Annotated in this window: 39 protein-coding genes; 23 read left to right on the top strand and 16 right to left on the bottom strand. The window is 66.6% G+C overall.

Annotation, left to right across the window (positions count from 1 at the left end; all coding sequences use genetic code 11):
* The 5 genes from NS283_RS10385 to NS283_RS10365 all read left to right on the top strand — a co-directional run.
* Positions 1 to 276, top strand: a 276-nt coding sequence (locus NS283_RS10385; protein WP_058596788.1) for a hypothetical protein, incomplete at its 5' end; no start/stop codon positions are given.
* A 19-nt stretch (positions 277 to 295) separates the two neighbouring features.
* Entirely contained in the window at positions 296 to 718 is a 423-nt protein-coding gene (locus tag NS283_RS10380; protein WP_058596787.1) for an Imm70 family immunity protein, read from the top strand.
* Positions 628 to 4,518, top strand: coding sequence for an NACHT domain-containing protein (locus tag NS283_RS10375; protein ID WP_193752667.1), 3,891 nt, complete (start codon positions 628 to 630; stop codon positions 4,516 to 4,518). The genes NS283_RS10380 and NS283_RS10375 overlap by 91 nt, the downstream gene beginning before the upstream one ends.
* 184 nt (positions 4,519 to 4,702) lie before the next feature.
* On the top strand, positions 4,703 to 5,071 hold the full coding sequence (locus NS283_RS10370) for a bleomycin resistance protein (RefSeq protein ID WP_058596785.1): 369 nt from the start codon (positions 4,703 to 4,705) through the stop codon (positions 5,069 to 5,071).
* 31 nt (positions 5,072 to 5,102) lie between these two features.
* A complete protein-coding gene (locus tag NS283_RS10365) occupies positions 5,103 to 5,513 on the top strand; it encodes an Imm70 family immunity protein (RefSeq protein ID WP_058596784.1) in 411 nt (136 codons plus the stop codon).
* 9 nt (positions 5,514 to 5,522) lie between these two features.
* On the opposite strand, the gene NS283_RS10360 is transcribed toward NS283_RS10365, so the two are convergent.
* Together NS283_RS10360 and NS283_RS10355 are read right to left on the bottom strand one after the other, a co-directional pair.
* Positions 5,523 to 6,101: a hypothetical protein gene (locus tag NS283_RS10360; protein ID WP_058596793.1), complete on the bottom strand. Its 579-nt coding sequence runs from the start codon at positions 6,099 to 6,101 to the stop codon at positions 5,523 to 5,525.
* A gap of 61 nt (positions 6,102 to 6,162) precedes the next feature.
* Complete coding sequence (locus tag NS283_RS10355; protein ID WP_058596783.1) at positions 6,163 to 6,855, bottom strand: TetR/AcrR family transcriptional regulator; 693 nt, start codon at positions 6,853 to 6,855, stop codon at positions 6,163 to 6,165.
* A 77-nt stretch (positions 6,856 to 6,932) separates the two neighbouring features.
* Here NS283_RS10355 and NS283_RS10350 point away from each other — a divergent pair, with 77 nt between their 5' ends.
* The 4 genes from NS283_RS10350 to NS283_RS10335 all read left to right on the top strand — a co-directional run bounded on the left by NS283_RS10350 (position 6,933) and on the right by NS283_RS10335 (position 14,302).
* Positions 6,933 to 7,769, top strand: coding sequence for an NAD(P)H-binding protein (locus tag NS283_RS10350; protein WP_058596782.1), 837 nt, complete (start codon positions 6,933 to 6,935; stop codon positions 7,767 to 7,769).
* Positions 7,770 to 7,947: 178 nt separating this feature from the next.
* Positions 7,948 to 9,897, top strand: a complete 1,950-nt coding sequence (locus NS283_RS10345; RefSeq protein WP_058596781.1) for a type I restriction-modification system subunit M — start codon at positions 7,948 to 7,950, stop codon at positions 9,895 to 9,897.
* On the top strand, positions 9,894 to 11,189 hold the full coding sequence (locus NS283_RS10340) for a restriction endonuclease subunit S (protein WP_058596780.1): 1,296 nt from the start codon (positions 9,894 to 9,896) through the stop codon (positions 11,187 to 11,189). The genes NS283_RS10345 and NS283_RS10340 overlap by 4 nt, the downstream gene beginning before the upstream one ends.
* Positions 11,186 to 14,302, top strand: a complete 3,117-nt coding sequence (locus NS283_RS10335) for a type I restriction endonuclease subunit R (RefSeq protein ID WP_058596779.1) — start codon at positions 11,186 to 11,188, stop codon at positions 14,300 to 14,302. The genes NS283_RS10340 and NS283_RS10335 overlap by 4 nt, the downstream gene beginning before the upstream one ends.
* Before the next feature lie 45 nt (positions 14,303 to 14,347).
* Here NS283_RS10335 and NS283_RS10330 read toward each other — a convergent pair whose 3' ends face one another.
* Positions 14,348 to 15,865: a CBS domain-containing protein gene (locus NS283_RS10330; protein WP_153003333.1), complete on the bottom strand. Its 1,518-nt coding sequence runs from the start codon at positions 15,863 to 15,865 to the stop codon at positions 14,348 to 14,350.
* Positions 15,866 to 16,169: 304 nt separating this feature from the next.
* Here NS283_RS10330 and NS283_RS10325 point away from each other — a divergent pair, with 304 nt between their 5' ends.
* Positions 16,170 to 16,526, top strand: a complete 357-nt coding sequence (locus NS283_RS10325) for a hypothetical protein (protein ID WP_241492231.1) — start codon at positions 16,170 to 16,172, stop codon at positions 16,524 to 16,526.
* Positions 16,514 to 16,639: a hypothetical protein gene (locus tag NS283_RS19345; RefSeq protein WP_275934952.1), complete on the top strand. Its 126-nt coding sequence runs from the start codon at positions 16,514 to 16,516 to the stop codon at positions 16,637 to 16,639. Before NS283_RS10325 ends, NS283_RS19345 begins: the two co-directional genes overlap by 13 nt.
* Positions 16,640 to 16,694: 55 nt before the next feature.
* On the opposite strand, the gene NS283_RS10320 is transcribed toward NS283_RS19345, so the two are convergent.
* Entirely contained in the window at positions 16,695 to 17,150 is a 456-nt protein-coding gene (locus tag NS283_RS10320) for a VOC family protein (RefSeq protein ID WP_058596777.1), read from the bottom strand.
* Between the two features lie 98 nt (positions 17,151 to 17,248).
* Here NS283_RS10320 and NS283_RS10315 point away from each other — a divergent pair, with 98 nt between their 5' ends.
* From NS283_RS10315 to NS283_RS10305, 3 genes are read left to right on the top strand one after another with little or no spacing between them, the layout of a single operon-like run.
* Positions 17,249 to 18,235 (top strand): helix-turn-helix transcriptional regulator, encoded by a 987-nt coding sequence (locus NS283_RS10315; protein ID WP_058596776.1) that lies wholly within the window; start codon positions 17,249 to 17,251, stop codon positions 18,233 to 18,235.
* 4 nt (positions 18,236 to 18,239) lie between these two features.
* Complete coding sequence (locus tag NS283_RS10310) at positions 18,240 to 18,806, top strand: dihydrofolate reductase family protein (protein ID WP_058596775.1); 567 nt, start codon at positions 18,240 to 18,242, stop codon at positions 18,804 to 18,806.
* A gap of 39 nt (positions 18,807 to 18,845) precedes the next feature.
* Positions 18,846 to 20,330, top strand: coding sequence for an SPFH domain-containing protein (locus NS283_RS10305; protein WP_241492230.1), 1,485 nt, complete (start codon positions 18,846 to 18,848; stop codon positions 20,328 to 20,330).
* A 1-nt stretch (position 20,331) separates the two neighbouring features.
* On the opposite strand, the gene NS283_RS10300 is transcribed toward NS283_RS10305, so the two are convergent.
* The 11 genes from NS283_RS10300 to NS283_RS10255 all read right to left on the bottom strand — a co-directional run bounded on the left by NS283_RS10300 (position 20,332) and on the right by NS283_RS10255 (position 30,489).
* Positions 20,332 to 20,679, bottom strand: a complete 348-nt coding sequence (locus tag NS283_RS10300) for a HepT-like ribonuclease domain-containing protein (protein ID WP_058596774.1) — start codon at positions 20,677 to 20,679, stop codon at positions 20,332 to 20,334.
* Positions 20,676 to 21,119, bottom strand: a complete 444-nt coding sequence (locus tag NS283_RS10295; protein WP_081317370.1) for a helix-turn-helix domain-containing protein — start codon at positions 21,117 to 21,119, stop codon at positions 20,676 to 20,678. Before NS283_RS10295 ends, NS283_RS10300 begins: the two co-directional genes overlap by 4 nt.
* A gap of 559 nt (positions 21,120 to 21,678) precedes the next feature.
* Positions 21,679 to 22,173 carry a hypothetical protein gene (locus NS283_RS10290; protein ID WP_058596773.1) on the bottom strand — a complete coding sequence of 165 codons (495 nt, stop codon included), beginning with the start codon at positions 22,171 to 22,173 and terminating at the stop codon, positions 21,679 to 21,681.
* Positions 22,174 to 22,680: 507 nt separating this feature from the next.
* On the bottom strand, positions 22,681 to 23,175 hold the full coding sequence (locus NS283_RS10285) for a hypothetical protein (protein WP_058596772.1): 495 nt from the start codon (positions 23,173 to 23,175) through the stop codon (positions 22,681 to 22,683).
* 59 nt (positions 23,176 to 23,234) lie between these two features.
* Positions 23,235 to 23,711: a hypothetical protein gene (locus NS283_RS18680; protein ID WP_153003332.1), complete on the bottom strand. Its 477-nt coding sequence runs from the start codon at positions 23,709 to 23,711 to the stop codon at positions 23,235 to 23,237.
* 706 nt (positions 23,712 to 24,417) lie between these two features.
* Positions 24,418 to 25,494 carry an alkene reductase gene (locus tag NS283_RS10280; RefSeq protein ID WP_058596771.1) on the bottom strand — a complete coding sequence of 359 codons (1,077 nt, stop codon included), beginning with the start codon at positions 25,492 to 25,494 and terminating at the stop codon, positions 24,418 to 24,420.
* A gap of 157 nt (positions 25,495 to 25,651) precedes the next feature.
* On the bottom strand, positions 25,652 to 27,208 hold the full coding sequence (locus NS283_RS10275; RefSeq protein ID WP_058596770.1) for a gamma-glutamyltransferase family protein: 1,557 nt from the start codon (positions 27,206 to 27,208) through the stop codon (positions 25,652 to 25,654).
* A gap of 37 nt (positions 27,209 to 27,245) precedes the next feature.
* Complete coding sequence (locus NS283_RS10270; RefSeq protein ID WP_058596769.1) at positions 27,246 to 28,013, bottom strand: amino acid ABC transporter ATP-binding protein; 768 nt, start codon at positions 28,011 to 28,013, stop codon at positions 27,246 to 27,248.
* The gene (locus NS283_RS10265) at positions 28,010 to 28,816 is read right to left on the bottom strand and encodes an amino acid ABC transporter permease (protein ID WP_058596768.1); all 807 of its coding nucleotides are present in this window, start codon (positions 28,814 to 28,816) and stop codon (positions 28,010 to 28,012) included. Before NS283_RS10265 ends, NS283_RS10270 begins: the two co-directional genes overlap by 4 nt.
* A gap of 2 nt (positions 28,817 to 28,818) precedes the next feature.
* The gene (locus tag NS283_RS10260; RefSeq protein ID WP_058596767.1) at positions 28,819 to 29,685 is read right to left on the bottom strand and encodes an ABC transporter substrate-binding protein; all 867 of its coding nucleotides are present in this window, start codon (positions 29,683 to 29,685) and stop codon (positions 28,819 to 28,821) included.
* Between the two features lie 162 nt (positions 29,686 to 29,847).
* A complete protein-coding gene (locus NS283_RS10255; protein ID WP_058596766.1) occupies positions 29,848 to 30,489 on the bottom strand; it encodes a TetR/AcrR family transcriptional regulator in 642 nt (213 codons plus the stop codon).
* Positions 30,490 to 30,579: 90 nt separating this feature from the next.
* Here NS283_RS10255 and pdxH point away from each other — a divergent pair, with 90 nt between their 5' ends.
* From pdxH to NS283_RS10235, 4 genes are all read left to right on the top strand, one after another.
* Positions 30,580 to 31,221, top strand: a complete 642-nt coding sequence (pdxH, locus tag NS283_RS10250; RefSeq protein WP_058596765.1) for a pyridoxamine 5'-phosphate oxidase — start codon at positions 30,580 to 30,582, stop codon at positions 31,219 to 31,221.
* Positions 31,194 to 31,967: an MBL fold metallo-hydrolase gene (locus NS283_RS10245; RefSeq protein WP_241492229.1), complete on the top strand. Its 774-nt coding sequence runs from the start codon at positions 31,194 to 31,196 to the stop codon at positions 31,965 to 31,967. Before pdxH ends, NS283_RS10245 begins: the two co-directional genes overlap by 28 nt.
* Before the next feature lie 272 nt (positions 31,968 to 32,239).
* On the top strand, positions 32,240 to 33,394 hold the full coding sequence (locus NS283_RS10240; RefSeq protein WP_058596764.1) for a DUF697 domain-containing protein: 1,155 nt from the start codon (positions 32,240 to 32,242) through the stop codon (positions 33,392 to 33,394).
* Positions 33,395 to 33,535: 141 nt separating this feature from the next.
* Positions 33,536 to 34,192, top strand: coding sequence for a HEAT repeat domain-containing protein (locus tag NS283_RS10235; RefSeq protein ID WP_058596763.1), 657 nt, complete (start codon positions 33,536 to 33,538; stop codon positions 34,190 to 34,192).
* A 64-nt stretch (positions 34,193 to 34,256) separates the two neighbouring features.
* Here NS283_RS10235 and NS283_RS10230 read toward each other — a convergent pair whose 3' ends face one another.
* Positions 34,257 to 34,649, bottom strand: a complete 393-nt coding sequence (locus NS283_RS10230) for a hypothetical protein (RefSeq protein ID WP_058596762.1) — start codon at positions 34,647 to 34,649, stop codon at positions 34,257 to 34,259.
* A 376-nt stretch (positions 34,650 to 35,025) separates the two neighbouring features.
* On the opposite strand from NS283_RS10230, the gene NS283_RS10225 reads away from it, so the two are divergent.
* The 5 genes from NS283_RS10225 to yicI form a co-directional block, all read left to right on the top strand.
* A complete protein-coding gene (locus NS283_RS10225; protein WP_058596761.1) occupies positions 35,026 to 36,042 on the top strand; it encodes a LacI family DNA-binding transcriptional regulator in 1,017 nt (338 codons plus the stop codon).
* Positions 36,043 to 36,179: 137 nt separating this feature from the next.
* Entirely contained in the window at positions 36,180 to 37,502 is a 1,323-nt protein-coding gene (locus NS283_RS10220; protein ID WP_058596760.1) for an ABC transporter substrate-binding protein, read from the top strand.
* A gap of 61 nt (positions 37,503 to 37,563) precedes the next feature.
* Positions 37,564 to 38,526 carry a carbohydrate ABC transporter permease gene (locus NS283_RS10215; RefSeq protein WP_058596759.1) on the top strand — a complete coding sequence of 321 codons (963 nt, stop codon included), beginning with the start codon at positions 37,564 to 37,566 and terminating at the stop codon, positions 38,524 to 38,526.
* An 89-nt stretch (positions 38,527 to 38,615) separates the two neighbouring features.
* Positions 38,616 to 39,443, top strand: a complete 828-nt coding sequence (locus tag NS283_RS10210; protein ID WP_058596789.1) for a carbohydrate ABC transporter permease — start codon at positions 38,616 to 38,618, stop codon at positions 39,441 to 39,443.
* Positions 39,443 to 41,054, top strand: a 1,612-nt coding sequence (gene yicI, locus NS283_RS10205; protein WP_058596758.1) for an alpha-xylosidase, incomplete at its 3' end; no start/stop codon positions are given. The genes NS283_RS10210 and yicI, both read left to right, overlap by 1 nt.

Genomic DNA, 41,054 nt, shown 5'->3' with positions numbered 1-41,054 from the left:
CTGATCCTCCATCGCGGCGACCTCTCGCTGGAGTTCTTCCCCTTCGCCGACCTCGACCCCGCGAGAAGCTCGTTCATGTGCAGTATCCGCGTCGATGACGTCGACGAGCTGTACCGGAGCATCACGTCGGCGGGTGTCGTCGAGAAGATGGTCGGGTTTCCGCGCGTTCACCCGGTGACGACGCAGCCGTCGGGATTGCGGATCGGGAATCTGATCGACATCGACGGCACGCAGGTGAACCTGATCGAGAACCCCTCGGCGTCACCGGCGCGATGATCTTTCCTAAGCTCCTGCCATGAGCGTCAGTCTGAGGGTGGGGCCGATCGCGTATCCGATCGGACGCGCTGACTTTCTCGGCTCGTTCTTCGACACCGTCACGGTTCGGCTCGAGGGCGGCACTCGCGGCTCGCGGTTCCCGACGCTCGCGGCTCTCTATGGGGACGGGGAGTTGTCTCCGGATGCCGCCCAGCTCGCCCGCGCGGAACTGGCGAACGTCAAGCTCGAGTCGCGGCAACACCCACCCGCTGACGTGGTCTGGGACATCGACGAGCCGGGCCCATCGCTCGGCTGCAGCAGCCTCCCTCGACGCTGCAGAGCGGGTGTCGCCCTCGACCATATGCTGAGTGCGTGGGAGACGCACTGGGGAAGCGTGCAGGACCGTCGTTTTGGGGTGCGCGCATCGCGACTGCCCTGCCTGGCCCATTGCGAGCCGCAGTAGACGCGTGGCTCCTTCGCCCCGATCGAGGGACTTTCGATGCGCTGATTTCAGCCGCAGAAGCAGCGTTGCTCGATCCATCGGACGAACGTGTCCCCAGCGAACTTGCCGGACCAGCAAGTGCGGCGCTGGAGATGGTTCTTACGCGGCTGGCATCCGATCTGAGAGGACCGGATCAACTCGAGTTACGCGCCCAGGCACTCGCCGACGGCGAAATCTGGCATGAGCGCTTTACCCATGCGCCGGAGTTGAATGATCAGGCGTTCGTGCTCGACGACGATCTGAGCGCATACGCGGGCGCTCTCGCGCTGACATTAGCCAACGGCGTGCGCGACTGGATAGTCACAAACGACACCAAAGTTCTCGCAGACGGGCTGGGCGCATTGCTGCGGGACCGAGAGTCGAAGAGCCGCACGCACGAGTCAGCCCGTGAACATCCAACGGTGAACCCTGCCTTCGAAAGACTCAGTAGTGACTCGAGACGATTTCTCGAGTCTGTCGGGTCACAGTTCGCTAGTGATGATTCCACGTCCGAAGAACCCCACCCACTGTTCGTCTGCCGTGATCTACAAGAACAAGTCGTAAATAGAATCACATCGGGCGATGCAAGTCCGCTCATCGTGGTTGGTGAGGCAGGTTACGGAAAGACGAGCCTCCTGTGGGGCGTCGCAAGGGCTCTCGGCCATACCTCCAGTCATCGTCCTGTCGCCGTCTCGGCGGCTTGGTTTGCTGGCGTCGCGAGATCTGGCGAGGAGCGCACAAGTAGCGCGGAGATCATTGCTGCAGTTGCCGACCGTGACGGTGCCGAACCGACTCCCGTCGTCCTGCTAGACACGGCCGACTTGCTTCTTCACTCATCGGCCTCGGTCGTTGCAGCGCAAGAGCTCATCGAAGAGCTATCGGACCTCCGAGTTCCTCTGGTGCTCACCGTAAGACCAGCCGAGGCGGAGAAGCTCCCACCGCAGATCGGACGAGTGATCTTGGAAAGGTATTCGCCGGATGAGATGAGCGCGGCTGTTCGCTCTCTCGCTCGTAAGTACCTGCCCGACCACTCCTCGGAAGAACTAGTCGAAATGATCCAAGGAGCACGGGTCCGTCAACTGCCGGTGCTGGAGGTGCTCCAATCGCCCTTGTTGCTCACGATGCTCTTCGATTTGAGCCACGGTGTGGCGCCCTCCATGGACATGGATGTGACAAGCCTCTATCGCCGATACTGGCACGACCGAGTCGAGAGCGACCGCCGAGACCTCGGCACAGAACCTCGTCCGTCGGATGATCTGACTGCCATCGCATGCCGCACCGCACTCGCGATGGTGGGCGAAGGAAGCCCCGACGTCCAGATCGACGCACTGATGGACGCTGTGACTCAAGTGGACTTCCAAGCACCCGTGGTTCAACCGCTGGTCGCACTAAATTCTCTCGCGAGTCGTGGGGTTATTGTCCGTGCGATCGATCGCGTGCGATTCTTCCATCAGACGCTTTTCGAGTTCGTGGCCGCCCAGGCCCTCTTGCGTCGCCCAGATCCCGTGGAGGAAGCGAACCGCTTACTGGAATACGTCCTCCGTGAGCCACTTGACCTCTTCATTGGAGCGGTGCTCGAGCAGTTGCTCGTTCTTCTCTCTGGAACGATGGCGCGGCGGGACTCAGTGGCCACGGCTGTTCAACGGATTCTTGCTTCGGACAGTCCGACGGTCACACAGATTGGTGTTGCAGTCTGCGCGCGCCAGCCCGCATTTGAGCCGCAATTGACAGCGCACCTGGACCGGCTACCCGCGATAGCGCTGCGACGATTTCTCTCCCTCGCCCCACAAGTTCGCGACGTTGATGTTTCTGACGTCCTCACCCGTATCTGGCAAGCGCGTCGTAGCGACGTGCTACACGACGTTATTCGCGCGATTGGACGAGTAGCGCGCCGCGATCCGGTCGGCATGAGCAAGCTGACCCGCGAGATCGATCTGGTGGGGTGCATCCTCTCCGAAGCACCCCAGACTCTGAGCAACGCGACAGACATCTACACGACGCTGTTCGCCCTCGCTGAGTCGGATCCCGACCTCGTAAGGCGCAGTGTGCTTGCGATCGTCGACGCCGACCCTGGTCCGGAGTCTTTGATCCTGTTGATGGGGTTCGTCGCCGACCATTGGAATACCATCGGCGACCACACGTACCTCACAGAGATTTATCGCAAGGTCGAACGCGTCCTGGGTGAGCGCAATCGGGTGCCTGGACGAAGCGTGCGCAACGCACTTGGAGCAGTTCTCTACCAAGAGCGACTTCGTACAGGCGCTGACGCGCTCGATCAGCGAATCGTCCGCGCACGTCAAGTGCTCGCCGCCGTCGACGCGAGCACAACGTCGTTCGAGGTCGGCGCCGAACTAGCCGCCCTAGCACTTGAGATGAGACGACTCGGCCCGGACGACGATCCCGAACCGTATCTGGACGAGATCTTTAGGGTTCGAGCGGACATGGGGCCGCCTCAGGTCGTCGGGCTACTGGTCGGTCCCCTTCTCGCCGAAGCCTCGGTTGTCCGCGAACCCCTAATTGAGCGGGTACGGGCGGTGCTAGTTGCGGGACTGCCGAGCCGCGACAACGGCCGAGATCTGACGAGCGCTCAGCGTTGGGCAATCGCAGCGCGGCGTGCTCTGCTGGACTCACGCGTTGATCCAGCGATCGCTGCGTCCTGTCTCAGTGGTGTCTCGGTCACGGATGGGCTGGACTTTTGGGGAGACCCGGCCAACGGCCTAAACCTTCTGGCGACCGCAGCGACTGGTGGACACCTCGGCGCTCGAGCCGTCGTCGAGCGCTTGGTCGACGACCCCGGAGCACTTGACGCTTCTGCGCAACGCACGTTCCTCGACACTGCACGTGCGTATGTGGCGGAGGATGTACTGCTATCCCGCGCGGCGATCTCAGTGGCAATCGTCTCTGATGCTCTCGGCACATTGCAGGAGATGGCGCAATGGCCTGCATGCGCGGGCGTGTTGGCGCAGCGGCACGTCGATCTTCGTACCTGCTTGGTCAAGCATCTCGAGGGCGACGATGGAATGCAGAAGCGGGCAATCACGCTCTGGGCGAGCCTCCAGCGCGCCCGCGTCGTGGTGCCGGATGTTGACCAACTCGAAGCAGCTTTCGGGAGGGTGCGGGTCGGACTCGATAAGTCGCGAGTGGTGCGGATGATGGTGCCGGTTGTGCGCGCTAGCGCTGTACAGGCGCAGTTGGCTGACCAATGGTTAGAGTCTCTCCAGCCGACAAACTTTGGTCCACTGACCGACGCACGGAACGCGGTCCGCCGAGCGATATTGGGTTCCCATGGCTCCGGTGAAGACTGGCCGTACCTGCTTGCACTATCGCTCCAACCTCGCGCCTCAGGAACCAATGTCGTCGAACCATCCATGATGCATGATGCGAGCACCTTCATTCGTCGAACCGTAAATCGTGGAGAACTTGCGTTTGCGAGCGCTCAGTTCTTGGATATTGCCACGCAGGCGACTGCCCTTCCACTAAGCGGCAAGCAACGACGAAACCTCACCGCGGTTTTTTACGGGATCGCCGTCGAATTGTCGTTACGGGCCGAACCGGACGTGGTGGCCACCCTTGCCGCGCACGTTGTCCGGATCACTGCCAATTTGGCTGAGGTCATCGTGCGTGCTGCGATAACAAGGCCTAGCACCAGAATCGTGATTGAGCAGGCTTTGACTAAGGGAGAGATGTCAGGCGACATCGCGCAGTACACGGCCGGAAAGCTCAACGAGTTGCCGCGCGAGGTCGGACGGGGCCCGTTTCCGGCGATCTACCGCGCTGCCTAGACCAGTCGCACTGCACAGCCCAGCGATCAGCCGCATCAAAGTCATCACCGGTGGGCGGCACACATACGTTTTTCCGGACCTACATGATCGGATCGCTGCGATCGGCAGATGTTCGCCGCCGTCGTCTGGCTCGCTCCCGAATGGTCATTCACGGATACGGCGAGCACGCAATTGGGTCGCCGGCATGACCGATCGCGCCGTCCCGAACCTGCCGTCTCGCGACTTCGACGCCACGGTCGCGTTCTATGGCGGGTTCGGCTTCGAGCAGGACTACCGCGACGAGGGCTGGCTGATCCTCCGGCGCGGCGAGCTCACGCTGGAGTTCTTCCCCTTCGCCGACCTCGACCCCGCGAGCAGCTCGTTCATGTGCCGCATCCGGGTCGACGACGTCGACGAGCTGTACCGGAGCATCACGTCGGCGGGTGTGGTTGAGAAGACGGTCGGGTTCCCGCGCGTTCATCCGGTGGTGACGCAGCCGTCGGGATTGCGGATCGGGAACCTGATCGACATCGACGGAACGCAGGTGAACCTGATCGAGAACCCCGCGCCGTGAGACGTGGACTGAGTCTCCCTAAGCTCTTGCCATGAGCGTCAGTCTGAGGGTGGGCCCGATCGCGTATCCCGTCGGACGCGCCGACTTCCTCGGGTCGTTCTTCGACACCGTCACAGTTCGCCTCGAGGGCGGCGGGCGCGGCTCGCGGTTCCCGACTCTCGCAGGGGTGTATCGGGATGGTGAGTTGTCTCCGGATGCCGCCCAGCTCGCCCGCGTGGAGCTGGCGGACGTTGAGCGCGAGTTGCGGCAACACCCGCCCGCCGACGTGATCTGGGACATCGACAAGTCGGACGTCAGCCCGCCGTGGGGGAGCGACATCGCCGACACGATCACCTCGCTCGGTGATTACTTCGTCACGGCCGATGGGCGGCAGCTCATTGCGGTGATGGACACTGCGCTTGATGCGAGCGCGCGCACGGGCAAGCCGATGCGGATCGCCTGACCGCGGACGTCAGGGTTGCCAGAACCCGAGCGTGCACAGCAGGCGCGTCTCGTCATCGGCATCCGCGGGTGGCTCGATGGCCCGCGGGAAGACGCCCCACTGCCGCCACTCGTCAGCGTGCGGGGTGACGTGCTCATTGAATCCGGCGACCAGCTCCGGGGACAGGTGGAACGGGACGCCGAAGTGCTTCGCGATCGAGTACGCCTGGAACGCGCGGTAGGTCGCGAGGTGCGCGAATCCCTCGTCGGCCGGGTAGTCGCCGTAGGTGAACCGGAAGGTCTCGGCGATGTCACCTGATCGCGCGGCTGCCGTCGCCTTGTCGTTAAGCGCGTCGTAGGACGCGATGGGGTCGTCGCCGAGCAGATCGACGTCGGCGTACGGGTCGCCGTCCGCAGCGGCGCGGCCCGCGAGCACGTCGGGAATCCAGGCTTCGTCGTAAGCATGGCGCCCGAGGATGCCGAGCAGGGTGGGCGATTCGAGCTGGCTCCACTCCTTCGGGACGGGAGCGGAGAAGTCAGCAGGATCGAGCTGGTCGATGACCTCGCGCAGCGCGGCATCGGCGTGGAGGAAGAGGGTGGCTGGGGTCATGGCGCCGACGGTACTCCCGGCCACCGACATGGACCAGACCCGTCGCGGCGCACGATGAGTCTCAGGCGCGCCGGACGCCTGCGCGCTCGATTCCGGTCAGGAGAACGTCGATCGCGAAGTCGCGCCGTGCCGAGTCGTCGGGGCCGGTGAGCAACGACGCTGAGCGAGCAACGTGCGGGAATCGCTCGGCGTCGGCCCGTTCGTAAGCGGTCAGGACGTGTTCACGATCGTCGCCGACGTCCCCGCGGCTGAGCCGGACGGTCCGCTCGACGGCGGTCGATGCGGCGAACTGCGCGATGAGATCGACCGCGAGCGCGGCGCGGTCGGCGGGAACGCCGCCCGCCTCCATGAGCGCCAATTCGTGTTCGGCGAGACGGAAAGCGCCGGGCAGGACCGGGATCGAGCCGAGCGCGATGGTGCCGAGGCCGGGGTAGGTCTCCAGCGTCTCGATCGTGTGGACGATGGTGCCGGCGAGGGCATCTCGCCAACCACGGCCGTCGCCCGTGGCATCCACGAGGGACACCTCGGCGTACGCGGCGTCCAGGACGTGCTCGAGCAGGATGTCGCGGTTGTCGAAGTACGCGTAAAGCGAGGCGGGGCCGGTTTCGACCCGTGCCGCGACGTGTCGGAGGCTGACCGCGTCGACACCGTTCTCGCGAATCAGAGCCATCGCCGCTTCGAGGATCGACTGCCGGGACAGGGGCGCCTTCGCAGGGCGGGCGCGGCGCGAGACCGGTTCTGCGGGCGACGACATGCAGACACGCTATCACTTGACGCGATCGGCATTCGTGACGAACATTGTTCGCGAACGCTGTTCGTAAAGGAGTTGTCATGTCGGTTCTCGTTGTTGGTGCCAGTGGCGCCGTGGGTGGTGCGGTCGTCGCGGGCCTGCTCGATCGTGGCGAGCGGGTGCGCGCGACCAGCCGCACGCCGCAGAAGCTGGCTTTGCCCGCCGAGGTGGAGGTGTTCGCGGCGGATCTTGATGACCCGGCGTCATTCACCGACGCCCTGACGGGTGTCGAGCGCGTCTTCCTCTACGCCGACCTCGCCGAGCCGGAGGCATTGTTGGCGACCTTCGCGACCGCGGGCGTGCGTCACGTGGTCGTGCTGTCGTCGTCGTCCGTGACGTTTCCGGGGGCGGCCGAGGACTTCAACGGGTCGCGCTTCCTCCGGGTGGAGGAGGCCGTCGTGCGGTCGGGCCTCGCGTATACATTCCTGCGGCCGGGCGGATTCGCGAGCAACGCGGCCCGCTGGAGCTGGGGCGTGAAGGGTGAGAGCGCCGTTCCGCTGCCGTACCCCGAGGCGGTGCAGGCGCCCATTCATGAACAGGACATCGCCGATGTCGCCGTGGTCGCCCTCACCACCGATGCCCTCGTCGGCGCCGCGCCGGTGTTCACCGGACCGGAGCGTCTCACCCTCCGCGAGCAGGTCGCGCTGATCGGCGACGTCATCGGACGCCCGGTGGCGGTGATCGAACAGACCGAGGCGGAGTCGTCGGCGATGCTGTCGCGGTCCGTCCCCGAGGTGTGGGTGCGGCAGATCATCAAGGACTGGCGCGAGGCGGTCGGTGCGACTCCACCCATCTCCGATGAGTACACCCGCATCACGGGTCGCCCGTCTCGCACCTTCCGCGCGTGGGTTGTCGATCACGTCGAGCTGTTTCGTTGAGGGGGGCCGGGATAGTTCACGGTGAGGGCGCGATTTCGGCCGCGTGGATGCCAGGTCCTGTGCAAGAGATCCGCGACGCGGTGGCGGCCATCGTTGAACGTCCAACGATGAGCGAGTATTGAGGAGATCGCGGCACTGACGCCGCCTGCTCGCTGCTCGATCTTCGGAGTGCCTACCTGTGGTCAACCATGTCAACTTCATCTGGAACATTGCCGAGTCTTTGCGAGGTCCGTTCAAGCCCTCTGAGTACGGCTCGGTCGTCCTCCCGTTCACGGTGCTCCGGCGGCTCGACGCGGTGCTGGCCGATACGAAGGGGGAGGTTCTAAAGCTCCTGCCGACCGTCGCTGACGCCCCAGAACTGTTGCGGCACATGAAGCTGACGGACGCGGCGGCCCACCAGTTCTACAACACGTCGCCGTTCGACTTCGCGAAGCTCGTCGCCGACCCGCAGGACCTCCGAGCGAACTTGTCGTCGTACCTTGCGGGGTTCTCTCCGAACGTGCGCGACATCTTCGAGCGGTTCGAGTTCGACAAGACGTTGAACAAGCTGGCAGAGAAGAACAAGCTGTTCACGGTGACGGAGAAGTTCGCGCAGGCAGACTTCCACCCCCGCGCGGTCAGCAACATCCAGATGGGCCTCGTGTTTGAGGAGCTGATCCGGTTCGCGAACGAGAAGTCGAACGAGACCGCGGGCGACCACTACACCCCCCGCGAGGTCATCAAGCTCATGGTCGAGCTGCTGTTCGCGCTCGACGACGACGCGCTCGCGAAGTCGGGGGTGGTGCGGTCGATCTACGACCCGACCGCTGGCACGGGCGGCATGCTCTCCGTCGCCGACGAGTACCTGCGCACCCTGAACCCGGGCATCCAGCTGAGCCTGTACGGGCAGGACTACAACGACGCGTCGTACGCGATCTGCAAGGCCGACATGGTCATCAAGGGCCAGGACGTCGACAACATCGCCCTCGGCGACACCCTCACCGAAGACCACTTCGACGACAAGAAGTTCGACTACGGCCTCTCCAACCCGCCTTTCGGGGTCGACTGGAAAGACCAGCGCGCCTACGTCGACGACGAACATTCGAAGCTCGGATTCAACGGCCGCTTCGGCCCCGGCACCCCCGCCGTCAGCGACGGCGCCATGCTGTTCCTTCTCCACCTGGTGTCGAAGATGCGCAAATCCGAGGATGGCGGCTCCCGCATGGCGATCGTCCTCAACGGGTCGCCCCTGTTCTCCGGCGGCGCCGGCGGCGGCGAGTCGAACATCCGCAAGTGGCTGCTCGACAACGACCTCGTCGAAGCGATCATCGGGCTGCCGAAGGACATGTTCTACAACACCGGCATCTCCACCTACATCTGGGTCCTCACCAACCGCAAAGACGAGAACCGCGAGGGCCGGGTTCAGCTCATTGACGGCCGCGAGATGTTCAGCAAGCTCCGAAAGGGACTCGGCTCCAAGCGCAACGAACTCTCCTCGAAGAACATTGAGACCATTGTCGGTCTGTACGCCGGATTCGAGGACAGCGAGTACTCGAAGATCTTCCGCAACGAGGAGTTCCTCTACCGCACCATCACGGTCGAACGTCCCCTCAAACTCAGCTGGCAGGCCACTCCCGAACGCATTGACGCCGTATTTGAAGCCAAGGCGATCCAGAAGTTGAGCAAGACGGATGCCGCAGCCCTCCGCGCCGCGCTCGATCGGCTCGGCACCGGCACGGTGTGGAAGAACCGGGCCGAGTTCCAGAAGGTTCTGAAGGATGCCGCGAAAGCCGAAGGCCTTACACTCCCCGCACCGCTGCTCAAGATTGTGACCAGCGAGCTCGGGGAGAAGGACGATTCCGCCGACACCTGTACGGATGCGAAGGGGAACCCGGAGGCGGATGCGTCGCTCCGCGACACTGAAAACGTGCCGTGGGACGAGGATGTCGACGACTACGTCGCCCGCGAGGTCCTCCCCTATGCACCCGACGCGTGGATCGACCCGTCGAAGACCAAGGAAGGGGCCGAGATCCCCTTCACGCGCCACTTCTACCGGTACAGCCCACCCCGCCCACTTGAGGAGATCGACCGCGACCTCGACGCCGTCATGGACGACCTCCGCGCAATGCTCACGGCGGTCGAGGCATGACAAGAGAGCTCCGTGACTCCGGGGTGGCGTGGCTCGGGGATACTCCGGCGGGCTGGCCTGTTGTCCCTGCGCGCGCGCTGTTCGGCGAGCGCAAGCAAAAGAGCTTGGCAACCGACGTGCACCTGACGCCGTCGCAAAAGTACGGCGTGCTGCCGCAGGCGGAGTACATGGAGACCACGGGCAGTAAGGTTGTGCTCAATCTGTCGGGCGCTGACAACATGCGTCACGTCGAGGCGGGCGACTACGTCAGCCATCTTCGAAGCTTTCAGGGCGGGCTCGAGTTCGCGAGCATTCCGGGCAAGGTGAGTGCGGCGTACACGGTGCTGAAGCCGAAGGTGGCCCTCGACCCTCGATTCTTCAAGTACCTGTTCAAGAGCGACCTCTATATCCAGGCTCTCCAGACCACGACCGATCAACTCCGCGACGGGCAGTCGATCCGCTACGGGCAGTTCGCACTGATCCCCTTGCCACGTCCGGCGATCGAGGAGCAGCGCGTGATTGCGGACTATCTGGATCGGGAGACGGCGCAGATCGACGCGTTCATCGCGAAGAACGAGGAACTCATCGCCCTCCTCGCCGAACGCCGCGCGAGTCAGATCGCTCGGGCGGTATCGCGTGGACTTGATGCGTCATTTCATCTGGTCGATGCCCCGAAGCTGGCTTCGGGCACCATGCCAGCGCACTGGTCACTCACCCCGCTAAAGCGAGCTGTCGGGTATCAAGAGGGCCCGGGGATAATGGCGGCGGATTTCCGCGACGCTGGGGTCCCGCTTCTCCGGATCTCGTCGGTAAACACGGCAACGGCCACGCTTGAGGGATGCAACTTCCTGGACCCCGATCTCGTTCGCGATCGGTGGTCGCGCTTCCGAGTCGCGCTGGGGGACCTACTCATCAGTGCGAGCGCAAGCATGGGCACGATCGCCGAGGTTGCGACAGACGACGTTGTGGGCGCCGTACCGTATACGGGGATCATCCGGATCAGCCAGGGAAAGATGCTGCGCGACTTCGCGAAGTGGTTCTTTATATCGGAAGAGTTCCTGATGCAGGTGGAGGCATTGAAGACGGGCTCGACTATTCAACATTTTGGGCCGTCTCATCTTGGGCAAATGTGGGTTGGTCTTCCGCCAGTCTCGGAGCAACGCGCGATCGCGGCGCGACTGCGGCACTCCACGGCGCGGATCGATGAGTCGATTCGCATAGCGGAGCGGGGGGTCACGCTCGCTCGCGAGCGTCGCACCGCCCTGATTACGGCTGCGGTGACGGGGAAAGTCGACGTGGGGGTGGCTGCGTGAGTGGTGTTGCTGGGGCGCATCTGGAGTCGGTGCTGGAGAACGAGATTGCCGAGCATCTCGCCGCGAACGGGTGGCTCTATTCGCCGAGCGATGCAGGCTACGACCGTGAACTCGCGCTGTTCCCCGAGGACGTGCTCGGCTGGCTGGAGGATTCGCAGCCGACAGAGTTCGCGAAGGTCGTCCGCCACGGCGATACCGCTGCGCAGCGTGAGGCGGCGGGTCACGACATCCTGACTCGTTTGGCGAAGTCGCTGGATCTTGATCCACTGAAGAACGGCGGCACGATCCGGATTCTGCATGAGGGGTTCTCGATGGTGCCGTTGCATGGGGGTGCGGTGAAGTTCCGGTTGGCGCAGTTCCGCCCAGCGACGACGCAGAATCCCGACACGCTTGCGGCGTCCGGGAAGATGCGGGTGCGGGTGATGCGTCAGGTGCATTACTCGGTGAAGCATCCGAATAAGGCGTTAGATCTGGTGCTGTTCGCGAATGGCATCCCGGTTGCGACGGTCGAGTTGAAGACGGACTTCACGCAGTCGATCGGGAACGCGGTGAACCAGTACCGGTTCGACCGGTCACCGGCGGGTGAGCCGCTGTTCGCTTTCGCGAAGCGGTCGCTGGTGCACTTCGTGGTGTCGAATTCCGAGGTGCGGATGACGACGCAGCTCGCTGGTGCCGCGACCAGGTTCCTGCCCTTCAATAAGGGAGCCGATGAGGGCGCGGGGAACCCGCCGAACCCGAACGGGTCGGTGTCCTCGTACTTCTGGGAGGAAATCCTGCAGCGCGATACATGGTTGGAGCTGCTGGGGTCGTTCGTGAACCTGCAGGTCGAAGTCGATGTCGACCCCGACACAGGGCAGAAGACGAAGACGGAGAAGGTACTGTTCCCTCGGTACCACCAGTGGCGGGCCGTCACCCGACTGGTCGAGACGGCACGGGCAGAGGGGCCCGGGAACCGATACCTGGTGCAGCATTCGGCGGGGTCGGGGAAGACGAACTCGATCTCTTGGCTCGCACACCGCCTTTCCCAGCTTCACGACGAGCAGAACGTGCGGGTGTTCGACACGGTCGTGGTCGTCACAGACCGGACGGTGCTGGACAAGCAGCTGCAGGACGCGATCGGCCAGTTCGAGAAGCAGGCCGGAGTGGTGCAGTCGATCACGAAGGATGCGGGTGAGTCGAAGTCGAAGCAACTCGCGGCGGCGCTGAGCGGTGGAAAGAACATTGTGATCGTGACAATCCAGTCCTTCGAGGCGCTGATCACCGCGATCCAAACACTGCCCGAGTTGAAGGGGCGTCGGTTTGCGGTGATCGCGGATGAGGCGCACTCGTCGCAGACCGGATCGACGGCGGGCGCGTTGACGAAGGTGCTGTCCCCAGATGAGCAGGCCGCGGTCGCCGAAGGCGCGCCGATCAACTCGGAGGCGTACCTGCAGTGGGCCATGGAGGTCACCGCCTCCGCCCCCAACATCTCCTACTTCGCGTTCACCGCGACCCCGAAGGCCAAGACTCTCGAACTGTTCGGGCGGGTCCCGGAGGGGGCGGGCTCGGATGCGACGCCGGAGCCGTTCGATCTGTATTCGATGCAGCAGGCGATCGAGGAGGGCTTCATCCTCGACGTGCTGCAGAATTACACCCCCTATAAGGTGGCGTGGAAGCTGCAGCACCCGGGTGCGGACTATGACGCGCACGGTGACGTCGACGAGTCAACCGCAGTGAAGGCACTCGTGCAGTACGTGCGGTTGCACTCGACGAACATCAGCCAGAAAGCCAAGATCGTCGTGGAGCACTTCTCCGCCTACGCGAAGCCGTTGCTCGACGGTAAGGCGAAAGCGATGGTCGTCACCGGGTCGCGTAAGGAGGCGGTGCGGTGGAAGAAGTACCTCGATGCCTACATCACGGATGCCGGTGTGCAGGGTGTCCGGTCGTTGGTGGCGTTCTCGGGCACGGTCGACGACCCTGACGACGTGGGTGACGGGCTGACGGAGAAGACGCAGAACTATGGCCTGCACTCCTCGGACCTCGCGGAGGCATTCAAGCCGTCGACGTTCAACGTGATGATCGTCGCGGAAAAGTTCCAGACCGGGTTCGACCAGCCGCGTCTTGTTGCCATGTACGTGGACAAGAAGCTCGGCGGCGTTCAGGCCGTACAGACTCTGTCGCGGTTGAACCGCACGTATGCGGGCAAGGACAAGACCTTCGTTCTCGACTTCGTCAACGAGCCCCTCGACGTGCTCGATGCGTTCAAGGACTACTACCGCAAGGCGGAGCTGACCGCGCTCACCGACCCAAACCTCATCTACGACCTCGTCACGAAGCTCGATGCGTCGGGGATCTACACGATGAGCGAAGTGGAGCAGGCGTTCGACGCAGCCCTCGCCAGTGGGACGAACGCGAACTCGAAGGTGTCGGCGGCAACCGCGCCGGCGGTCGACCGGTTCCAGAAGCGATGGTTCAACGCGGTCACCGATGCCGATAAGGATGAGCAGGACGAGCTGAGACTGTTCAAGGCGGACGCTGGTCAGTTCGTGAAGTTCTACGACTTCATCTCGCAGGCTCGCAACCTCGAAGACACCGACCTACCGCGTCGGCACTATTTCTTCCGCCGGATACTTCCGCAGCTATCCACCGCGACCTACGAGGAGCCGGTCGACATCTCCCAGGTGCAGCTCGCCGGGTACAAGATCACCGCGGGCGAAGCCGTGAAGCTCAACCTGGAGAAGGGGCCAGGTCTAGACCCAATCACCGCGATCGGCTCTGGGGCGATCCACGAGAAGCACCGCAGCGCTCTAGAAGAGATCATCGAGAAGCTCAACGAACGCCTTGGTGATAAGTACGGCGTCGGTGTCATCGACATCACGATGAACCACATCGTCGGCAAGCTCGCCCTCGACTATGACCTTGCGCGGCAGGCCGAGGTGAACACGCCCCAACAGTTCGCAGAGTCGCCGGCTTTGCCGAAGGCGTTCACGAAGGCTGTCGTGGAGGTGCGCGAAGAGACGCCAGCGTTCATCGACGATCTCCTCGGCGACGGTGGGCTGTTCGCGGAGCTCGGGAAGGCACTGCCGGCGATGCTCTACGAATATTTGAAAGAGAAGGGCGCACCCCACGGCTGATTCGAGGACGCGTGCGGTGCCTCGGCGGGTGCGCCAGCTTCTGAATCAGATCCGGTGCTGGGGCGTCCTCGGGGTTGTTGATCGGCCTGGTGCCGATCGCGACGAATCGACGGCCCGCAACAGTCGCAGTGTTCCCTCCAGCATTTCAAATGTCGAGTCGGGCAGGGGGTCTTGCGAAAAGTGCATCAAGCTGTTCCGAACCTCGGCAATACCCTCGACAAGGGAGCGCAGCCTTTCTCGTGTGATCCCGGCCCATCCGAGCTTCTCCCAGTTCTCGTCGTCGTCGAAGACATGGGGATACGCGCCCAGGGTCAGGCGGTCGATAGTTTTGCAGCGAGCCGGCGACCGTTCGATGTCGGCATCCGTGAGCCGGCGCTTCACCGCGCGGCGCATTCGCAATTCGATTTCCTCGATCATGACAAGAGGTCGGCGATCGCGGCCGAACTCAGCCGTGAGATCGGCGACCGTGACGATGCCGCCAATCTCGTTTGCGTCGCCACGCACGAAAACGTATCCACTCGACTCGATTTGAGACACGACATCCAACACATTCGCGTACGGCGCGACAGTCGGGGGAGATGTCGTCATTGCTTCCGCGACGATGGTGGGGTTGCCGTGCATATGTGCGATCGCGATGGACTCCCAGGTGATGACACCAGCGAGCCCTCCAGCTTCTACAACGGCGAGCTGAGAGAAGTTACCTTCCAGCATCGCCGTCCTTGCATCGGAGATCAGGTCGTCTCGGGAGACCGATACCGGTGCGCGGCGAGCAGAAGGGATCTGATGGATCCGGTATCCCACTGCATGCTCGCTGTCGGATAGGGGAGGAGCCTGTTCGAAAGCATCCGTCTGCGGATGGCCCTGCAGCGGGGTGATGACAATTTGCTCGTCAATCTCGGCATCGGAAATTGAAGGGACGGACGTGAGACCCGAGGCTTGCAGCAGCTCATCTATCGACGCGACTGATTGCGCTGTCCGCCGGTCGACCTCGGCGATGTCAAGCAGTTCCCGCACCGTCATGGGCGTTGGGGTGTTCCGCGAGAGGTCCTCGATACGGTTCGGGAGCGGACTCCCCTCGCGCGCAGGACCTGGGTCTGGTTCGCCCGCCTGCACCGCCATCAGTCGTTCGACCGAGCCAAAGCGAGACAGCTCGCACACGGTGAGGAGCGACTTAAGGGACGCGCGCAAATCGTGTTTCAGGCTGGTGCGCTCGACATCGGACCGCTGCCAGTCCACGCCGCGGAAGTGCTCGCCCTCCCCAGCGTCGAAGCCGTAATCCGAGTTGATCGTCCCGATCGCGAAAGTGCCGTCGGACTTCAGCGGCATCACCATGATGTCCCCGACGCGCATCTCGTTGACAAAACGATCTAGCTGCCCCGTCCAGTTCCCAATCAGGTAGTTCGACTCACCTGGATGCGCCGTGCTGAGTGCATCTCGAATCTCTTCCCTCGAGAATCCCGAGAGATCGCCGACTTCTGACCAACCGATCAGCGCGCGTCCGTCACGTAACGCATCTTGTTCGCGTTCCCCATGCCGCCCGCCTCGCACCATCCATGCACGCACCTCGCCATTCTGGGTCCACGTAGAGCCGTGGGCAACCGCTTTGGGGCCGATTAGCCAGCAACTGATAGCTCACTGGTCGGTGCGGTCGAGATCCGCGACCAGCGTTCGGCCCTGAAACTTTGGATATGCCAGATCCGTGGCGAGACGACCGCGCGCAATCCGTTGGACGCGCCCCTATCAGCCTGACCCCACCTCCACTCGGGTCGAAAGGAGACCGCCACGCCCCAACCCCTTCGCTATGGCATCAACGTCTCCCTTCACGGATGGTCCACCACGAGGCGGGCCGCCGCCGGATGCAGAGTCGATGGCGTTCTGGACCGACGAGCTGCGTCGCTCCGACGTGCTCCTCCGTGGGCGCGTGAGGTATGAGCTGATGCAGGGCGCGTGGCGGCGACCTGCGGCGGGACAGCGACCGGACTGGATGGATGCCAGCGAGGTCGTGTTCGCGGAGGTGATGGTTCCCATACGGAAGGTCGTGGCATCCGCTTCTCTCGACGCCGTGGACTGGAATGCTGATCTCCTCCGCGGCGATGTCGTCCACGCGGTGCGGCGGCTCGAGGAGCAGCCGGGGCGGGGGATCTCGCTCGGCGGAGCATGGCTGCCGGTGGCGCTCGCCGCGGCGGGGCTCATGACGAGTACACGTTCGTCGTGCATCCGGTGATCGCCGGCCGTGGGCCGCGGCTGCTCGACGGCGTGGCGCTGACGCTCGAGTTGATCGAGCGGTGGGAGTTCCGTTCGGGCGTCATGGTGCAGCGCTACCGGCCAAAGGCATAGCGGGCCCCGCGCGAGGTGGTCGCGCGAGGCCCTGGCATCCCGTGTCACTACCGGTTCACTCTGCGGCAACCGACACACTCCAAGTCACCCCAAACCGATCCGTCAGCATCCCGAACCCCGCACTCCACGCCGAAGCCGCCAGCGGCTCGACGACCGTGGCATCCACCGCCAGAGCGTCCCAGTAGCCCTGCAGCTCCTCGAGCGTCGGCGCGCTGATCGACACGAACACCGACTGCTCGGTGACCGTCGTGCCGTTCTCGCGGCGCGTTGCGCCGCCGCCCGCGATGCCGCCCTCGGTGAGGCCCGGGATGTCGTAACCCATCACACGGAATCCGTTCTCGGCAGCGACCAGGCCGAAGACGACCTTGTCGGATCCGGGGATCTCAGCCGGCATCCCGAAATCGGCGTACGTGTTGATCACGAGGTGGCCGCCGAAGACGGACTGGTAGAACGTGAGCGCCTCGCGGGCGTCGCCTCGGAAGTTCAGGTGGGTGGTGGTCTGCACGGACATTTCTGCTCCTTGGTATCTCGGCCCGAATCGGCTCGTAGAACGACAGTCCCACCCGTATAGGTCTGTTTCTGTCCTAGAAGCGATCTACCGTGGATGCCATGGCCTCGACGTCGCGACTGCTCACGCTGCTGTCGCTGCTGCAGGCCCGGCGCGACTGGCCGGGATCGGTGCTGGCGTCGCGGCTCGGCATCAGCGATCGAACGGTGCGGCGCGATGTCGATCGGCTGCGCGAGATGGGTTACCGCATCGAGGCGACGATGGGCCCCGATGGCGGATACCGGCTCGAATCCGGCAACGACATGCCCCCGCTCCTGTTCGACGACGATCAGGCGCTCGCCGTCGCGATCGCGTTGCGGGGGGCGCCGGCGCTCGGTGCCGAGATCGGAGAGGCCGCGGTCCGGGCTCTCGCGACGATGCGCCAGGTGCTTCCGTCGAGGCTTCGGCCTCGGCTCGACGCGGTCGAGGTCACGACGGTGAGGCGTCCGGGCGAGGCTCCGATCGCCGCGGTGCCGCTCGACGTTCTGCTGACGCTGGCGCAGGCCGTGCGCGACCGGGTCACGCTGCGGTTCGATTACCTGCCGAGGGGCGACGGCGACCCCCAGTCGAGACGCGTCGAGCCGCATCACCTCGTCACCTCGCACGGCCGGTGGTACCTGCTCGGGTGGGATCTCGATCGCGACGACTGGCGACTCTTCGCCGCCGAGCGGGTCCGCCCGCGCGTGCCCCACGGCGCCCCCTTCGTGCCGCGGGTCGTGCCCGGTGGTGACGTCGACGCCTTCGTCTCGGGGCGTTTCAAGGGATCGGATGCCAACGAGTGGCCGTGCCGTGGAACGGTCGTCCTGCACGCGCCCGCGCATCGCGTCCGGCCCTTCACGGGCGATGGAACCGTGACGGTGGTCGACGAGGCCCGCTGCACCCTCGAGGCCGGGTCGTGGTCGTGGGGTGCGCTGGCGGCATCCTTCGGTCGGTTCGAGGTGGCGATGGAGGTCGTCGGACCGCCCGAGCTGGCGGAGGCATTCGCGGTGCAGGCGGAGCGATTCGGGGCGGCGGGCTCTTCCGCGGAGGACTCCCGGCGAGGAAGCTAGCGGCATGACCCAGCCCCTCCGCTACGCCATCAACGTCACCCTCGACGGTTGCTGCTCGCACGAGGAGGGCCTCCCACCCGACGAGGAGTCGATGGCGTTCTGGACCGATGAACTCCGCCGCTCCGACACGCTCCTCTACGGTCGCGTCACCTACGAGCTGATGGAGGGCGCGTGGCGCCGGCCGGAGTCGGGGGAGTGGCCCGACTGGATGGATGCCAGTGAGATCGCGTTCGCGGAGGTGATGGATCCGATGCGGAAGGTGGTGGCATCCGCGACTCTCGACGCCGTCGACTGGAACGCTGAGCTGATCAGTGGCGATGTCGTCGACGCGGTGCGGCGGTTGAAGGATCGGCCGGGGCGGGGGATCTCGCTCGGCGGTGTGCGGCTGCCGGCGGCGCTCGCCGCGGCGGGGCTCATCGACGAGTACACGTTCGTCGTGCATCCGGTCGTGGCGGGGCGAGGGCCTCGGCTTCTCGAAGGGATCGGGGAGTCGCTCAAGCTCGAGCTCGTCGAGCGGTGGGAGTTCGGCTCGGGGGCTACCGTGCAGCGGTACCGGCACCCGATAGCGTGATCCCACAATCCGCATTTTCGTGGCCGGGGGGCGTTTGTCGTGAACAGTGACATTTTCTGGATCATCGGTGTGGTCGTCGCCGTCGGGGCGGTGCTGCTGATCCTGCTGATCGGCTTCTTCATCTTCCGGGCCTGGTACCAGGTGCCGCAGGCCGATGAGGCGATCGTCATCGTCGGTAAGAAGCAGCGCGGTTCCGACGGGCTGACGTCGAACATGACCGTCATCACCGGCGGCGGCGCATTCGTGAACAAGCTCACGCAGCGGTCGGACCGCATCTCGCTGCGGTCGCGCCAGATCAAGATGGAGCCCGTCGCGCAGACGAAGAACGGCGTGACCATCCACCTGGCGGGCGTCGCACTGGTCAAGATCGGGTCGCTGCCCGACCAGGTTCGCGCCGCCGCGGAGCGCTTCGCCTCGCAGGACCAGGCGATCGACGTCTTCACCACCGAGCAGCTCGAGGGTGCCCTGCGCGGAGTCGTGGCGAAGCTGAACGTCGAAGAGGTCATGCAGGACCGCCAGAAGCTCGGTGACGAGATCGCCGAGGGCATCAAGGGCGACCTGCTCGCTCAGGGGCTCGTGCTCGACTCCTTCGCGATCCAGGGCGTCACCGACCGCAACGGCTACATCGAGGCCCTCGGCGCGCAAGAGGTCGAGCGCGTCAAGCGCGAGGCCGAGGTCGCGCGCATCGAGGCGGCACGCGAGGTCAAGGCGCGCCAGCTCGCCACCGAGGAAGCGAACCTCATCGAGCAGACCGCGTTCGACAAGAACACGGCGGCATCGAAGTCCGAGGTCGGACGCGCGAACGCCGAGGCGGAGCAGGCCGAGAACCTCGCCCGCGCGGAGCGCGAACAGGCCGTTCTCGTGCAGCGCGCCGAGAACCGTCAGGCCGAGCTCGACGCCGACGTGAAGCGCGTCGCGGATGCCGAGAAGTACCGCAAGCAGACCGAAGCCGACGCCGAGTCGTACGCACGCCAGAAGAAGGCCGAGACCGACCGCCAGGTGGCGCAGCAGGAATCGGATGCCGAGGCCTACGCGGTGCAGCGCCAGGCCGAGGCCCGGCAGGCCTCCGCCGCAGCCGAAGCCGCCGCCGTGCGGGCGCGCGCCGAGGCCGAAGCTGAGGCGTTGCGCGCGAAGTCCAGCGCTGAGGCGGAAGCCCTTCGCGCTCAAGCCCTCGCCGAAGCCGAGGCCATCCGCGCGAAGGGTGAGGCGAGCGCGGCGGCGATCCAGGCCGAGGCCGAGGCACTGCGCGAGAACCAGGAGGCCATTCTGGGTCGCGAGCTCATCGGGCAGCTGCCCGCGCTGATGGCCGAGTTCGCGAAGGGCTACCAGAACGTCGGCAACGTCACCCTCGTGGGCGGCGACTCCGCCGGCACGCACATCGCGCGCGAGCAGGCTGCCGGCTTGACCGCGACGTTCGAGAGCGTGAAGTCGGCGACGGGCGTCGACCTCGGCGCCATTCTGCAGGGGCAGGCGTTCGGGCGGGGTGTGGCGTCGTCGCGGGAAGCGTCGGTGGCGGGCGACTGACCTAGAGGGTCGGGACAACCACGTCGTTGAGGTACTCGCGCAGCCGCGGCACGTCACGCGTGAGCGTGCGCCAGACGCGGTGCGGGTCGAGATCGTCGTACTGGTGGGCGGCGAAGTTCCGCATGTCGATGATCTGTCGCCACGGCTGACCGGCGAAACGCTCGCGAACGGGCGGCGGGATCTTGGCGACCGCCCCGCCGATCCGGATCAGCCCCATCTCCGCGGCCCATTGCGCCTCGACCTCGCGCAGGAAGTGCTCCTCGCCCTTTTCGACGATGAGTCCGATAACCTCGCACACCGCGATCACGCGGGTCGCGGCATCCTGGGCTTTACGACTCTCGACGCTCACAGCGGGACGGCCTCGCGGAGCACCCGCTCCCGGAACTCACCGCGGAGGGTGTCGGAGGCGATGACATCAACCTCGACCTGAAGCAGATCGGCGAGGGCGAGGCGCAGGCCCACCTCATCCAGGAGGCCGGCTTCGGGTGTGAAGTCGACGAGGATGTCGATGTCGGATGCCGTGGTGTCGTCGCCACGCGCGACGGATCCGAACACCCGGGGGGCGGTGGCGTGATGCTCGGCGACGAGTCGATGGATTTCGTCGCGGTGGCGGAAGAGGCGCTCGTTGAGGGTGCCGACCAGCGCACGGCGGATTCGTTCGAGAACCTCGGGGCTGGGCTGACGTCGGCCGTTCTCGTACGCGGAGATGTTGGGCTGTGCCACGTTGGCGGCGCGGGCGAGCTCGGCCTGGCTCATACCCGCCGCTTCTCGTCCCGCGCGGATGTTCATGCGATCAGGGTAGTCGAGGGGTTATCGGGGACGATATACCTGCGTCGTCGGACGGAACGGGCCCCGCGCGAAAGAACCGCGGCGCCCCGCGATTAGCGGAATCTCCGCCCCACAAGGACGGGTAACCACGTAATCGCGCTCGCCGCCCCCGTAGAGCGTGGCCCGGTCGACCTCATTCTCGGATGCGCCCTGCGCCCACCGATTGGGATGGTCGCTAGAAGAAGTCAGAACTACGTGTGGAGAGCGTTTCCCCTTGCCGCGACTACTTCGCTGGCCCGAAGATCGGCTGCGTGCGCGAGCCCGTTGCGAGACTGTCCACGGCTAACGAAACTCTTGGCGCGAGCTGCAGCGCAGGACGTATCGGCACGGGCGCCGCGTCTTCGCCGCGGAGGATTTAACGACTTGGCGGTGCGTTTATGGCGTCGGCAGTCGGACTAGGGCATTTCGTTGCGCGAGATGCCTCGCCTCAGCTTGCGCTGCCGGCCGGGGAACAGTGCGCCAACCATCACTTGGCGACGACCGCTGCGCGAAGCTCCCCACCACGAGCACCGCCTCCAAATCACCTCATACGTACGACTGGAATGAGCAAATCCATCTGGGCGTCGATGATCGCCGCGACCCTGTGCCGACCGTTGCCGAACGTCCCGTCGCCTCTGACTGTTATGGGGTCCGAGAGGAATGAGAGCGTCAGCTCGGCAAGCGCGCTTCCTTCCTCTAGTGACGGGTCCAACGCTGTGGCGGAAGTAGACCAGCGGATAGGTTCGTCCTCCGGGAGGAGGCCTAGATAGCGAACCGCTATTTGTAGCGCTGATCTGTAATCTGCGCCCTTTACGTACTGGCACTCTTCGAAGTGGATTCGTCCAGGGATGCGTCCGCACAAGAGGTGGCATCGATGCAGATCTCGTAGGTGAGTCATGGGCGGCGCGTACCAGAATGCGCTCAGCTCGGCTTCCGGCATCACATCAAATTCACGGGGCGTGTGCTCCATGAGTGAGCGCCGTTTCATGGCCCTCGGGTGCCACGTGTCGAGCTCGAGATCGTCGGTATCAGACATAGACGCAACATATCGAACGCCTGAGTTCCAGGCCTGAGCCGCAGCGGATCGACAACTGTGGCCGTGGCCCCCCGCTAGGCATCCGAGAAGCTGCACAAATTTCGCGATTGTTGGCGCTGAACTGCCAGGCTAGCCACGGCGGGGGTCCTGGATCACGTCGCTCGCGTGGGCGTGCAGGGCGCTTCGGTACGCCAGGCCCAAACGCGCGAGGCTGGCAGCGAAAGCCTTGTCGCAGACCGTCCCCAACATCCGTCGAACTCGACGTTCACCACGCCTTACAAAGCACCGTCGCCAGTGATGAGCGAGGTTTTTGCCAGATGGAAAGTGTCGGTGCCCTGCGGCGATGCAATCTCGGCACCCAGGGTGAGTTTCATGCGTCCGATTCTGGCCCACGACCCGAAATGGCCCCGCGCGAACTATCGCGCGGGGCCTGTGGGATCCGGAATCTCAGCTCTTCAGGTACGGGTAGCCAGCCATGCGCGCCTTGCCGCGCCCAGAGGGCAAAGCTCAGACCGAACGCTCGGTGAGGGCACCTGTCTCCGCGTTGGTTTCGTTGCTCGGCGCTGGCGACATCGCGCTCGCTCGCGTGGGAGCTGCAAGGAGAATGATGCCGGCCGTCGCGAGGAACAACGCGGTCCAGACGCCGTTGCCGGGGACTCCGTCCGCACTGCCCCAGCCGACCCAGAAAGCGCCGGGATCGAAAAGCGGGCAAGCAAGTGTCGCGGCGACTACCGCCATGGCACCGAAGGGGAGGCGAGGTACCGCACGGAGAATGACGAGCGCGGCCACAAGGGCCGTCAGGACGGCCCACAGATCGAAAACCCGAGCAGACGTATACGACGACATCGCTTCAAGACACGACGGGTTCATGTGCTTCCAGTCAGCACCGGCGCATACCGCCCAGTAGGACGCCGAGTACCACGTGAGCGCCAACGAACATCCGATGAGCAGCACCGCGATGGCGACGACGGTGAACGGACGAACACGCGGACGAAGCTGCATGCCTGCGATGCTAGACGGTTCGCGCTTGGGCCGGACAGTCTCGGGGGCGGGTGAAATTGTCAGCATGAGCGCAGCGCTCTGACGTTCGCACCGAGGTTGTTGATCTTGTACCAGACACCGTGAGAGCGGGTGTTTCTGTAATCAACGGTGCTCCCAAAACCCGGACCCGCCATCATGTAGAGGCACGACTTTGGTGGGACGTACACCGCGTCCCAGTCGTATAGGCGACCGTTCGAGTCCTTGAAGATGTCAGAAGAGCGGTTGCCAGGAAGAGTGGCGGTTACTCCGCTGACGGTGCCGACAACGTCGCCGTATGTTGGGCTGAAGTTTGTCGCGATCCGTACGGCAGATCCCGACGTGTTGTAGACCATCCCGCAGTCGATGCGGTTGTTCGTCGTGCACCGTGCGTCCGACGCGTCTGCGGGAGTTGCGCCGATCACGCCGGCTGAGACCGCGAGGGTGAGTGTGACAATCGCCGCCATAACCCTGCCTCGCGAAAGTCGGACATTGCTGATCGAGTGCCCCGAAGTGGCCATCTCTGTCTCCTCTCGGGCGCCGAGGTGACGCCTGGGACGAGGCAAACGCAAGACCGTCAAGGCATCGAGGGCGGATAGGGCCTTGACTGCGGCGGCTGGTCAGCACAACTCACCCTGTGCTTTGGAGAAGCGCGAGCACCACCGCGAGTGCAACCACGCCCTACCGTTCGCATTAGCCGTGAGGCAAGCAGCGTTAGGGGGTCGAAGACGCGTGGATCGAATACTTTGGCGTATCTCAGTGCAGTTATGTCGCGCACGAACGGCCGCCGGTCGCTCGCAAGAGAGCGTGGCGCTCGAGGCCGCCCTCACGGTCCGCACTTATCGGCGTCTCGAGACCGGCGTCGCCGGGTCGTCCGTAGATTCGCTGCTTCGAGCGATGACCGTGCTCAATCTGAGTCGTCTCGATCTGGGGCCCGTCTCGATGTACTTTGCGGGCACGGCGCGCCCTGAATCCAGCTCTTCACGTTGTCCGTCTTGCCCAGCGCAGCGTCGTTAGCGTGTCTCCCGGCACCTGGTAGCTCCCTGGATGGGCGCGCCTCCATTCTCGGCGCGGGTGAGGCGTGGCCGGTGATCTCTCGGCCTCCGTGCGGTCGATGGCCGTGGTGGGGTCAGCTTCGGGCGACGCCCGTCGTCAACTTTGCTACTCGGCCTGAAACGAAGAGGGCCCCGCACGAAGAATCGCGCGGGGCCCGTGGCATCCGGAATCTCAGCCCTGCAAGAACGGGTAATCCGTGTACCCGCGCTCGCCACCCCCATAGACCGAAGCCTGGTCGACCTCGTTCTCCTCGGCGCCCTGCTCCCAGCGCGTCACGAGATCGGGGTTGGCGATCGCGGGGCGGCCGACGGCGACGAGGTCGGCGATGTCGTCCTCCACGACCGACACCGCTTCGTCGCGCGTCGTCACGCTCGAAAAGCCCGAGTTCACGATGAAGGTGCCGCCGAAGGTGCGGCGGAGGTCCTGGATCAGCTCGCTCGCGGGGTCGGCGTGCAGCACGCTCAGGTACGCCAGGCCCAGGGGCGCGAGGCCCGACACGAGCGCCTCGTAGGTGGCGCGGGTCTCAGTGTCGTCGGTCTCGAGAACGTCCTGGATGTTGTGGGCGGGAGAGATCCGGATGCCGACGCGCTCCGCGCCGATCTCCGCGGCCACGGCCTGCGCGACCTCGATGACGAAGCGTGCGCGGGCCTCGGGCGAACCGCCGTATTCGTCGGTGCGCTGGTTCGAGGCGGGGGAGAGGAACTCGTGCAGCAGGTAGCCGTTGGCGCTGTGGAGTTCGACGCCGTCGAGTCCGGCATCCACCGCGCGGCGGGCGGCGGCGACGAACTCGTCGCGAACGACCGGAAGTTCTGACGTCTCGAGCGCGTGCGGGACGGCGTAGGCGACCTTGGTGCCGTCGGCGAGGCGGGTGTCGCCCTGGATCGCGATCGCCGAGGGGGCGACGATGCGGTCGGTGCCCGTGATGTCGGGGTGCGTGACGCGTCCGCCGTTCATGAGCTGCATGAAGACGGTGCCGCCCTCGGCGTGCACGGCGTCTGCCACCTTGGCCCAGCCCGCGGCCTGAGCGTCGGTCACGATGCCCGGCTGCCCCGGGTACGCGCGCGACTCGGCGCTCGGGAAGACACCCTCGGTGACCAGGAGGCCGATGCCCGCGCGCTGCGCGTAGTACTTCGCGACGATCGGGCCGGGTACGCCGTCTTCGGCGGCACGGAGGCGGGTCATCGGCGCGAGGGAGACGCGGTTGCGGACGCCGACGGCGCCGACGGTGGTGGGGCTGAAGAGGCTCACGGGAGTCCTTTCGTGGGGAACGAGGGCCACGCGAACCCAACGGAGCGTGGCATCGACCTATTCCACGGAATCCACATGTGTGCAGCGGCGGGTTGACACAGGCTCCTGCGCCGTCCTGTTCTCAGCGCCGCCACGGGCGAGCCGCGAACCGCCCGCCTCAGCCCCCGTACACCCGCACGCTCGCCGCGCCGTCCGAACGCGGGTCGCTCCCGGCATCCAGACCCCCGTCGGATGCCACTGCGACGAGGTTGGCGTGCCCGACGAGCTCGTCGGCATCCGGGGTCTCGATGATGTGGAGGCGCGTCTCGGCGAGGGAGGCGCGTGCCGGGGTGGGGAGGTCGCTCTCGACGTAGATGTCGGACGGGCTGTCGCCGTCGCGCTGCGGGCCGACGATGGCGCGCGGGGCCGACACCGCCTCTTGTGCCGAGGCTCCGGCCATCGCCCGGAGCAGGGTCTGCGCGTGGATCTGCGGCTGGCCCTGGCCGCCCATCGTGGCCGACACGAAGCGCAGGCCCTTGGCGTCGTCGACCATCACGGGCATGAGCGTGTGCAGCGGGCGCTTGCCGGGTGCGAGGGCGTTCGGTGACGCGGGATCCAGCGAGAAGCCGGTGCCGCGGTTGTGCAGCAGGATGCCGGTGGACGGCTCCACGACCGCGGCACCGAAGGCGTGGTAGACGCTCTGGATGAGCGAGACCGACCAGCCCGACGAATCCGACACCGCGATACCGACCGTGTCGCCGCGGGGCCGACGGAAGCCGGGGAGCACGGGCTCGTCGCCGCGTGCGGAGGCGTCGCCGCCGAGGAGCTCGCTGACGTCTCCCGAGGTGACGCGAGGGTCGGCGAGAAGCTCGTCGCGCACGAGGTTGGCGGCGAAGAAGCGCTCCATCATGCGACCGAAGTCCGCGCCGAGCGGGTCGGTGATGCCGTTGCGCTCGAGCTCGCCCAGCACGCGGAGCAGCACGAAGCCGTGCGTGTTGGGCGGGCTCGTGAGCACGCGGTACGACCCGAACGAGGTCGTCAGCGGTTCGACGACCTCGGGGTGGAACAGCAGCAGGTCGGCCGCGCCGATGCGCGAGCCGAGGCTGGCGAGGCCATCGACGAACGGCGCCGTCAATACTCCGTCGTACAGGGCGGCGGCTCCCCCATCGCGGATCGCCTCGAGCGTGCGGGAGAGGGTCGGCTGCACGAGAGCGTCGCCCTCGCCCGGCAGCCCTCGGGCGAGGAAGGTGTCGCGGAACCCCTCGTCGAACCCGATCGCGGCCTCCTCCTCGCGGAACGCGGCGGCGAGGGACCGCGACACCGGCACTCCATCGCGCGCGGCGACGATGGCATCCGTGAAGATCTCCGCCCAGTCCAGCTGGCCGCCCATGCGCCGCAGTGCGTCCCAGCCGCGGACGGCGCCCGGCACTGTCACGGTGTCGATTCCCCGGTACGGCAGCACGTCGCCGTGCGCGGCACGCATCGCGTCGCGATCGACGGCGGATGCCGCGGGGCCCGACGCGTTCACGCACCGCGTGCGTCCCGTGGGGTCGCGCACCAGCGCGATCAGGTCGCCGCCGATGCTGACGTTGTGCGGGTAGACGACGCTGAGTGTGGCGGCCGCGGCGAGAGCGGCGTCGATCGCGTTGCCGCCGCGCGCGAACGCCTTCTCCGCGGAGCGGGTGGCGTCGGCGTGCGGGGTGGCGATGGCGCCGGTCAGGGGCGTGCGAGACATGGGTGTTCCTCGGTGGATCGTGCGGGGAGGGGAGAGGTCAGAGGATCTTCGAGAGGAAGGCCTGCGTGCGGGGATGCTCGGGGGCGGCGAAAAGCCGGCTCGGCGGGGCGACCTCGATGATCGCTCCGGCATCCATCACCACGACCCGGTCGGCGACCTCGCGGGCGAACCCCATCTCGTGCGTGACGACTACCATGGTCATGTGGTCGGCGGCGAGCTCGCGCATGACGTCGAGCACCTCGCCGATCATCTCGGGGTCGAGCGCGCTGGTCGGCTCGTCGAAGAGCATCAGACGGGGCTTCATCGCGAGAGCGCGGGCGATCGCGACGCGCTGCTGCTGACCGCCCGACAGCTTGTTGGGACGCGCGTCGGCCTTGTCGCCCAGCCCCACACGCTCGAGCAGCGCCTGGGCCTGTGCGACGGCCTCGGCCTTCGCGACCCCGCGCACGCGGACGGGCGCGTGCCAGATGTTCTCGAGCGCGGTCATGTGCGGGAAGAGGTTGAAGTGCTGGAAGACGAAGCCGATCTCCTGGCGCTGCTGGCGCAGGGCCGACTTCGAGGCGGGCACGCGCCGACCGTTCGGAGCGACGCGGTAGCCCATGGGCTGGCCGGCGACCGTGAGCTCTCCGCCGTCGATGCTCTCGAGGCCGTTCATCGTGCGGAGGAACGTCGTCTTGCCGGCGCCCGAGGGGCCGACCAGCACGACGACCTCGCCCGGCTGCACGTCCAGCGAGACGTCGTCGAGCACCTGGCGGCCGCCGAGGGCGCGCGTGACGTTCTTCGCGCGGACGATGGGGTCGGTCATTTCAGGACTCCCGAGTCGGAGAGGGCGGTGACGGGGGTGAGGGGAGCGGAGCGCCGCCCGCCGAACAGTCGCTGCCACGGAGACACCGTGGTGACGATGCCGACCCGGGCGTTGAGCTTCTTCTCGATCGCGCTCTGGATCACGGTCCAGATCGTCGTGAGGGCGAGGTAGTAGATCGCGACCACGGCGAAGATCTCGAACGTGCGGAAGGTGGCCGCACTGATGCTCTGCGTGACGAGGAACATCTCGGAGACGCCGATGACGCTCAGGATCGACGTGCTCTTCATGAGTCCGTTGAACGAGTTGCCGAGCGGCGGAACCATGAGGCGCAACGACTGGGGCAGGATGATCCACCGCATCGCCGAGGCGCCCGACATCCCCAGCGCCTGCGCCGCCTCGGTCTGGCCGACCGGCACCGAGTCGAGACCGGCGCGGATGATCTCCGAGATGTACGCGCTCTCGTTCATGATGAGCCCGACGATCGCCGCCTGGATGGCGGCTTTGATCAGGATGCCGCCGAGGTCGACGTCCTGGAAGCGGAACACGTTCGCCGCCGCGAAGCCCGTGTAGATGATGACGAGCTGCACGAGGAGCGGGGTCCCGCGGATCAGCCAGATGTAGAGGCTCGCGATCACGCGCAGGGGCGCGAAGGACGACCGTCGCATCATGGCGATCACGAGGCCGACGACGAGCGCCCCGGCCATCGCGAGCACCGAGATGAGGACGGTCAGCGCGAGCCCCTGCAGGAACGGCGGACCCGGGGTGAGCAGGTTCTTCCAGAAGAAGCCCCAGTCGAAGTTCATCGTCAGTTGGTCCCGGTGTAGGCGAGCGACTCCTGTCCCCACGAGCTGAGGATCTTCGTGTAGTCGCCGGTGGAGACCAGGTCGTCGAACGCGGTCTGGATGGCGTCGTGCAGCGCGGTGTCGTCCTTCAGCGTGGCCGCGCCGATGTCGATCGCGTCGGTCGGGTCGCCGACCATCTCGATGCCCGCCGTGCCCTGCTTCTGGTAGTAGCCGATGAGCTCCGCGGCGTCGAGGTAGGCGTCGAGCTGGCCGCTGACGAGCTGCTGGAAGCCGACCGTCGCCTGGTTGTTCGTGCTGATGTCGAGCGCCTTCTTGCCCTCGGAGGTGCACGTGGTCGACTGCTTCTCGGCGAGATCCTGCGCCGTCGTGCCGACGGTCACCATGACCTTCTTGCCGCAGAGCGAGTCGTCGAGGCCGGTGATGCCGGCATCCGATCCCTGCTTCACCGCGACACCCGTGGCGGAGGTGAGGTAGGGCACGAAGTCGACGACCTCTTCACGCTCGGGCTTGATGTAGAGCGAGGCCATGATCACGTCGCATTGCTTCGCCTGCAGGCTCGGGATGAGCGCCGCGAAGTCGACGGTGACGAAGTCGGGCTTCAGTCCGAGACGTCCGGCGACGGCCTTGGCCAGATCGATCTCGCTGCCGACGAGCGCCCCCGACTCGTCGGTGCTGATGTTGGGCGGTGAGCCCAGGTTGGTGGTGCAGACCGACAGCGTGCCGGCCGAACGCAGGGCGCTCGGGGCGACCGTGGCGATCGCGGATGCCGTGTCCGCTGCCGGTGCCGGGCTCGAGGAGCACGCGGCCAGGCCGAGGGCGGCGATGCCGGCGACCGCGACGACTGCGGCGATGCGAGTGGTGGTGTGCATGGGAATCTCCGTCGATGCTCGATGCTCCGTCACCTCGGGTGTGACGTGCGGAGCAGGCTATCAATTGATAGGTGGTTCGTCTATCAATTGATAGACGGCGCATGTTGCGCCCGCATTACACGCCGATATCGACGCGGAGAAGACTGGCCCGACGGGGCTCGATCAGGACGAGAAGGAGACGACGCCGTCGAGGCGCGACAGCGTGGCGGCACGCACCGCGTGCAACCGGGACGGGTCGTCGAGGATCGCGCGCAGGATGAAGTCCGACACCTGCAGGGGCCGATGCGCGACCGGCGCCGAGGCGTTCGTCTCGCGCTCGCGCATGCCCTCGAACTGCAGGCCGGTGATCGCGCGCTGCACGAACTCGGCGTCGACGTCCATGAACTCGCCCGCCCCGACGCCCTCTTCGACCAGCGCCCGCACCTCGTCGTGGAAGCGCGAGATCTCGCGGCGCTGAGTCTCGAACTCGGGCTCGGTGAAGATCGCGTCGCTGTAGTACCCGCGCGCGTCGTAGGGCAGCGTCAGGTAGTCGTTCGAGCTGATCGTGAGGAAGTAGTGGAACCGCTCCGCCCACGACGCCTCGAGCGCCCGCGCGTCTTGCAGGCGGCCGAACGTCTGCGCCAGGTCGGCGTCGACGAGCTCCGACAGGATGACGTGCTTCGCCGCGAAGTGGTAGAAGAGCGAGGGCTGCCGGATGCCGACCGCGTCGGCGATCTCGCGCGTCGTGGTGCCGTGGTAGCCGTGCCGGCCGAACAATCGGGCCGCGTGCACGAGGATCTGCTGCCGCGTGCCCCCTTCTTCCATTCGACGATCCTATCGACCGCTAGATCACCCGCCGTGCGGCGTGCGGATCGCCATACGCTGGTGCCCCAGCCACCCACCGGAGGATCCGCGATGACCGAGAACCCCCTCGCCCACCGGCTCGACTACACGCTCGACGAGCTCGACGACGCCGCGCTCGCGGCATCCCCTCTCGCTCTTCTCCAGCGCTGGCTGACGGACGCCGCCGACCTGCCCGAGCCGAACGCGATGGTCGTGTCGACGGTGGATGCCACGGGCTCGCCGACCTCGCGCACCGTGCTGCTGCGCGGGATCGACGACGACGGCGCCCTCTGGTTTTTCACCAATCGGCTCTCGCGCAAGGGCCGCGCGCTCGCCGGGAATCCGCGCGTCTCGATCCTGTTCCCCTGGTACGCGCTGCAGCGGCAGGTGATCGTGCTCGGCACCGCGACCCCGCTGCCGGCCGAACGTGACGACGCATACTTCGCCTCGCGTCCGCGCGGTTCGCAGCTGTCGGCCTGGGCGAGCCACCAGTCGGAGCCCGTGGCATCCCGAGCCGCCCTCGAGGAGCAGATGGCCGAGGTCGCCGCGCGCTTCCCCGACGACCAGCCGGTGCCGAGGCCCCCGCACTGGGGCGGATACCGGGTGGATGCCACCGAGTTCGAGTTCTGGCAGGGACGCCCGTCGCGGTTGCACGACCGGATCGTGTTCCAGCGCGAGGACGACGGGTGGGCGGCGATGCGGCGGCAGCCGTGACGGGCCTCCGCGAGATCACCCCCGGCGTCCTCGTGCGCACGAGCCGGGTCATGCAGACGAACACGACGGTGGTCGTGGCATCCGGACGCGCCCTGCTCATCGACCCCGCGTGGCTCCCCGACGAGCTCGCGGCGCTCGCCGCTGAGCTGCGTGAGCACGAGATCACCGTCGCCGAGGGATTCGCGACCCACGCTCATCACGACCACGTGCTGTGGCATCCGGAGTTCGGAAACGTGCCGCGCCGGGCCTCGCCCCGCACCGCCGAGCTCACCCGCACCGAGCGCGACGATCTGGTCGCGGCGCTCGGGCCGGAGTTCACCCCCGAGCTCGTCGACCTCATGGGGAGAGTGGATGCCGGCACCCCGGCGTTCGACGTCGAGCTCATCGTGCACGACGGACACGCGCCCGGCCACACGGCGCTCTGGCTCCCCGAGTCGCGCGTGCTGGTCGCGGGCGACATGCTCAGCGACGTCGAGCTTCCGCTGCCGTTCTGGCCCCACGACGTCGCCGCGTACGAGCGAGCGCTCGACGTGCTCGAGCCGTACGCCGACGCCGCGCGCATCGTGATCCCGGGGCACGGGAGCGTCGGTACCGATGCCCGCGCCCGCCTCGACGCCGATCGTCGCTACCTCGCCGATGTCCGCCGGACCGGCCGGTCGGACGACCCGCGGCGGGCGAACGCGGGCATGGATGCCGAGTACGAGCTGCTGCGGGAGATCCTCGTCGCGACGACTGATCTCTCCTGACCGCCCGCGCGACCGTGGCCGGTGACGAGCGGAGGGCCTGGGATGAGCGGAGGATGACAGAGGGGGATTCGTCCTCCCTCCATCCGTGGTCCTCCGTTCGACACGCGGCGACTCGTCGCCAACCCGACTCGTCGCCAACCCGACTCGTCGCCAACCCGACTCGTCGCCAACCCGACTCGGGGTGGATGTGCCGAGCCTCCGTTGTCCAGGGGCGGCCAAGCGGCCACGGCGAATGCGACACTGGCGACGGCGAGTCACACCGAGGGGGCGCGATGGCGAAGAAGGACCCGCGAAAGCCCGCGTTCGACGAGAAGGCGTTCGTCGACGCGTCGTCGGAGGCGCGGTCGCGCTACGGGCGGTTCAACCTCGCGATCGTCGGCAGCTCCGGCGTGGGGAAGTCGTCGCTCGTCAACGCCGTCTTCGGGCGCGACTGGGCCAAGGTCGGGAAGGGGCTCCCGGTCACCCGGGGCGTGCAGTTCTATCACGACGAGTCCCTCGGGATCTGGGACGTCGAGGGCTTCGAGATCGGCTCGCCCGTCCCGCCCGACCAACAGCTGCGCGGCCACCTCGACGCGATCGCGGCGCACCCGGGCGACCACCAGATCTCGGTCGTCTGGTACTGCGTGAAAGCGAACGACGACCGGCTCACGCCCGCCGACATCGCCATGATCCGCGAGCTCGATGCGCGGGGGCTGCCCGTCATCCTCGTGCTCACCAAGGTCGACTGGATCAAGAACCCCATCACCGGGCAGCGCGGGATCGCGAAAGACCTCCAGGCCTTCGTTGACTGGTTGCACGAACCTGTGGATGCCACCGGCCAGCCGTTGCACGTGCCGTATCGCCGCGTGATCCTCACCTCCACCCGCGACCGGCACGGGAAGGGCAAGGGGCACGGCCTCGGTGACCTTGTCACGGAGACCCTGGCGCTCGCCCCCGAGCGCGACAAGGACGCCTTTCGCATCGCGCAGCGGCTCAACCTCCCCTGGAAGCGCGAGATGGCGCGCCCCGTCATCGCCGCCGCCACCGCAGCCGCCGCGGGAGCGGCGACGGTTCCCCTCCCTGTCACGGACGCTGTCACGCTGGCGCCGATCCAGCTGACGATGATGGGGCGGATCGCGACGATCTACGACCTCGAGTTCAAGACGATGCTCTCGGCGGGTGCGCTCGCGCAGTTCGGGGTGCAGGTCGCGGGTCGCGCGCTCGCGGCGAGCTTCCTCAAGCTCATCCCCGGCGCCGGTGTCGTCGTGAACGCCGGAGTGGCCGGGGCTCTCACCGCCGCGACGGGGGAGAGCTGGATGAAGCTGTGCGAGCTCATCCACACGGGCAAGATCGACGTCGCCAAGCTCGACAAGGAGTGGGCGAAGTACGCGCCGCACTTCGCCGACGTGGTCCGCAAGCTGATCGAGCAGCGGGCGGTCCGGCGGTAGCCGCGCGCCCGACCGTGTCGCGGGCGGAGGCCGGCGGCATCCGTTCCCCCGAGGCCCGGAATTCGCCCTCGCTGGGAGAGTCGTCACGCCGGCCCCGGGTCTTTTGCGGCGTGCCACGCTGGAAGGACCGAAGGGATCATCATGACCGAATCCGCTCCGTCCGACCGGTTGCGCGCAGCGCTCGAGCACCCGGACGCGTCCGCCCGCCTCGAAGCCGCGCTCGCCGCCGGCACACGACCCGATGACAGCTACGTCGTCGAGCTCGTGGCGCGGTCCGCGGTCGAACCGGACTTCTTCGTCCGGGACATGCTGACCTGGGCTCTCACGAGGCACGATCCGTCGCGCGCGGTCGAGGTCCTCCTGCCCGAGGTGACGTCGGAGATCCCGCAGGCGCGGAGCCAGGCGCTGCACACCCTGTCGAAGATCGGCGACCCGATCGCGTTCGCGGCCATCACGCCCGCGGTGCTGCGCGACCCGCACCCCGAGGTGGCGCGAGCGGCCTGGCGGACGGCATCCGGTCTCGTTCCCGAAGGAGCGCAGGAAGACCTCGCCGACGAGCTCGCCACCCAGTTCGGACGCGGCGATCACGAGACCCAGCGAAGCCTGAGCCGTGCGTTCGCGGCGATCGGTTTCCGCGCCGAGGGAGCCATCGAGCGGGCGACGGTGTCGCCGTACGACGTCATCAGCGCGCACGCGCGGGCCACGGCGATCGTCATGGGCGACCCCGACACCGACTTCGCCGAGGCGGCCGTCGAGGCGCGGCGCGTCGTCGCCAAGCGGGCGCTTCCGCGGGACTGAGCCGCGCTCTCGCACGGCGGTGCGTCAGTGCGCGAGCGGGTCGAGGCCTCGAGCCCCGGGTACCTCAGGCGCGGAGCGGGTGTGCCGCGCGGGCAGAGCTGTGCAGGATGAACCAGGTCAGGCCGAGCATCGCGAAGATGCCCAGCAGAAGGGTCGCGGCGATCCCGAGATCGTTCGGCGGCGTCGTCACGGCGAGCACCGCCGCTGTGGCGGCACCCGCCCCGGCGACCGCGAGGGCCACCCATCGCACGACCGGTGACGCGACGAAGACGGCCACCACGAGGAGCACGCTGAGCAGGATCTCCGTGATCCCGGCGGCGAGCATCGGCGGCGACGCGAGGCCGAATCCCGTGAGAGCGACACCCACCGCCGCGAAGACCGCGGCGAAGAAGGGGGTGAGGATTCGCGTCCGGCGCGCGAGCTTCTCGGGTGGCACGGGTGCCGCGTTCTGGCTCATCGTTCGTCCCCCGGGTGAAGTTCTGCGGATGCCGAGTGGTCAGGCTATCCCGGAGCGCGGGCGCACGTCAGACGCGCGGCACCGCCCCGCCCGCGACCCACGTGCGGAGGAGTTCCACGCCCGCTCCCCATCGCCGTCGCTCGCGATGCGTGACCGGGGGAGGGCGAGGGACGGGCGGAGGGCGCGAGCCGCGGAAGGGTCCTCCCTCGGTCCCAGGTCCTCCGCTCATCACGCGCGCGCCGCACCCGCGGCCTCAACACGGGGCACCCGTTTTGTTGCGATCGCCAACTTAACTCTTGCGCTCCCCGCCGACCTGATCTAGCTTGGCCATCGAAGCGCTTCCGAGAAGCGCTTCGACAGCTACGAAGGAGTCGCTATGGTCAAGATCGACGAGGTCGCCCGTGCCGCGGGCGTATCGATCAGCACCGTCTCCTACGCGCTGAGCGGCAAGCGTCCGGTCTCGGCCGAGACGCGGCGCCGCATCCAGGCCGCCGTGCACGAGCTCGGCTACAGCCCCAATGCCGGGGCGCGCATGCTCGCCGGCAGCCAGACGAACATCTTCGCCTTGTCCGAGCCCCTGCGCGCCGACTCGCACGCACCGAGCCACATGTCGTTCATGCACGCGATGACCGTCGCCGCGCGCCGGAAAGAGTACGACATGCTCCTGCTCACCGACGAAGACGCCTCGGCCGGCATGAAGCGGGTCGCGCAGAGCGGACTCGTGGATGCCATCCTCGTGCTTGACGTCGCCCCCGACGACGCGCGGGTCGAGATCGCCCGCGCGAGCGCGACCCCGACGATCTTCGTCGGCATCCCGAACGACCACGAGGGTCTCGTCTGCGTCGACCTCGACTTCGAGCACGCGACGGTCGAGGCCGTCGACCGTCTCGCCGATGCGGGGCACCGTGCGGTCGGCCTCATCGGCGGGTCGGAGCGCGCGTACGAGAAGTCGAACTTCCCGTCTCGCGTGCGCGCCGCCCTGTCCGAGCGCGCGACCGAGCGGGGGATGAGCGCCGTGTCGGTGGCATCCGGTCCCGTCGTCACCGATCGCAGCCAGGTGCGTCGATCGGTGCGCCGTTTCGTCGAGAACGGGGTCACCGGGATCGTGCTGCACGCTCCCGAGGAGGTGCTCCAGGTCGTGCTCGTCGAGCTCGCCGCTCTCGGCAAGAGTGTGCCGGGCGACGTGTCGATCGTGTCGGTCGGCAGCAGCTTCGACACCGACGCCCAGCCCACCCCGATCGACTCGATCCCGCTCGTGCCGCAGAGCTCGTGCGAGCTCGCCGTCGATCTCGCCATCGAGTTGATCGCCGGTCGGCCCGTGGCATCCGGTCTCCATCTCATCGCCCCGACGTATCTCGAGCGCGGCTCGGTCGCCCCGGTTCCCTCCGCCTGACCCTTCAACTCCACATCTCGCTCTGTTCGCCCATCATCGAAGCGCTTCGACACGTTTCGACGGCGGGCACGCAGTGCAACCGCCCCCGCTAGCGGACCCTCCTGAACCAGCGGACCACAGTGAAAGGAGTGCCAACGATGGCACGCACGAACGCACAACGACGCGCGACCCGAACCCTCGCGGCGGTCGGCTCGATCGCCGTCGCCGCCCTCACCCTCTCGGCCTGCAGTGGGGGAGGCGGCGACGCCGGATCCACCGACGGCGCGGGCAAGACCCTCACGCTCTGGCACTACGAGGGGGCCGACAGCGCCATGGCGAAGGCCTGGAACGCCGCGATCCCGATCTTCGAGGAGAAGACGGGCGCGACGGTCAAGGTCGAGGAGAAGTCCTTCGAGCAGATCCAGAAGACCGCGAGCCAGGTGCTCGACACCGACGCGGCTCCCGACCTCATGGAGTTCAACAAGGGCAACGCCACCGCCGGCTTCCTCGCCAGCACCGGTCTGATCGCCGACATCGGCGACGCCGTCAGCGAGTACGGATGGGATGCAAAGCTAGCCCCGTCGCTGCAGACCACCGCGAAGTACTCCTCCGACGGGGTCATGGGCGGCGACACCTGGTACGGCGTGCCGAACTACGGCGAGTTCGTCGGCGTTTACTACAACCTCGACGCCTTCAAGGCTGCGGGCATCGAGGTGCCGACCACCTACGACGAGTTCGTGAAGGCGCTCGACGCGTTCGTCGCAAAGGGCATCACGCCGCTCGCCGAAGCCGGCGCCGAGTACCCCCTCGGCCAGCTCTGGTACCAGCTCGCGCTCACGAAGGCCGACCGCTCGTGGGTCGACGACTACCAGCTGTACAAGAACCCCGTCGACTGGAACGGATCCGAGGTCGACTACGCGTCCGAGACGCTCAAGCAGTACGTCGACAAGGGCTACATCGCCAAGGACGTCTCGTCGGTCAAGGCCGAGGACGCGGGCGTCTCGTTCATCAACGGCACCTCGCCGATCTTCGTCTCGGGCTCGTGGTGGTACGGGCGCTTCACCGAGGAGGCGGGCTTCGACTGGTCGCTCGCGACCTTCCCGAGCTCTAAGCTGTCGCTCGGATCGTCGGGCAACCTCTGGGTCGTCCCGGAGCGCTCGAAGAACAAGGACCTCGCGTACCAGTTCATCGACATCACGATGAGCCCCGAGATCCAGGCGATCATCGGCAACAACGGCGGCGTTCCCGTCGCGGCCGACACCGCCGACATCACGGATGCCAAGAGCAAAGAGCTGATCGACACGTTCAACGGCATCCTGGCCGACGACGGGCTGTCGTTCTACCCGGACTGGCCCGCCCCCGGCTTCTACGACGTGCTCGTCCAGGAGCTGCAGGGCCTGGTGACCGGGACGCAGGACCCGGCGACCACCAACGCGAACCTCGGGAAGAAGTACGACGAGGGCACGGCGGACTTCCGCTGACCCCGGTGGGGGGCGGCGCGCCCCGCCGCCCCCCACCTCTTCCTGATTCGGAGACCCCCACATGGCCCTTCTGACCCGCCCGGCGCGCGTGGCCCTGCCACCCGAACAGCCGGCCATCCCCCAGCGCCGCGGTGGCACCGCCGGCTACTGGCTCTATCTGCTGCCCGGCTTCGTGCTGCTGCTGGTGATCGTGATCATCCCGCTGGTGTGGAACGTCTTCCTCACCTTCACGAAGTGGCGGGGCGTCGGCGAACCCGAGTTCATCGGACTCGACAACTGGTCGAAGCTCCTCGCCGACGAGGACTTCTGGACCTCGTTCGCCAACTCGGTGTGGATGATCCTCGCGATGGTCGTCGTCCCGACGATCGTCGGTCTCACCGTCGCGGCGCTGCTGTTCGACGTCGTCGGGCGCAAGTTCGGCGGCAAGGTCGGGAGCTTCCTCCGCGCGACCTACTACCTGCCGCAGATCCTGCCCATCGCGGTGGCGGGCATCGTCATCGGCTGGATCGTCCGGCCCGGCGAGACCGGCGCGCTCAACCAGATCCTCGCGAGCCTCGGTCTGCCGTCGTACGACTGGCTCGGGCAGATGCCCTCGGCGCTCATCGTGCTGATGGTCGTGCTCGTGTGGGTGCAGATCGGCTACCCGGTCGTGGTCTTCATGGCCGCTCTGCAACGGGTGGACCCCGAGTTGTACGAAGCCGCCGAGCTCGACGGGGCGAACTGGTTCCAACGCTTCACCGCGATCACGATGAGCATCATCCGGCCCGAGATCTTCGTCGTGACCCTGACCTGCACGATCGCGGCGCTGAAGGTGTTCGGCCCCGTCTACGTGATCACGCAGGGCGGGCCCGCGGGCTCGACGATCGTCCCCGCGTACTACGCCTACCTCGAGTTCTTCACGAAGCGGAACGTCGGCTACGGCGCCACGATCGCGACGGTGCTCACGATCGTCGTCGTCATCGTGTCGATCGTGTTCATCCGGGTGCAGGGCTCGCTCGAACGCAAGGAAAGGGCGGGACTCTGATGGCCTCGGCATCCGTTCTCACCACGACCGCCGCCGAACGCCCGCCGCGACGTCGGCCCGCGGGCCCGGGTCGCGGCGGTCGCGGGGGCATGACCCGTCGCCGCCCGATCGACTGGCTGCTGCTCGCGCTCGTCGTCGTCGGCGCGCTGCTCGTGCTCGCGCCGTTCTACCTCGTGCTCGTGAACTCGTTCAAGTCGCCGCTCGACTACGCGACCTCGGGGCCGCTCGCGCTGCCGCAGCAGCTCGACTTCGGCGGGATCGTCGACTTCTGGAACCGCGTAGACTTCCCGCGCAAGGTCGGCAACTCGATCCTCATCTCGGGCGTCGTCGCGGTGCTCGCGGTGCTCATCTCGGTGCTCAACGCCTTCGCGATCGGCATCGGGCGGGTGCGCGGGCGCACCGGCATCGTGCTGCTGTTCCTCCTGGCGAACCTGCTCCCGCAGGAGGCGCTGCTGTACCCGCTGTACTACATGTTCAAATCGGTCGGCCTGTACGACAACGTCCTGTCGGTCATCATCGTCTTCACCGTGGTGCAGGCGGCCTTCGGCACCTACCTGCTCTCGTCGGTGTACGGCACGTTCCCGCGCGAGATCCTCGAGGCCGCCGCGATCGACGGCGCGAGCCGCTGGCAGATCCTCTGGCGCGTCATCTTCCCGATCAGCCGCCCGACCCTCGCGGTGCTGCTCATCTTCTTCTTCATCTGGACGTGGAATGAGTTCCTCATCCCGCTGACGTTCCTGGCATCCAACGACAACCAGACCGTGCCGGTCGCGATCAGCGTCCTGCAGGGCGATCGCCTCATGGACGTCACCACCATCAGCGCGTCGGCGCTGCTCGGCATCATCCCGACGCTCATCTTCTTCCTCATCTTCCAACGCACGCTCACACGCGGCATCACGGCAGGAGCAGTCAAGTAATGAAGTTCACCGATGGGTTCTGGCTCATGCGTCACGGCGTGACCGTCGACTACGCGGCCGAGGCCTACGACATCAGCCGGACCGACGACACGCCGGACGGACCGGGCCTCGTCGTGCACGCCCCGACCAAGGTCATCGCCAAGCGCGGCGACGTGCTCAACCGGACGCTGCTGACCGTGACGCTGTCGTCTCCGCTCGAGGGGGTCGTGCGGGTGCGGATCGTGCACCACGACGGGGCCGGGCGCGGGCGAGGGTTCGCGCTCCCGGGAGCCGTGGGCGGCGGCGAGGTCGACGTCGAGGCCGGGACCCTCACCGCGGGGCGGCTCGTCGCGCGCATCGCGCCGGGCGCGCCGTGGGACCTCTCCTTCGAGCTCGACGGACAGCGGGTGACGGGCAGCGGGCACCGCTCCGTCGGTCGCGTGAGCCTCGCGGAGGATGCCGACGTCGATGCCGGCGTGATCTCGAACCGGGGTGCGGAGACCGGCATCCCGGCATCCCGTCACTTCGTTCATGAACAGCTCGACCTCGGCGTGGGCGAGACCGTCTACGGCCTCGGCGAACGCTTCGGACCGGTCGTGAAGAACGGTCAGACCGTCGACATCTGGAACGCCGACGGCGGCACCTCGAGCGAGCAGGCGTACAAGAGCGTGCCGTTCTACGTGTCGTCGGGCGGGTACGGCGTGCTCGTCAACGACCCGGGACACGTCTCGTTCGAGGTCGCGTCCGAGAACGTCGAGCGCGTGCAGTTCTCGGTCTCGGGTGAAGCGCTGGAGTACTTCGTCATCGCCGGCCCCACCCCCAAAGAGGTGCTCGAGCGTTACACCGCACTCACGGGTCGTCCGCCCATCGTGCCGGCGTGGTCGTTCGGCACGTGGCTCAGCACCTCGTTCACTACCGACTACGACGAGAAGACCGTCACGTCGTTCATCGACGGCATGGCCGAGCGCGACCTGCCGCTGTCGGTGTTCCACTTCGACTGCTTCTGGATGCGCGAGTTCACCTGGACCGACTTCACCTGGGACGACCGGGTCTTCCCGGATCCGGATGCCATGCTCCGCCGCCTCCACGACCGGGGCCTGCGGGTGTCGGTGTGGATCAACCCCTACATCGCACAGCGTTCGGCGCTGTTCGCGGAGGGGGTCGCGAACGGCTACTTCGTGCGCCGACCGGACGGGTCGCCGTGGCAGTGGGACCTGTGGACGCCGGGCATGGCGCTCGTCGACTTCACGAACCCGGATGCCGTGCGCTGGTACCAGTCGTACCTGCGGCGCCTCGTCGCGCAGGGCGTGGACTGCTTCAAGACCGACTTCGGCGAGCGGATCCCCACCGACGTCGTCTACTTCGACGGGACCGATCCCGAGCGCATGCACAACCTCTACACGCAGCTGTACAACGCGGCTGTCCACGAGGTTCTGGTGGAGGAGCGGGGTCAGGGCGAGGCCGTGTTGTTCGCGCGGTCGGCGACGGCGGGTGGGCAGACGATGCCCGTGCACTGGGGCGGCGACAACTCGTCGACGTTCGCGTCGATGGCCGAGACCCTGCGCGGCGGCCTGTCGCTCGCGTGGAGCGGCTTCTCGTTCTGGAGCCACGACATCGGCGGCTTCGAGGGCA

Source organism: Microbacterium testaceum, from assembly GCF_001476285.1.
Lineage (GTDB): Bacteria > Actinomycetota > Actinomycetes > Actinomycetales > Microbacteriaceae > Microbacterium > Microbacterium testaceum_B.
This window is presented reverse-complemented; position numbering and strand designations above follow the sequence as displayed.

What these genes read in the sequence shown, in the direction of transcription:
- NS283_RS10220 (WP_058596760.1), top strand. Translation starts at nt 36,180, where the DNA reads ATGGCACGCACGAACGCACAACGACGCGCGACCCGAACCCTCGCGGCG.
- NS283_RS10380 (WP_058596787.1), top strand. Translation starts at nt 296, where the DNA reads ATGAGCGTCAGTCTGAGGGTGGGGCCGATCGCGTATCCGATCGGACGC.
- NS283_RS10230 (WP_058596762.1), bottom strand. Translation starts at nt 34,649, where the DNA reads ATGAGCCAGAACGCGGCACCCGTGCCACCCGAGAAGCTCGCGCGCCGG.
- NS283_RS10295 (WP_081317370.1), bottom strand. Translation starts at nt 21,119, where the DNA reads ATGAACATCCGCGCGGGACGAGAAGCGGCGGGTATGAGCCAGGCCGAG.
- NS283_RS10225 (WP_058596761.1), top strand. Translation starts at nt 35,026, where the DNA reads ATGGTCAAGATCGACGAGGTCGCCCGTGCCGCGGGCGTATCGATCAGC.
- NS283_RS10270 (WP_058596769.1), bottom strand. Translation starts at nt 28,013, where the DNA reads ATGACCGACCCCATCGTCCGCGCGAAGAACGTCACGCGCGCCCTCGGC.
- NS283_RS10340 (WP_058596780.1), top strand. Translation starts at nt 9,894, where the DNA reads ATGACAAGAGAGCTCCGTGACTCCGGGGTGGCGTGGCTCGGGGATACT.
- NS283_RS10355 (WP_058596783.1), bottom strand. Translation starts at nt 6,855, where the DNA reads ATGTCGTCGCCCGCAGAACCGGTCTCGCGCCGCGCCCGCCCTGCGAAG.
- NS283_RS10255 (WP_058596766.1), bottom strand. Translation starts at nt 30,489, where the DNA reads ATGGAAGAAGGGGGCACGCGGCAGCAGATCCTCGTGCACGCGGCCCGA.
- NS283_RS10275 (WP_058596770.1), bottom strand. Translation starts at nt 27,208, where the DNA reads ATGTCTCGCACGCCCCTGACCGGCGCCATCGCCACCCCGCACGCCGAC.
- NS283_RS10215 (WP_058596759.1), top strand. Translation starts at nt 37,564, where the DNA reads ATGGCCCTTCTGACCCGCCCGGCGCGCGTGGCCCTGCCACCCGAACAG.
- NS283_RS10325 (WP_241492231.1), top strand. Translation starts at nt 16,170, where the DNA reads ATGGCGTTCTGGACCGACGAGCTGCGTCGCTCCGACGTGCTCCTCCGT.
- NS283_RS10240 (WP_058596764.1), top strand. Translation starts at nt 32,240, where the DNA reads ATGGCGAAGAAGGACCCGCGAAAGCCCGCGTTCGACGAGAAGGCGTTC.
- NS283_RS10210 (WP_058596789.1), top strand. Translation starts at nt 38,616, where the DNA reads ATGACCCGTCGCCGCCCGATCGACTGGCTGCTGCTCGCGCTCGTCGTC.
- pdxH (WP_058596765.1), top strand. Translation starts at nt 30,580, where the DNA reads ATGACCGAGAACCCCCTCGCCCACCGGCTCGACTACACGCTCGACGAG.
- NS283_RS10265 (WP_058596768.1), bottom strand. Translation starts at nt 28,816, where the DNA reads ATGAACTTCGACTGGGGCTTCTTCTGGAAGAACCTGCTCACCCCGGGT.
- NS283_RS10365 (WP_058596784.1), top strand. Translation starts at nt 5,103, where the DNA reads ATGAGCGTCAGTCTGAGGGTGGGCCCGATCGCGTATCCCGTCGGACGC.
- NS283_RS10310 (WP_058596775.1), top strand. Translation starts at nt 18,240, where the DNA reads ATGACCCAGCCCCTCCGCTACGCCATCAACGTCACCCTCGACGGTTGC.
- NS283_RS10320 (WP_058596777.1), bottom strand. Translation starts at nt 17,150, where the DNA reads ATGTCCGTGCAGACCACCACCCACCTGAACTTCCGAGGCGACGCCCGC.
- NS283_RS10370 (WP_058596785.1), top strand. Translation starts at nt 4,703, where the DNA reads ATGACCGATCGCGCCGTCCCGAACCTGCCGTCTCGCGACTTCGACGCC.
- NS283_RS10235 (WP_058596763.1), top strand. Translation starts at nt 33,536, where the DNA reads ATGACCGAATCCGCTCCGTCCGACCGGTTGCGCGCAGCGCTCGAGCAC.
- NS283_RS10285 (WP_058596772.1), bottom strand. Translation starts at nt 23,175, where the DNA reads ATGCAGCTTCGTCCGCGTGTTCGTCCGTTCACCGTCGTCGCCATCGCG.
- NS283_RS10290 (WP_058596773.1), bottom strand. Translation starts at nt 22,173, where the DNA reads ATGTCTGATACCGACGATCTCGAGCTCGACACGTGGCACCCGAGGGCC.
- NS283_RS10315 (WP_058596776.1), top strand. Translation starts at nt 17,249, where the DNA reads ATGGCCTCGACGTCGCGACTGCTCACGCTGCTGTCGCTGCTGCAGGCC.
- NS283_RS10350 (WP_058596782.1), top strand. Translation starts at nt 6,933, where the DNA reads ATGTCGGTTCTCGTTGTTGGTGCCAGTGGCGCCGTGGGTGGTGCGGTC.
- NS283_RS10260 (WP_058596767.1), bottom strand. Translation starts at nt 29,685, where the DNA reads ATGCACACCACCACTCGCATCGCCGCAGTCGTCGCGGTCGCCGGCATC.
- NS283_RS10360 (WP_058596793.1), bottom strand. Translation starts at nt 6,101, where the DNA reads ATGACCCCAGCCACCCTCTTCCTCCACGCCGATGCCGCGCTGCGCGAG.
- NS283_RS18680 (WP_153003332.1), bottom strand. Translation starts at nt 23,711, where the DNA reads ATGGCCACTTCGGGGCACTCGATCAGCAATGTCCGACTTTCGCGAGGC.